Genomic DNA, 55,521 nt, shown 5'->3' on the forward strand with positions numbered 1-55,521 from the left:
CGGCGCCGGCTTCGTTGATGCCGGGGTGGATCAGCTGGCCCTGGGCGGATTCCTTGTAGGCCAGGACCAGGTCCCGGTCCACGGACAGGTAGTTCTGGCCGCCCGGGTTGTAGATCTTCGCGGTCGGGAAGAACGCGTCCATGCCAAACGTCCGCGACTCGTCAGGCACGATGGGGACAATCCGGTGCCCGAACTTCTTGTCGCGGAGCAGGTCCTTGAGCAGACGGACGAACGCCATGGTGGTGGCGGCCTGCTGCTTGCCCGATCCGCGCTTGGCCACGTCGAACGTTTTGGGGTCCGGCAGCTCAACGGCTGCATGGTTGGGACGGCGCTCTGGCGTGTAGCCGCCGAGGGCGGCGCGGCGTTCAAGGAGATAGGCAATCTCGGGAGCGTCCGGACCGGGGTGGAAGTACGGCGGACGGTACGGATCCTCTTCGAGCCGGGCGTCGGAAATAGGAATTCTCAGGTAATCCCTGAACTCCTTCAGGTCATCCAGGGTGAGTTTTTTCATCTGGTGGGTGGCGTTGCGGCCTTCGAAGTGCGGGCCCAGGCCGTAGCCCTTGACCGTTTTGGCCAGGATCACGGTGGGCTTGCCCTTGAATTCGGTCGCGGCCTTGTACGCGGCGTAGACCTTGCGGTAGTCGTGCCCGCCGCGCTTGAGGTTCCAGATCTGGTCATCGGAGAGGTCCGCGACCAGGTCCTTGGTCTGCGGGGTTTTCCCGAAGAAGTGTTCGCGGACGAACCCGCCGGATTCGGCCTTGTAGGTCTGGTAGTCCCCGTCCGGGGTTTCGTTCATGATCTGCACCAGCGACCCGTCAGCGTCGCGGGTGAGCAGGTCATCCCATTCCCGGCCCCAGACGACCTTGATCACGTTCCAGCCCGCGCCGCGGAAGAACGCCTCGAGTTCCTGCATGATCTTGCCGTTGCCGCGCACCGGCCCGTCCAGGCGCTGGAGGTTGCAGTTGATCACGAAGTTCAGGTTGTCCAGGTTCTCGTTCGCGGCGAGCTGGAGCAGGCCGCGGGACTCGGGCTCGTCCATTTCGCCGTCGCCCAGGAACGCCCAGACCTGCTGGTCGGCGGTGTCTTTCAGGCCCCGGTTGTGCAGGTACCGGTTGGACTGGGCCTGGTAGATCGCGTTCATCGGGCCGATGCCCATTGACACGGTCGGGAATTCCCAGAAGTGCGGCATCAGCCGCGGGTGCGGGTATGAGGAGAGCGCGTGGCCTTCCTTGGACTTTTCCTGCCGGAACCCGTCCAGGTCTTCCTCACTGAGGCGGCCTTCCATGAACGCGCGGGCGTACATGCCCGGGGACGCGTGGCCCTGGAAGAACACCTGGTCCCCGCCGCCGGGGTGGTCCTTGCCGCGGAAGAAGTGGTTGAACCCGACCTCGTACAGCGTCGCGGCGCCGGCGTAGGTGGAGATGTGCCCGCCCACCCCGATCTCGGGCCGCTGCGCCCGGTGCACCATCACGGCCGCGTTCCAGCGCATGTACGCCCGGTACCGGCGCTCGTACTCTTCGTTGCCCGGGAATTCCGCTTCCTGGTCCACCGGGATCGTGTTCACATAATCCGTGGTGGTCACCATCGGAACCCCGACGCTCTGCGCGCCGGCACGCTGCAGGAGACTGCGCATGATGTATTGGGCACGCTCCGTGCCCTGTTCCCTGATCAGCGCATCCAGGGACTCAACCCACTCGGCGGTCTCTTCCGGATCACGATCAGGCAGCTGGTTAGTCAACCCGCTGAGGATATGGGAGGTATCTTCTCCTGCAGCCACGTCCAACCTCTCTTTGCGCGCATTCATCGGCGCACTCAGGTCCGGCAGGGTAGCTGCCCGGCATGAACGCGTCGTGTGCGTCGTATCGGTTACAACAGCCCGGTCATGTGCGCCGGGCAGGGTTTTATCTCGTGTGTATGACTGCCTATTAGTCCGGGGCGGTTGCCCCGCTAGGCATAGTTGTCAACAGTCACTGTAGCTCCGACGGCTTGCGGATGCGTAGCCGCGCTTGAACCCTCCGCCCTATTTGACCGTCATACTTGTTGTGTGACGCACAATAAGCCGCGCCGCGGCGCACCTAGCTTGAAGCACACGCCCAAAGGGTGTTGGCTTGGAGTAATCGAAATCACCATGCACAGGAGGAACACGTGAGCGAGGCCGACGCCGCCACTTCGGTAAATGTGGCGGAAAAATTGGGTTTCAAGGACGGGGATCTGATTCAGGAGTTCGGTTACGACGACGACGTCGACCTTGACTTACGTGATGACATAGAGGATCTGACGGGGTCGGAGCTTCTTGATGAGGACGATCACGACGTCGTGGACGCCGTGATCTTCTGGTGGCGGGACGGCGACGGCGACCTCGTGGACACGCTGGTCGACTCGCTCACGACGCTCACCGAGGGCGGGGTCGTGTGGGTCCTCACGCCCAAGTCTGGCCGCTCCGGATATGTCTCGCCGTCCGACATCCAGGACGCGGCGCCCACCGCCGGGCTGCACTGCACCACGTCCGCGGGCGTCTCCAAGGACTGGAGCGCCACGCGACTGGTGACCAGGAAGAACAAGTGACAGGACAGGCCGCCGTCGCATCAGCGGACCTTGCCGGAGTGCCCGCAGTAGGGCAGCAGGCGCCGGATTTCACCCTGCTCAATCAGTTTGGCGAGCCCGTCCGGCTTGCCGACTTCCGCGGACGCCACGTGGTGGTTGTTTTCTACCCCTTCGCCTTCTCCGGCATCTGCACAGGAGAGCTGTGCGAGATCAGGGACAACCTCGGAGTCTTCGAACATGCCGACGCCGAGGTGCTGGCGGTCTCGGTGGACAGCAAGTTTGCCCTCCGGGCGTACGCCGAGCAGGAAGGCTACGGATTCAGTCTGCTGGCCGACTTCTGGCCGCACGGCGCCGTAGCGGCGAAGTACGGCGTGTTCGACGAGGAAAGCGGCATGGCACGGCGCGGAACGTTCATCATCGACGCCAGCGGAACGGTCCGCTACGTCGTTGTGAATCCGCGGGGCCAGGCGCGGGACCTGACCGAATACCGCCGCGTTCTGGCAGAACTGGCCCAGGGTTAGGCGCCAGGGCCAGCCCATGGACCAGCGGCGGACCGGCATCGGCCTGACAGGGTTCGCCAGTCTGCCTGCGGCCCCGCCGGCCGAGTCGTCGGCCGGCGACCTCGAAGTGCTGGGCGGGATCCGTGACCTGTTGGCCGGGCTGCCCCTGGCGCTTTTGACCGGGGCCGGGCTTAGTACCGACTCCGGCATACCGGACTACCGCGGACCGGATTCGCGCCCGCGCTCACCCATGACCTACCAGGAGTTTGTGGCTGAGGCGGCCAACCGGCAGCGCTATTGGGCGCGCAACCACATCGGCTGGTCCCACCTGAGGCGGGCCAGCCCCAATGCAGGCCACGCCGCCGTCGCCGTCCTGGAGCAGCGCGGACTCCTGACCGGACTGATCACACAGAACGTGGACCGCCTCCACGAGGACGCCGGCAGCGTCAACGTCGTGGACCTTCATGGACGTTTCGACCAGGTGATTTGCCTGGAGTGCCGGCGCACGTACTCGCGGCAGCTGGTCGCGAGGGCTCTCGAAGAGCTGAATCCGGACTTTCTTGACCATGCCATGAAATCCGGACTGGTCGAGATGGCTCCCGATGCCGACGCCACAGTGGAGGACCTGCGACTCATCCGGAGCTTTGTGGTTGCCCGCTGCCCCGCGTGCGGCGGCGTCCTGAAGCCCGACTTTGTCTACTTCGGCGAAAACGTCCCCAAGGAGCGCGTGGAGCGCGCCTACGCAATGGTGGATGAAGCCAAAGCCCTGATTGTTGCCGGGTCCTCACTCAGCGTCATGAGCGGGCTGCGGTTTGTCCGTCACGCCGCCAAGCAAGGCAAACCTGTTGTCATCATCAACCGCGGCCAGACGCGAGGCGACGACCTCGCCACGATCAAGCTGGAGGCCGGGGTGGGCGAGTCCCTCGCCTGGTTGGCGGATGAATTGCCCCCGCTCCCGGCCGCCTGACCCGATTGGCGCTTGCGGGCATTGTTCGGGTAGAGTCTATGTTCGTTGGTTGGAGCGCTTCGGTGCGAAAAACCTCTCTTTGGGTCTTTAGCTCAGCTGGTAGAGCGCCACGTTTACACCGTGGATGTCATCGGTTCGATCCCGGTAGGACCCACCTTGAAAACCCCGTTTGATCAAGCCTTCGAGCTTGGTCAGGCGGGGTTTTGTGTTTAATGTCTGAGCCCCGCCATAACCTGCGGGCATGGAACACGTACTTGTGAGGACCGCTGCCGACGGGCAGCCGGGCGCTGTCATCCGCGGCGGTCAGGAATGGACGGTGGGCGCGGAACCGCTGCGATGGTTTGAACGCGTCAGCTGGTGGGAGGCAGAGCGCCGGATGCCGCTGGGACGTAGCCGCGTTGACGTCGAAGTGTGGCGGCTGCAGACCCGGCTGGGGCGAAACGCGGGATCGGCGTTGACCACCATGGAGATCATCCGCGACGGGCTCGGCGGCGGGTGGAGGCTGCGGAGCGCGGTAGCGGACAACACGTTCGCGGAAAACACCGTCGCGGCTGCGGCCTGAGCAGCAGGCTGGAGGGCCGGAAACCAGAAAGGCTTCAGACCCAAAAAGGCCTGAATCTCAAGGGGCCTGGAAATTGGATAAGCCTTCCACCGCGACTATTGGGGGATGCCGCGGTGGAAGGCTTGAAATTGAATATACCGTGAACATTCGGAAACACGAAACCATTAGGAAGGTTGCTTCCAAGTGCTCCTTTCGCGGGTGGTTGACCAGGCAGCCCTTCAGTCGCCATCGCCCAGCCAGTATGATGGTATGTGTTCAGTTGACTGGACGCTTTGGCATCGTCGCCGGTGTTCGGGCGCGATGCAGTCTGCCGACCCCGCTGTCTGAGCGCGTACCGAAAAGGAGAATCATGGCCGATTCCCGTACCCCGAAAGCCAACGACGGACTGGGCAGCGCGTCCCCGGCGCCCGCTGTCACGCGAGCCGCCGCCGTCCTGGAGTCGCTTGCGGCGTCCGCCACTGGCCGGCTTACCCTCAGCGACCTCGCCCGGGACCTCGGAATCCCCAAATCTTCCACTTCCAACCTTCTGCTGGCCCTCGAAGAAGCCAGGCTCATCAGCAGGCAGGGCGCCGAGTACACGCTAGGGCGCAAGCTCGTTGAATTGGGTGCTGCCTACTTGAGCCGGCTCGATGAAGTCCAGGAGTTTTACCGTTTCTGCGAGCAGGCGCCCACGCTGTCAGGTGAAACAGTGCGCATCGCCATGCTGGACGGATCCAACGTCATCTACCTGGCGCGCTACGAGGGCCATCCGGCCGTCCGCCTGACATCCAATATCGGCGACAAGATGCCGGTGTCCCTCTGTGCCGTGGGTAAAGCCCTGATCGCCAGGCTTCATGACCACGACATCGATGCGATGTTCGCTGACGATACGGAGCTTCCCGTGCTGACGCCCAAGTCACTGCGCACGGGTGCGGAACTGAAGGCCCAGCTGGAGCAGATCCGGGAGCAGGGCTATGCGTTTGAAGATGAGGAATCCACCACGGGTGTGGTGTGCCTCGCCGTAACCGTGCCCACCCGAGGAGCGCACGGCCCCAGTCTCGGCCTGTCTGTCACCGCGCTGAAGGCAACCTACTCGCAGGAGCAGGGCGCGCAGATGGTCAAGGAGCTGAAGGAGCTGGCCAGATCCCTTGGCAACCCCATGGGCTAGACGGAAATCCCGGCGCTATTGGCGAGTTGTTCATCATGTTGTACTCTGTTCAGCATAGTGACCGACGCAATAGTGGTGTCACTACTCACCAGGCCAACGGGGGCCTCGTGTGTCTTTGAGGGAGTGCTAGTGACAACTCGTACTGATTCACCGCTGGCTGATGCGGACGGCGCCGTCGTCGAACCGGAGCAGCTGCGAAGGGCAACACTTGCCAGCTCCGTAGGCTCCGCTCTGGAGTACTACGACTTCTACATCTACGGTCTGGCTTCGGCCCTCATCTTCGGGCCGCTGTTTTTCAAGCCACTCGGCGATGAGGGTGCGCTGATCGCATCATTCGCCACGTATGGCGTGGGCTTCGCTGCCCGGCCCTTCGGCGGCATCGTCTTCGGCTACATCGGAGACCGGTTCGGCCGGAAAATGGTGCTGATCCTGACCATCGGCCTGATGGGCACCGCCAGCTTTGCGATCGGCCTGCTGCCGACGTTCGAGCAGGCAGGAATGCTGGGTGCGGTACTCCTGGTCATCCTCCGGATCGTGCAGGGCCTCGGTGCCGGTGCGGAGCAGGCCGGCGCAACGACGCTGATCTCCGAAGTGGCTCCGCGCCGCCGTCGTGGTTTCTTTGCCTCACTGCCGTTCGTGGGGATCCAGCTGGGCACCCTCCTGGGTGCCGGCACCTTCGCCCTCATCGCGACCGCTGACAAGGCAGTCCTCGAAGGATGGCTCTGGCGCGTGCCCTTCCTGGCCAGCGTGATCCTCATCGCCGTCGCGGTGTTCATCCGCCTGCGGCTCAAGGAAACTCCGGTGTTCCAGGAGCTGGAGAAGCACAAGAACGTGGTCAAGAACCCCGTGGGCCAGCTCTGGAAGCACTCCAAGAAGAACGTCCTGGTGGGCATTGGCCTGCGCATGGGTGAGAACGGCAATTCCTCCATCTACTCGGCGCTGCTGGTGGCGTTCCTGGCGGCCCCGGCGGGCGTTTTTCCGGGCGACAAGTTCATCGGCCCGGTGGGTCTTCTGATCGCCGCAGGTTTTGCCGCCGTCATGGTGGTGACGTTCGGCGCCCTGTCCGACCGCTTCGGCCGCGTCCCGGTCTACCGCTACGGCGCCCTGTTCCAGGCCGTCATCGCCTTCCCGGCGTTCTACCTCGTGACCCTTGGCAACGTGACCCTGGTGTGGGTTGTCATGGTGGTTGGCATCGCGCTCGGGGTGCAGTCCATGCTGGGACCGCAGTGCCCCCTGCTGCCAGAACTGTTTGGATCGCAGTACCGGTTCACGGGTGTCGCCATGGCCCGCGAACTCTCCGCCGTGATGGCAGGTGGCCTGGTTCCGCTGGTGGGAGCGGCGCTGCTTGCGGCCACCGGCTACTCCTGGCTGGTGCTGGCCATCTACTCGCTGGTGCTTGCCCTGATCTCCTTCGTGAGCACCTTCTTCACGCCGGAAACCAAGGGCCGTGACCTCGTGGCAATCGAGGACGCCCGCTAGAAGGACGCAGCGCTCGGACCATACAGCGCGAACGCACACTTGCGGCCCCTCCCGACTACGGGTTGGGGCCGCAAGTGTACGTTCGCACTTGGGTGTTGGGGCCGCAAGTGTACGTTCGCGCTTGGGGGAGGGTGCAACAGGAGAGCCGGGCAACCTTTGGCTGCCCGGCTCTCCGGAGTCTCTCGCTGCAGGGGCGCTTTAGTGGAACGGGTGCTTTAGTGGAACGGACGCCTTAGTAGAAATGGACCGTATCCACGAGGTGGGGGAGTTCGCCCCCGTCGAGGAATGTCCGGAGGTTCCTGCAGAAGCGCTCGGCGATCAGGCGGTTCTCGGCTGCGCTCAGGGCGGAGGTGTGCGGCGAGACCATAACGCGCGGGTGGTTCCACAGCGGGCTGTCCTGCGGCAGTGGCTCGACGGCGAACACGTCCAGGCAGGCGTAGGCCACCTGACCGTTCTCCAGCGCCTCAAGCAGCGCGTCCTCGTCCACCACTGTCCCGCGGCCAACATTCACGAACACCGTGCCGGGCTTCATGGCCGCGAAGACCTCGCGGTTGAAAAGCCTCTCCGTGTACGGCGTGCCCGGGAGGGTGTTCACCACGGCGTCAGCAGAGGTGAGCAGCCCGGCCAGACCGTCGTTGTCCGCCACTTCCTCGATGCCTTGGATCGGCTCCACGGAACGCTTGGTGCCGCTGACCTTCATGCCGAGTGCGCGGGCGATGCGGGCGGTTTCCAGCCCGATCTCCCCGAGCCCCGTGACCACGAGCGACGAGCCGTTGACCAGCTTGGTCGGTATCCGCAACTCCGGCCACACCTTGGCGGCCTGGTCCTGGGCGAGCTCCGCGGTCCGCTTGAAGCCATTGAGGATGCCCAGCGCCGCGAATTCGGCGAGGGGCAGGGCGTGCACGCCTGCGGATGTGGTCACCTTGAACTTGTTCAGGGTTTCGGCGTCGAGGCCGGAGGCTTTGACGGCTCCGCCGGCACCTGCCGCCATGGCGTGGATCCACTGCAGGCGCGGGTTTTCCCTGGCGATCCGCGCCAAACCGGCGGGGCTTTCGTTCGGGAAGCCGTACAGTATGTCGGCCTTGCCCAGCATCTCCCAGTAGCGCTCCTCCTGCTGAGGTGTTCGCTTGAAGCCGGGGTCGCCGGCGTGGTCTGCCGGGAACCGTTCGGGCGGCAGCAGGTCCGGCTCATAAAGGACGGTCACGGAGGGATCTACGGCGCGGATGCGTTCCACGAACTCGGCTTCGAGCGGGACGGCGATCGCGACGGTGGTTTCAGTCGTCATGCTGTTCATCATACTGAATGGAGGCTAGGATACTGAACAGGCTTTCAGGAATTATGAGTCATGGAATGGCCACATTGACCACAACGAAGTGAGGTTCCGCTGCAGATGAATATACCGAAAGCAGGCTTCGTGGGCCTGGGCCTGATGGGGGCGCCGATGGCGGCGAACTTGGTACGGAAGGGCTGGGCGGTTACGGCGTGGAACCGGTCGCCTGGCGCGGTGCAGGATTTCCGTCAGCTCGGCGGCTCCGCTGCAGACACCGTGGACCAGCTCAGGGACGAGCCGGTGATCGTCTTCATGCTGCCGGACCTCGCCTACATTGAGGACGCGGCCGACGGACTGCTCGCGAGCTGGCAGTCATCACCGCCGGCGGCCGGCACCGCCGTGGTGGTCATGAGCAGCGTTTCCCCCACCGCGGTCAAGGCTTTCGGGCACCGGGTCCAGGAAGCCAGTTCAGGCCATGCCGTGGTGCTGGACGCGCCGGTCAGCGGCGGGACGAAGGGTGCGATCGATGGCACGCTGGCCATTATGGCCGGCGCGGACCACGACGCTGACTTCCGGCGCCTGCTTCCGCTTTTCGAAGCCATGGGGACCACCGTCCGGCTCCTGGGGCCGCTCGGTGCCGGATCGCTGGCCAAGGCGTGCAATCAGCTGGTGGTCGGAACGACGACGGCGGCACTCGCCGAAGCGGCCGAGCTCGCCGAACGGTCGGGCGTCGATGTCACGGCCCTTTATGAGGTCCTGTCCGGCGGCCTCGCCGGCAGCCGCGTCCTGGACCAGGTGGGCCCGCGGATGGCCCGGAAGGACTACACCCCCACGGGCCCGGCAAAGTTCATGCACAAGGACCTGTCCTTCGTCGTGGAGTCGGCCGACGCCGCCGGGGCCGCGGTGCCGATGGCACGGGCCGGCGTCGAACTTTATGCCGAACTGAAACGGCAGGGCCTGGGGGACCAGGACCTGGCGGTGGTGCGGCACACCATTTCAAACCTCAGCAGGACGGGCGCCGTGAGCGCCGCAGAAGGGACTTTTTCATGACTTCGCTTTTTGATTTGACCGGGCGGGTTGCGTTGGTGACGGGTTCGAGCCGGGGGATTGGTCATGCGTTGGCTCGGGCGTTGGCCGATGCGGGTGCGACGGTGGTGTTGAACGGGGTGAATGCTGAGCGGTTGAAGGCTGCTGAGGTGGTGATGGCGGCTGAGTACGCGCCGGGCCGGGTGCACAGTGTGGCCTTTGATGTTACGGATGACGCGGCGGCCGCGGCGGGTGTGGCGTGGGTTGAGGAGCAGGTGGGGCCGTTGGAGATCCTGGTGAATAACGCCGGGATCCAGCACCGGGTGCCGATGCTGGAGCTGGACGTGGCGGACTGGGAGCGGGTGATCTCCACGGATCTGACCAGTGCGTTCCTGGTGGGCCGGGCGGCGGCCCGGCACATGATTCCGCGGGGTCGCGGGAAGATCATTAACATCTGTTCGGTGCAGACGGACCTGGCCCGGCCCACGATCGCCCCGTATGTGGCGGCGAAGGGCGGTTTGCGGAACCTGACCCGGGCGATGACCGCGGAATGGGCGGGGGCCGGGCTGCAGATCAACGGGATCGCGCCGGGGTACATCCATACCGAGATGACGCAGAACCTGGTGGATGATGAGCAGTTCAACGCCTGGATCCTGGGCCGGACCCCGGCGGCGCGGTGGGGCACGGTGCAGGATCTGGCCGGCCCGGCTGTGTGGCTGGCCTCGTCCGGGTCTGATTTTGTGAACGGGCAAACGATCTTTATCGACGGCGGAATGACGGTGGTGGTCTGATGACACAGACAGAAACTTCAACAACGACAGCAGCAGCAACGGAATTGCCGGTGTCCGGTCCGGCGGTGGTCGCGCACGGCAAGGGGGACCTGCGGGTCGATGAGGTCCCGCTGCCGGCCCCGGCCCCGGATGAGGCCGTGATCGAGGTGCTGTACGGGGGGATTTGCGGGTCGGACCTGCATTACTGGCTGCACGGCGCGGCGGGCGAGTCGATCCTGAAGGCGCCCCTGGTGCTGGGCCATGAGATTTCCGGCCGGGTGGTCAGGGCCGCGACGGACGGGACCGGCCCGGCCGCCGGGACCCCGGTGGCGGTGCACCCGGCCACCCCGGGGCCGGGCACGGGCCCGGACGCGCCGCGGTACCCGGCGGAACGGCCGAACCTGTCCCCGGGCTGCACGTACCTGGGCTCCGCGGCGAGGTATCCGCACACGGACGGGGCGTTCAGCCGGTACGTGAACCTGCCGGTCCGGATGCTCCGGCCCCTGCCGGAAAGCCTGGACCTGCGCACCGCGGCGTTGATTGAACCGGCGTCGGTGGCCTGGCATGCGGTGTCCAGGGCCGGGGACGTGGCCGGCAAAACCGTGCTCGTCATCGGGTCCGGCCCGATCGGGGCTTTGACGGTCGCGGTCCTTAAACGCGCCGGCGCGGCCCGGATCGTCGCGGTGGACATGCACGCCAAACCGTTGGAGATCGCTGCGGCGGTGGGCGCGGACGAGGTCCTGAACGCCGCCGACGGGGAGGCGATCGCCAAGGTGCAGGCCGACGTCGTGATTGAATCCTCCGGGAACCACCACGGCCTGGCCTCCGCGATCCAGGGCGCGGCCCGCGGCGGGACCGTGGTCATGGTCGGGCTGCTGCCCACCGGGCCCCAGCCGGTCCTGATCTCCCTGGCCATCACCCGGGAACTGGACCTGCGCGGCTCGTTCCGGTTCAACGACGAAATCGACGAGGTCATCACCGCCCTCGCCGACGGCACCCTGACCATCGAACCCGTCATCACCCACGACTACCCCGTCACCGACGCCCTCGCAGCCTTCGACATCGCCCGCAACTCCGCCCAATCCGGCAAAGTCCTCCTCAACTTCGCCGGCTGAACAGAGCTAGGCGGACTGCGTCCGCCGCTGCAGTGGAACGAAAACCCTCGGCTGCTCCACCCAGACGGGCTCCATTTCCGAGATGGTGCGGCGCATGATCCTGCTCGACGCCTCGCGGGCCTCCGCCGCGTGGCCCGCAAAGATGGCTTCGGCCACATCGAGGTGCCACTGCAGCGTGAGGTCCCGGGGCCGGTCGGGCATGAGGCCGTGCACGGTGCGGCCGGTCAGGGTTTCGGCCACTTGGCCCACGAGGTTGGCAAACATCTCGTTGCCGGAACCGCTGAGCAGCAGGGAGTGGAACTGGATGTCCAGTTCCAGGAAGCGCGGCACGTCGCCGGCCTGGCCGGCGTCGCGCATGGCCAGGGCCACATCGAGCAGTTCCTGCCGCAGGTCCTGCGGTGCGTTGGCCGCTGCGAGTTCGGCGGCCACGGGCTCGACGGCGGAGCGCAGCTCCGCGAGGGACCGCAGCTGGGCGCCGCGCCCTTCCCCGGCCAGGCGCCAGCGGATCACGAGCGGATCGAACGGGTTCCAGCGGTGCGCGGGCAGGACCTTGATGCCCACGCGTTTGGTGGTCTCCACCAGGCCAAGCGACTGCAGCACGCGGACAGCTTCCCGGATCACAGACCGGGACACCTGCAGTTCGTCCTCCAACTGCTCCGCCAGCATCACATGCCCTGGCGGGAGGCTGCCGTCGACGATTCTGGTACCCAGGTGCTCGACGGCACGGTGGTGGAGGCTGGTTGACATAGTGGTAAGCATAATCCGGGCCGGGGGGCTTTGTTGCCGCAGCCGGGGGACTCTGGACGCCGCCGGAGAGGCACGTCATAGACTCTTTATGGCGCGGCTGGCGTCCAAGGAGTGGTCACGCGCTTTCGTCCTCGTCCCCGAATATATATGCTTTATTCACAGCCACTTTTCTAAAACGTGTTCCGCAGCACCGCGGGACGCAATGCACACATGTTGCACACACTGAATTGGAGTTTTTGATGTCAGCACACATCGGTGTCACCGGCCTCGCGGTGATGGGCGCCAACCTCGCCCGCAACCTGGCCCGCAACGGCTTCACTGTTGCCTTGCACAACCGCTCGGTGGAAAAGACCGACGCCCTCCTCGAAAAGCACGGCACGGACGGCGACTTCGTGCGCACCGAAACGCTGCAGGAGCTGGTGGACTCCCTGGAGAAGCCGCGCCGCGTGCTCATCATGGTCAAGGCCGGCAAGCCGGTTGACGCCGTCATCGACCAGCTCGTTCCGCTGCTGGAACCGGGCGACATCGTGATCGACGCCGGCAACTCGCACTACGAAGACACCCGCCGCCGGGAATCCGCGCTGGCCGAGAAAGACCTGCACTTCGTGGGCGTAGGCGTCTCCGGCGGTGAGGAAGGCGCCCTCAACGGCCCGTCCATCATGCCCGGCGGCTCTAAGGAGTCCTACGACGCCCTCGGCCCGCTGCTGGAGAAGATCTCCGCCAAGGTTGACGGCCAGCCGTGCTGCGCCTGGATCGGCACCGACGGCGCCGGCCACTTCGTCAAGATGGTCCACAACGGCATCGAATACGCCGACATGCAGGTCATCGGCGAAGCCTTCGACCTCCTGCGCTCCGGCGCCGGCATCGAGCCCGCCGAACAGTCCAAGATCTTCGCCGACTGGAACAAGGGCGAGCTTGCCTCCTTCCTGATCGAAATCTCGGCCGAGGTCCTCGGCCACGTGGACGCCAAGACCGGCAAGCCGTTCGTTGACGTCGTCGTGGACGCCGCCGGCCAGAAGGGCACCGGCCGCTGGACGGTCATCTCCGCGCTCGAACTGGGCTCCCCGGTTTCAGGCATCGCCGAGTCTGTTTTCGCCCGCGCCCTGTCCTCCCAGGCGGAGCAGCGCAAACTCGGCCAGGAGCTGCTGGCCGGCGAGGAAATCGCCGTCGAAATCCCCGAAAACTTCGTCGAGGACGTCCGCCAGGCGCTGTACGCCTCCAAGCTGGTCTCCTACGCCCAGGGCCTGGACATGCTGACCTCCTCCGCCAAGGAATACGGCTGGGACCTCAAGCTGGACGAGATCGCCTCGCTGTGGCGCGGCGGCTGCATCATCCGTGCAGAGCTGCTCAAGGAAATCACCAAGGCCTACGCCGCGGAGCAGAAGCCGGCCAACCTGCTGTTCGCCCCGGCCTTCACCAAGGCCATCGCCGAAGCACTCCCGGCCTGGCGCCGCGTAGTTGCCACCGCCGTGCAGCTCGGCATCCCGGTTCCGGTTTTCTCCTCCTCGCTGGCCTACTACGACGGCCTGCGCCGCAAGCGCCTCGCCGCCGCGGTCATCCAGGGCCAGCGCGACCTCTTCGGTGCGCACACCTACGGCCGCGTTGACGCCGAGGGCACGTTCCACACGCTGTGGGGCGAGGACAAGTCCGAGGTCGAGGCAGTGGACACCCACTAGCCACACCCGCGGTGAAACGCAGGAACGGCCGGCCCTCCCGGATACTCTGGGAGGGCCGGCCGTTCGTGCGTCCGGCTCCAACCGTTCTTGACGACGACGCCGATCCGCCCCTAGGCGATGTACCCCGAGGAGTGCCGGGTGTCCCAGCCCGTAGCGATTGTCACCGGAGCCTCCACCGGTATCGGCTTCGAGTCGGCGAAGCTCCTCAGCGCCAGCGGATTCACCGTCTACGCCGGTGCGAGGCAAGTTCTATGAACCGCTCGGCACCTGGTACCACGCCACCAAGTTCGCCGTGGAAGGCCTCAGCGATGCGCTGCGGCTGGAGCTGAAGCCGCACGGGATCAGCGTGTCCATCATCGAGCCCGCCAGCACCGTTACCGAGTGGGGCCGTATTGCGGCCGAGGGGTTGCTGGCTAGCTCAGCCGGCGGGCCGTACCCGGCCCAGGCCAGGGAGATGGCCGCCGTGCTCGCGTCCACGGGGAGGCCGACGACGTCCACTCAGCCCGACGTCGTCGCCGGAGCCGTGCTGCAGGCAGCCACCGCCGCCCGTCCCCGGACCCGCTACCCGGTGGGCAGGGGTGCCGCGGCCATCACGGCACTGCGGCGGCTGCTGCCAGACCGGGCGTACGACCTTGCGGTGACAGCGGTGCTGAAACGCATCGCCCGCTGAGGTGGCCGGCCGCTAAGCTCCATGGCACAGCCGCCCCAACGCACGGGTCAGATCCGGTATTCGATGTAATACTCGGCGGGGTCCACGGCGGGCTTGGTTTCCCGCAGGGCGTCGCGGTGCCGCCAGCTCGCGGGGATGCCGGTGACTATGGACTCGGGCGGGGCGTCCTTGACCACGACGGCGTTCGCCCCCACGGCGCTGTCGTTGCCGATGGTGATCGGCCCCAGGACTTTGGCCCCGGCGCCGATGGTCACTCGATCCCCGATGGTGGGGTGCCGCTTGACTTTGGCGAGGGAACGGCCGCCGAGAGTGACGCCATGGTAGATCATGACGTCCTCTCCGATCTCGGCCGTTTCGCCAATGACCACGCCCATGCCGTGGTCAATGAAAAAGCGGCGTCCGATCGTGGCACCCGGATGGATCTCGATGCCCGTCAGGAAGCGTGTCAGCTGCGAAATGAGCCGGGCGGGGAACCGCGTAGACGGGTCCTGCCACAGCTTGTGCGTCAGCCGGTGCGCCCAGATGGCATGAAGCCCGGAGTACGCGAAAAAGTTCTCGAAAGAACCTCGAGCCGCCGGGTCGTGTGACCGGGCGGCGTCGAGGTCTTCCTTAAGTCTTGCGAAGAAACCCACAAAGATCTTTCTACAGGAAACGGAAAGCAGCTGGCTAAGGCCTAGCCGCGGATGTCGTCATAGAGCACGGTAGAGATGTAACGCTCACCAAAGTCACAGACGACCGCCACGATCAGCTTGCCGGCGTTTTCCGGGCGCTTGGCCAGTTCGAGGGCGCCCCACACGATGGCGCCGGAGGAGATGCCGCCCAGGATGCCTTCCTTGATGCCGAGCTCGCGGGCTACGGCCACGGAGTCCTCCAGGGTGGCGTCGAGGACCTCGTCGTAGACGCTGGTGTCCAGGAGTTCCGGGATGAAGTTGGCGCCAAGGCCCTGGATTTTGTGCGGGCCGGGGGCGCCGCCGTTCAAAATGGCGGAGTCCTTGGGTTCAACGGCCACGATCTGCACGCCCGGCTTGCGCTCCTTCAGGACCTGCCCGACGCCGGTGATGGTCCCGCCGGTGCCGATGCCGGAGACAAAGATGTCCACCTTGCCGTCCGTGTCAGCCCAGATTTCCTCGGCCGTGGTTTCACGATGGATCTGCGGGTTGGCCTCATTGGCGAACTGCTGGGCCCAGATGGAATTCTCCGTGTTGGCAACGATCTCCTGGGCCTTCTCCACGGCGCCGCGCATGCCTTCGGAACCCGGGGTCAGCACGATCTCGGCGCCGAAGGCACGGAGCATCACACGGCGCTCGGTGGACATGGTCTCCGGCATGGTCAGGATGACCTTGTAGCCGCGGGCTGCACCCACCATGGCCAGGGCGATTCCGGTGTTGCCGGAGGTGCCTTCGACGATGGTTCCGCCGGGCTTCAGCGCGCCGGACTTCTCAGCGGCGTCGATGATGGCGACGCCGATACGGTCCTTGACGCTGTTGGCCGGGTTGTAGAACTCAAGCTTGACCGCAACGGTGGCGTCCAGGCCTTCCGTCAGGCGGTTGAGCCTGACCAGCGGGGTGCCGCCCACCAGCTGTGTTACATCGTCGTAGATCCGTGCCATGTGTACTTGCGCCTATCTCTCAGGAGGGAATACTTTGGTCAGCCTAACGAGGGGGTCAGCGCCACTGCTACGCATTAAGCCATGCAGAGTAATATTTCCGGGCCTTGGCCAGCTTCGGGTTAATAATGACCTGGCAATACCCCTGCTCAGGGAACTTGGCGTAGTAGTCCTGGTGAATGTTCTCCGCCGGATAGAACTCAGGGAGCCGGCTGACCTCGGTCACAATCGGCCGGGACCATAGCGCCTGGTTCCGTTCGATCGCCTCCTCGAAGAGGATCTTCTCTTCGGTGGTCTCGTAGAACATCGACGAGCGGTACTGCGTGCCGACGTCGTACCCCTGCCGGTTGAGGGTGGTGGGGTCGTGCAGGGCGAAGAACATGTCCAGGATGACCCCGGCCGGGATGACGTCCTCATCGAATGTCACGGCAACCACCTCCGCGTGCCCCGTGGTGCCGGAGCAGACGGAGTAGTAATCCGGATGGCGTTCATGGCCGCCGGTGTACCCCGAAACCACCGACGTGACGCCCTTCGTTTTCTGGTAGACGGCGTCCAGGCACCAGAAGCAGCCCCCGCCAAGCACAAAAGTTTTCATGTCCTCTTTAATGGTTCGCGGGCGCCAATGATTCCCCAGCCAACCCTAGGGTCATATACCGGGCAGAGGCCAGAGCCGACTGTAGGGTAAAAATATGAGTATGGAACCTGTGAACAGTGACGTTGCAGCGGAACCGGAAGACGCTCCCGACGCCGCGGAATCACCCGCCGCTGCCACCCTGGGGCAGCTCATGCTGGCCGTGGAGGAACTCTGGCCGGAGTCGCTGGCAGAGTCATGGGACGAGGTGGGCCTCGTGGCCGGCCATCCGTCCGCTGAAGTCACGCGCGTCATGTTCGCCGTGGATCCCACCATCGAGGTCATCGACGAGGCCATCGAATGGGGCGCGGAGTTGCTCATCACCCATCACCCGCTGCTCCTCAGGGGCGTCACCTCGGTTGCTGCCAACACCCCCAAAGGCCGGGCCGTCCACCGCCTGATCGAATCCGGAACGGCACTGCTGACGGTCCACACCAACGGGGACTCAGCAGTGGGCGGCGTTTCCGACGTCCTGGCCGACGCCCTGGGCCTTGAAAACGTGTCGCCGCTGACCCCCGCAGCGGACGGCCTTCCGGAGGAAGGCATAGGGCGGGTCGGGGACTTGAGCGAGTCCATGACCCTGGGCGATTTCGCCGCGCGGGTTTTCGGCATCCTCCCGGCGGTGGCCGGCGGGGTGCGCGTGTCCGGGGACAAGGACGGGCTGGTGCAGCGGGTCGCGGTGTGCGGCGGGGCCGGGGATTCCCTCTTTGCCGAGGTCCGGGCCAGCAATGCAGACCTGTACGTCACCGCCGACCTGCGCCATCACCCGGCCTCGGAAGCCAGGGAGGCTGCTGTCAATGACCGCCCGTACCTCATCGACGTCTCGCACTTCGCCAGCGAATGGCTGTGGCTCCCCGCCGCGGCCGAAGCGCTGGGCAACGTCCTCGCGGACCAGGGCCTCGACGTCGAAATCAAGGTCAGCACCACCAACAGCGATCCCTGGGACTTCATACTGACTCCCGGCTAAGCCTGGCGCGCGAAGTCCATCGCAGGGCCCACGCCGGCGAGGGGCCCGCACCGAGCGCAGCGAGGTTTGGGAGCCGGTGGGGATGCGCAGCGAGGCTGGGGAGCGCGTTAGGCGCTAGAGTCTAGAAAACCCCAACGGGGTGCCGGCCAGGAGCCGGATGGGATCAAGCGGAGGTAAAACGTGGCCAAGGCAGCACCGGCGGAACAATTGAAGTTGCTCGAGCTCCAGGGCCTGGATGCCAGGCTGAAGTCACTGTCCAACCGCCGCCGTGCCCTTGAATCCGATCCGCGGATCACCGATCTTGAAGCCGCCCTCAGCGTTGCCAACGGTGAGCTGGGCGCCGCGAAACTCGCCGTCCACGACGCCGAAGCGGAACTGAAGCGGGCCGAGGCCGACGTGGAGCAAGTGGCTACCCGGATCGAACGGGACGAGGCAAAGCTCAACAGCGGAACCGGCCTCTCCAAGGACCTCGTCGCGCTGCAGAAGGACATTGCTTCGCTCAACAAGCGCCGTTCAGACCTGGAGGACGTAGAACTCGAGGTCCTCGAGCGGCTGGATGTCCTGCGCGAACGCCAGGCGGCCCAGCAGAGCATCGTGGACGACATCCAGGGTTCATTCGCGGGGATCCGTGCAGAGCTCGACGCGGCGCTGGCCGAGGTCGCCGCCGAGGAGAACGAGGTGGCAGGCAAGCGGACGGACTTCGCGGGAGGGCTGGACACCGGAATGCTGGCTGTTTATGAGAAGACGCTGGCCCGGCGCGGAGTGGGCGCGGCGCGGCTCTTCCACGGCACGTCGGAAGGGTCGGGCATGCAGCTGAGCCCCGGCGACCTGGCCGAGATCAAGGCCGCCGCCGAGGACGACATCGTGTTCTGCCCGGACTCCGGCTGCATTTTGGTGCGCTCCGCCGAGTGGGTCTGACCGCCCAAAACGATACCAATTGTCAGCTAGTTGGGCAGGATGATGTTCAGGGCGTGGGCCTTGCGCGCCGTGCCCGGAATAAGTTCGGCTTGCCACTTTTCGGCCGCGGCCTTCCGCAGCTGCTCCGGGGTTGCCGGGGCCTTGCCCCGCCGCGTCAGGAGGTGCCGGGCCAGTTCGCCCCGGGTGTGCTTGGCGAAGTGGCTGACCACCTTGCGCGCGCCGTTCACTTCAGTGAACACGTTGACCGCCACAGTGTCTGCCGGCGGGGGAGTCCACGCGGCGGCGTAAGTGCTGGACCGGCAATCGACCAGGAGCTGGCCGCCGGCAATTTCGCCCAGGGCGTCGGTTAGCTGCGGTTTCCAGAATGAGGCGAGGCGTCCGACGTCGGGCAGTGCCGTTGACATGGACAGCCGGTAGGCGGGCACGGAGTCGGCGAACCGGATGGCGCCCCACAACGCAGAGATGACCAGCACCGACTCATCCGCCCGGCGCCGCTGCGCCGGCGTCATCGACCTGTAGCCCAGGGCGTCGTACAGCACGCCCGAATACACTTGGTGCGCCGGCGCCGCCGGTTCGGCGTGGAGCCGGGTGTTGCGTTCGACGTCGTCCCTAAGGGAGGCGCCGACGCCCAGCAAGGCGAGGGCGTCCTCGTGCGAACTGACTGTCCCCAGTGCGTCGAGCACCTTGGCGCGGTAGGTGTTCAGCACGGGAAAACTCAACGAAGCCCAGTCCATGGCGTCACCGTGGACGGCCGGAGTCTTGCCTTCGGATGGGGGGAGCAGAATCAGCACCGTACGATCTTACCGGCCGGCCGCGCTCGGGATTAGTTGAGGTGGCGGCCCAGGAAGTCCAGCACGTCCGGGAGGATCGACCGCCAGTACAGGCCGTCGTGGCCGCCGGGCTGAAAGCCTCCCTCCACCCGGCCGGGAAGTCCCGAACGGTACTGGCGCACCGTCGGCGCCAGTTCATCCTCACTGCCGCAGTCGATCCGCTTGGAGATCGCTGCAAGCCGCGGACGGAGCGCGAAAACGTCGTTGGCTGCGAAATCAGCCGGGCCGTCGAAGGCGCCCTGCATCCCGGCTTCGTAGCTGGACCAGACGGCCGGGCTCATGGCCGCCACGGCGCGAAGTCCGGACACCCTGCCACGCGACGCCAGGAGGAGGGCGCCGAACCCTCCCATCGACGTGCCGAAGAGGCCGACTCTTCCGAGGTCGAACCCCTGCTCGGCCAGGAACGGCAGAAACTCCAGCACCAGCATTGACTGCGTATCGCTACCGTCGGCGCGGGCATGCCACCAAGAGTCGCCGCCGTCGACGGCAGCAATCCCGTAGGGCTGGCCGCCGTCGTCCAGATGGCGCTGGAGGGCCTGGTCCGCAACGAGGTCGCGCAGTAATACCTCGCTGCTGCCGCCCAGCCCATGCAGGAAGACCGCCACCGGCAGCACCTGGTTGGCCTGCTCCGGAAGCGGTACGGCCAGCGACCAGCGCGTGGTGACCGCCGGACGGAAGCGGGAGACAAATTCGCCAGCCCGGGTCAACACTGTGGAAGGGGGCAATCTGGAAGGGGGCAATGCCGAAGGCGACCCTCCGGACGGGGGACTCGGCGGGATGGTCGCCGTCGTTGTGGGGCCGGGAACCGGTGGAGGCGGGGCCATGCAGGCTGACGAGCCGGCCGCAGTCAGGCCGGCGGCGATTCCTGCGAGCTGCAGCATGCGTCACCGTGGGAAGGACGGCTGGTCCATGTCCCGATCTTAGACCCCGGAACCGGCGCGTGTCCGGCACCGCAGGAAAGCCCGTAAACTGGACTCCGGATGGGTTGACCAGGCGGCCGCGCGTCACGCAAGTGGCTCGAGGAACGTCCGGGCTCCACAGGGCAGGGTGGTGGGTAACGCCCACTCGGGGTAACCCGCAGGCCAGTGCCACAGAAAACAGACCGCCTGCGTCGCGCCGATTTGAAAGCGGCACGAAGCAGGTAAGGGTGAAACGGCGGTGTAAGAGACCACCAGCTTCCCGGGTGACCGGGAAGGCTAGGTAAACCCCACCCGGAGCAAGGCCAGACAGGACACGTTTGAGGGCTGCCCGCCTGAGTGTCCGGGTAGGCCGCTGGAGGGCGCCGGCAACGGCGTTCGTAGATGGATGGCCGCTACTCCCGTGCTGGCAACGGCACGGGAGCACAGAACCCGGCGTATCGGTCAACCCATCCATTTTTCCCCGCGTCTGGAAGGTAGATGCCCGTGCAGTCCTCCTATGACATCGACCCAAGACTGAACGCCGTGCTCGCGCCCATCGTTGGCCCCGGCCGTCAGGATCCGGATGGAACGATCGAGCTCACCGTCATTGTCGGCGGGACGATAATCTCCGGCTCGGTGGTGAGTGAGGAAGCGTGGTCCAGGCGCCAGAAATCGCAGGTCACCGCATCTGGCGAGTATGGGGCAGACGTTCCCGAAGACACGCGGGAAGCGAGGACCAACCCGCTCCTGACGGAACAAGTCCAATTCATCCATTTCCTTGGACCCGTAGTGGTCTCCGGCGGCAACCCCATCCGCCTGAACGCGACGAGGGTGGACCTCCGCAACGTAGCAGCCTGGAGCATTGGCCGCCTCCAGTACGGAGAGTTGTAATGCTGCCCGTCCGGTGGTGTGAGTGATTTCACGGGCTCCGGGGCAAAAGAAGCCCTCCGCCCGCCCTAGAATGGATGGTGAACGTAGAAGTTCTTCCGCCGGATCTGCGTTCGCAGCCGGCGGTATTTCTTTGCACGTCCAACGGCATCCGGGGCGGACCGAAACCCTGCCGGTGCCAGCATGCCCTGGATAACTTCCAGTGGCCGCCATCCGGTTTACGAGGACGTAGCCGGTTGAACCAAGGAAGGTAGTTCTGTGAGCCAGACGTCAGATTCTTGTCTTGATACGTGGATGAGCCGTGAGGCGCTCGCCGAGGCCATGATCCCGGTTATCGGCCGGCTGTACCGTGAAAACAACGTGGTTACCTCCATCCACGGCCGCAGCCTGATCAACAAGTCCACCATGAACATCCTGAAGGCGCACCGTTTTGCGCGCCGGATGAGCAAGGATGAGCTGCTCCTCGAGGAGACGGCCCCGCTGCTGAACACGCTGGCACAGCTGGACCTGGGTGCCGCTGCCATCGACATTGCCCGCCTGAACCAGAAGTTCAAGTCCGACGGCGGGGACCTGACTTTGGAGGAATTCCTCCGCGCCGAACTTGCTGAGATCGTGGGTAAGCGGGGCGGCGACGACCGCACCAGCACCGACGTCGTGCTTTACGGCTTCGGCCGCATCGGCCGCCTGCTGGCGCGCCTCCTGATCGAAAAGGCGGGCGGCGGCCACGGCCTGCGCCTGCGCGCCATCGTGGTCCGGCGCGGGTCCGACAACGACCTGACCAAGCGGGCCAGCCTGCTGCGACGCGACTCCGTGCACGGCTCCTTCGAAGGAACCATCCGGGTGGACACCGACGCCAACACCATCACGGCAAACGGCGTCCAGATCCAGGTTATCTACTCGGACAACCCGGCCACCATCGACTACACGGCCTACGGCATCAACAACGCCCTGGTGGTGGACAACACCGGCCGCTGGCGCGATGCCGAAGGCCTCGGCCAGCACCTGCTGAGCAAGGGCGTTGCCCGTGTCCTGCTTACCGCACCGGGCAAGGGCGAGCTGAAGAACATCGTGCACGGCATCAACCACCGCGACATCAGCGCTTCCGACCCGATCGTGTCGGCAGCCTCCTGCACCACCAACGCCATCACCCCGGTGCTGAAGGCCCTCAACGACAAGTACGGCGTGGTCCACGGCCACGTGGAAACCGTCCACTCGTTCACGAACGACCAGAACCTGATCGACAACTTCCACAAGGGTGACCGCCGCGGACGTTCCGCCGCGCTGAACATGGTGATCACCGAGACGGGCGCCGCCAAGGCCGTGGCCAAGGCGCTCCCCGAACTGCTCGGCAAACTCACCGGCAGCTCCATCCGGGTCCCCACCCCGGATGTTTCCCTGGCCATCCTGAACCTCAGCCTGTCAAACGGCACCACCAAGGACGAGGTCAACGACTACCTGCGCGAGATGTCGCTGCACTCGGACCTGCGCAAGCAGATCGACTACATCGACTCGCCCGAGGTTGTCTCCACCGACTTCGTCGGCTCCCGCCGTGCCGGCATCGTCGATGGCCTCGCCACCATCGCCAACGACAAGAATCTGGTTGTCTACGTCTGGTACGACAACGAGTTCGGCTACAGCTGCCAGGTGGTCCGCGTCATGGAGGAAATGGCCGGGGTCAACCCGCCGACCTTCCCGGCCAAGGACTCTGAAAAGGACGCCGCCCCGGTCCTGGCCGTGGCCGCCTCGGTCTAACCGAAGCGTTCCGTCAGCCCCGCCGTGCAGCACTTGCCGGCGGGGCTGACCCATTCCCGGGAACTTCCCGGGTAATTCTCTGGAATCGGGCGGAAATCGGGCACAAACTTGTGTCATGGAACAGAACCCGACACTCCAGCATGAGACAACCCTGGAACACGCCCTCGATGTTGCCAAGGCCAACCAGAAAGAGGCCCAAAGGCTTCTGGACGAGGCACGCACATCACATGCGGCAGGGGAAATAGGCGACGACAGGGTGGCTCAGCTGCAGCGGCTCCTCGATCTAGCCAACACCGATCTTCATCGGGTCATGCGCGAGCAGTAGGCGACCCGCCCTCCACAGGGCACCTGTCCTCCACACTGTGGATACCCTCACAGCGGCGGGTGGTTTCGCCTAGGCTCCTGGATGTGTACCCATATCCTGCCCGAGATGCCCGGCACCCCGGGGCGCCACTGTGAGCGTCAGCTGGGCCAGCTATCGGCGTGCCCGCCGCCGCTCCCGGCAAGCCTGGGCGGTGCTCGGTGCCGCAGCGGTATCGGCGGTCGCCGTCACCGTGTGGTTTTTTGCGGCGGGCCAGTTCATTGCCGCGGAGCCTGCCGTGTCCGGACCCAGCGAGGCGCCGGTGTTCGATGCCGCCTGGATGAAGCCCGTGACGCCCCCGTACCCGGTGCCGCCGGGCAACGCCGCCGCTGCACTGGAAACCCTGGCCGTGAAGGGCCGGGCATCCGGGAGCGACTATGACCGGGCCGCCTTCGGCCAGGCCTGGCAGGATGCCGACCACAACGGCTGCGACACGCGCAACGACATCCTGCGCCGGGACCTTCACGACGTTGAGTTCACCAAGGGGTCAAAGTGCAAGGTTGCCGCCGGCGCGATGCAGGAGCCGTACGTGGGGCTGGTAATCAGGTTCGTCCGTGGCGCGGACTCCAGCAAGGACGTGCAGATCGACCACGTCGTCGCGCTGGGCGACGCCTGGCAAAAGGGGGCCCAGCAACTGACGACGCAACAGCGCCAGAACCTTGCCAACGACCCGGTCAACCTCATTGCCGCGGACGGTGACGCCAACCAGGAGAAAAGTGCGTCGGACGCCGCAACCTGGCTGCCGGAGAACAAGGCCCTTCGGTGCCACTACGTGGCGCGGCAGATCTCGGTGAAGGCAGCGTACGGCCTCTGGGTGACTCAGCCGGAAAAGGACGCCATGGCCCGCGTGCTGGATTCATGCCCGCAGCAGCAGACGGTGGTGCCCCGGTAGGGCCGCAGCGGCAGAAAACAGGGGTGGTGTCAGTGGCCGAACGGGTCAGGGTCCACGCCCGGCATCCAGGTCAGGCCCGGGACGCCCCAGCCGCTCTTCTTGGCCTGCTTCATAGCCTTGCGGGCATACCTGTCGAGGAGGCGGTTGACGTACAGCTTGCCGTCCAGGTGGTCGTATTCGTGCTGGATGATGCGGGCGAACCAGCCGGTGGCTTCGAAGTCCACCGGATTTCCGAGCCCGTCAAAGCCCTGGACGCGCACCCACTCGGCGCGCTTGAGCGGATACTGCTCGCCTGGGAAGGAAAGGCAGCCCTCCACTTCCTCGTCCGGATCCGGCAGCGCCCCGGACACCTTGGAGAGGGTCAGTACAGGATTGACCACGACGCCGGCCGGGGGAGCGCCGTCCTCGTTCTCGTACTTGTACACGAAGATGCGCTTGCCCACGCCGATCTGCGGCGCGGCCAGGCCGACGCCGTTCGCCTTGTCGTTGGTTTCGAACATGTCGGCAATCAGCTGGCGAAGCCCGTCGTCGAACTCCTCCACTTCAGCAGCCCGGCGGTGCAGCACCGGCTCGCCCCAGATGGTGATGGGCAGAACGGTCATGTGAGGGAATCCTTCGACGCTTTGCCGGAGTGGAACCGGCAGTGGTGAAAACAAGCAAAGGCCGCACCGGTAAACCGGTACGGCCTTTGCTGCTGGCCGGCAAGAAACTGCCGTCCTCGGTGAGGGTGAGCGACGGGGGTTGAACCCGCGACCTCCTGGACCACAACCAGGCGCTCTGCCAACTGAGCTACGCCCACCATGTGCCCTGCGGACTGTCCGGTTTCCCGGCCGTCCGAACTGGCAACGACAAATAGCTTACCTGCTGTTTGGGGATGCTTTTGCCACTTTTGGCTGTTTCGGCAAAATTTCCCCCCAAACGTGGCGCAGATTACTTTCCGGACTGCTGTGCTGCGGGCGGCAGGACGCTTTCCGGGGCCTGCTGGTCGACGGCGGAGGGCGACGCCGAGATGCGCTTGGAGATCTTCTGGGCGGTGGCACTGTCCGGTCCCGGGGCGGGCACGAAGACGGCTTCCCGGTAGTACCGGAGTTCGTCAATGGAATCCTTGATGTCCCCGAGGGCGCGGTGGCCACCGAGCTTCGCCGGCGCCTGGAAGTAGGCGCGCGCATACCAGCGCCGGGCCAGTTCCTTGATGGTGCTGACGTCGATGATCCGGTAGTGCAGGTGCTCCACCACGGAGGGCATGTCCCTGGCCAGGAAGACCCGGTCCGTTCCCACCGAGTTGCCCGCGAGGGGCGCCTTGCGGGGGTCCGGCACCCACTTGCGGATGTAGTCCAGCACCAGGGCTTCGGCCTCGGCCATGGTTTTGCCGGCCGGAAGCTCGTTCAGCAGGCCTGACCGGGTGTGCATGTCCCGGACGAAGTCGTTCATCTGGGCGAGGGCGGCGTCGTCCGGTTTGATCACCACGTCCACCCCGTCGCCGAGGATGTTGAGCTTGGAATCGGTCACCAGGGCCGCGACCTCGATCAGGGCGTCGTTGACGCTGTCGAGGCCGGTCATTTCGCAGTCGATCCAGACGATGCGTTCGTTAGTAATAGGCACCCGTTCAGCCTACCGTTTAGCCGCGTGCCAGCCTTGGAGAGGCGCTCCGATGCTAATATTTCGGGTACGTGGCAACGCCTCATTGCGGCGGCCGCGTCCCCGGCGTCGCCCGTTTTGGTTGGCCGCCCAATTTGGCTGGCCGCTCCGCTTGGCTGCAGATGGGGCAGCACGCCCAACGAGATATGCCCCAAAGAGATACGCGCAGAAGAGTTAGGCGCAGAAGAGATTGGACGATCCTGAGATGACGGCGCCTGTGCCTGCGATAGGGGAAACGGCCACCGGCACTTCCACGGACCTGGCCCGGCCGGAAGTGGACAACCCACGTTCGCCGATCCTCTCCGGTTTCATCGGGTCCATGTTCCTGCTCATCGGCTCGCTCGGCGTCGGCTGGCTGGCGCCGGTCTCGGAGCTGCGGCGGATGCCCCTGTTCATCTGGATGCGCACCGAGGCGTTCGGCGTCGGGCTGTCCATCGTGCTGCTTGCGGTGGGCGGCATGCTGCTGGTCCGGGCCTGGCTCAGGCTTGGCCAGCACATCCACGTGTGGGGCCGGGAGGCCCGGAAGGCCACCCTGCAGGCCGTCGTCGCGTGGGGCCTTCCCATGATGTTCACGGTCCCGCTGTTCAGCCGTGATGTTTACGCCTACATCGGCCAGGGCCGGCTGATGGTCGAGGGCTTCAACCCGTACGAGAACGGAATCTCGGCGCTGTCCAACTACTTCCAGCTGGGCGCGGACAAGATGTGGACCGAGGCCCCGGTTCCCTACGGCCAGGTGTTTTTGTGGATCGAGCAGTTCGTGGTCTGGTCCACCAACGTTCACCCTGAAGCCAGCATCATGCTGTTCCGCCTCGCCGCGCTGGCGGGTGTGGTGCTTTGCATCGTCTACGTGCCCAAGCTTGCCGACCTGCACGGCGTCAACCCGCACCGTGCCCTCTGGCTGACGGTGGCGAACCCGCTCTTCCTGACCAACTTCATCGCCAGCGTCCACAATGATGCGCTGATGATCGGGCTGGCCCTCGCAGGACTCTATTACTGCGCCACCCGGCGGGTCATCCTCGGCATCGTTCTTGTCACGGCCTCCATCGCGGTGAAGCCGATCACCGTGGTGTTCCTTCCGTTTATCGGGCTGCTCTGGGCGGGCAAGGGGGCCAGCTGGCCCAGGAAGTTTGTGTTCTGGGGCCTGACGGCCGGAATCAGCCTTGCCCTGCTCTACGCCATGAGCCTGGTCAACGGCTTCGGGTTCGGCTGGATCAACGGACTCTCGGCGCCCGGCAGTGTCTGGATCTGGTACGCCCCGGTGGGACTGCTTGGCCTGGTGGTCGCCTCCATTTTCAACGCGTTCAGCCTGGATGGCTGGGGGCTGGCCAAATGGGTTTACGACGCCGGCAAGCTCCTTGCCGTGGGCATCGTCGCCTGGCAGATTTTCCGGGGCGGACACGACCGCCTCATGCGCCGCCTGACCCTTGCCTTCGCGGCCGTCGTGGTGCTCGCGCCGATGATCCAGTCCTGGTACGTGGTGTGGCTGATCCCGCTGTTCGCCGTTACGGGCATCCGCGACGACTGGCAGGTCAAGGCCCTGTACTTCATCGTGTCCTTCTTCATGGTCTATGCCATCTCCGACCAGCTGGAAGTCTTCCCCTACCTGCAGACCGGCGACCTGGGCCTTGCCCTGGCGCTGGCCCGCAACGCAGCCGCCATCATTGCCCTGCTGTTTGCCCTGTACCTGATCTTCCTGGACCGCAGCACCAAGCTGCTTTTCAGCAAGGCGGACCAGCCCGTCACGACGCGCCCCGTTATCTGACCTCAAGGTTTTTCAGGGCTTCCCTGCGCGAGAGCGGACTGAGTGACGTGCCGTTCCGCGTCACGAAATCCAGGACCCATTCCGGATCGGTTTTGGCGTACTCACGCAATGCCCACCCGATGGCCTTGCGGATGAAGAACTCCCTGTCAGCCATGTTCGCCTCGATGACCGCCGAGAGCAGCGCGGTGTCCGTCTGGAATTTTGCCCCCAGCTGTGCCGTGATGGACGCCCGCCGAATCCAGAAGTCCCGGTCGGCGCTCCACTGGAGCAGTACCTGGGTGAGTTCGTCCCGGTGGGCCCGGAGCAGTGTGCCGATCCGGTGGGCCACCCCGTCCACATAGTCCCAGGACGAGCCGGTCCGGATGATCTCCTCATACACCGGAAGCATCCGCGGGTCCGCGGCTACGCTCCGCAGTCCGGTCAGGTCAATCGCCGCGTAGCGCTCCTCGCGGTAGCTGGCTTCACGCCACAGGACAAGCACCGTTGACCGCAGATCCTCGGCCGTTTCAAACGGATGGGCAGCGGCTGCAGCCTTGGTTGCCTTGCGCACCTCCGGCACACGGACGCCGAGGGACGGCGTTGGGGACTTCATGTAGGCCTGCGCTGCGGCGCCGCGGAGGGGGTCTGCCGCCGCCCGCAGTTCGGCGCGAATCAGCGCCAGCACCGCTTCATTTGCCATGCTGCCAAAGATAGCCGGTCCGAGGAGCCCGAGGCAGCGGTTGCCGCTGTCGCTGCTGTCCGGGCGGTCCTATCATCCGACCCGCAGCCGCACCACTGCACGCCCGGGAACTGCGTCACTGACCACCACAAATCCGGCGGCCAGGAACAGCCCCAGCGTGCCCTGGTAGAGATCGGGGGGACCGGCCTTTGGCCGTTCCCGTGGATCCACCGGATACCCTTCGACGACGGCGGCCCCGTGGGCGGCTGCGTGGCCGACGGCCGCAGCCAGCAGGGCCGCTGCCACGCCGCTGCGGCGGTGTCCGGGAGCGACGACGAAACAGCTCACCGACCACACGCTTCCGTCGTCGTCTTCGTCGGCGGCCGGGGGACCGGCCGCCTTGAACACCTGGGAACGGAGAATCCGCGGGTAGCACCCCCGCGGCTCCACGGCGCACCAGCCGACTGCGGAGCCGCCGCGGTAGGCCAGGACCCCCGGCGCCGGCCCGCCGCCGTCGAACTTGTCTTTCAGCTGTGCCTTCCGGTCAGCAGGCGGCGTGGCAGCATAGCTGGCTCCCGGCAGGGCAAAGAACCGGCACCAGCAGCGTGACGGTTCGCCGCGGATGCCGAAAAGTTCCTCGACGGCGGGCCACTCGGCGGCCGCGGTGGTGATGCCGCCTGCTGTCTCCCGTGAGTGGTCTGTCATGGCCGCCTTCCGTTGCCGCCGGCACTGTCCTGCTGCAGGACTGTGGCTGTTGCCGAACCTGACTTGCTGCCGGGACTAGGAAGCGGCTTCGCCGCCCGGTTCGGTGCTCCGGCGCAACGTCACCTCGCCCGTAACCCCCACGGCGCCGGCCGCCGCGTGGCCGGAACCGGCGGGAACTGCCAGCCTCCCGATCTCCTCCAGGGGCAGGTGGACGGTGGAGAGGGCCGGCCGGAAGTCGCGCAGGGTTTCGATATCGTCAAAGCCGGCGATGGCGGCGTCACGGGGGACGCGCAGCCCCTTGGAGCGCAGCGCGGCGGTGGCCCCGATCGCCATGACGTCGTTGACGGCGAAGATACAGAGCCGTGGCGGTGCGGCGGCTTCAGTACCGGCCCCGCCGCTTCCGTTGGGCGTCCCGATGCGTGCGGCGAGCTCCACGCCCGCCTCGTAACCGCCGGTGCGGTCGAATCCGGTGTGCAGGACGTCTGCCGGCGAAAGCCCGGCATCCGCCAGGCCGCGCTGGAAGCCGCGCACCCGGTCGTCGGAGGTCAGGAGGCCCTCCGGGCCGGCGATGATCACGAACTGCCCGGCATGTGAGGCGGCCAGTTCCCGGGCGAGTTCGGCGGCGAGCTCCTCGTTGGGAACCTCGACCACGTGATAGCCCTCGTCGGCTTCGGCGCCCACTACGGCGTGTCCCACGACGCCCACTTGGCCACCGTTGCGGCAGTAGCGGTCAAGCTCGGCGGCCAGTTCGGCGTTGCCCTGCTGGTCGGTGGTCCGAGCAGACCGCGATCCGGCGATCACTATCGAGTCCGCCCGGCGCGCCGCAAAGGCAGCCACGGCCGCGCGCTCGTCGGCGGGGCTGCCCGCGGTGGTGGCCAGCAGCACCATCTTGTTCTGGTGCCGGGCCGCGGTTTGGACACCGCGGGCGATGGCTGAGAAGTAGGGGTCCGCGATGTCGTGCACGATGAGTCCGATGAGGCCGGAACTCGACTTGGCGAGGCCCTGTGCCTGGGCGTTGGGGATGTAGCCGAGGGAGTCCGCAGCTTTCCGGACGCGCTCAGCAATATCTGGTCCGGGGGTCCTGGCGGAACCATTCAGGACACGGCTGGCGGTGGCAGGGGAGACCCCGGCCAGGCGGGCTACTTCGGTCAGCGTACTTGCTGCCACAGGCGAAACTCCTCTTCGACGGGGCCCAGCATCGGGACACTCGGCTGATGCCACATTATCGCAGTTACAGGAAAGTTCGGAAAGCGCTTGCCAGATGCCCGCCAGTTGTGCACTATGGAAGCAGCGGGAATGCGCTTTCCCGTTCTGCAAACCATCACGATTGAATGAGGACTCATGGGCTTCGAAACAAAGACGATCCGTATCGCCATGAACGGCATCACCGGCCGGATGGGCTACCGCCAGCACCTGCTGCGCTCCATCCTCCCGATCCGTGACGCCGGCGGCTTCACCCTGGAGGACGGCACCAAGGTCCAGGTCGAGCCGATCCTCGTTGGCCGCAACGAAGCGAAAATCCGCGAACTGGCCGAGCTGCATAAAATTTCGGAGTGGACCACCGACCTTGACGGCGTGATCAACGACCCCACTGTCGACGTCGTCTTCGACGCCTCCATGACCAGCCTGCGGGCCGCAACCCTGAAGAAGGCCATGCAGGCCGGCAAACACATCTTCACTGAGAAGCCGACGGCGGAAACCCTTCAGGAGGCCATCGAGCTGGCCCGCATCGGCAAGGAAGCCGGGGTCACCGCCGGCGTCGTGCACGACAAGCTCTACCTGCCCGGCCTGGTCAAGCTCCGCCGCCTCGTGGACGAAGGGTTCTTCGGCAGGATCCTGTCCATCCGCGGCGAATTCGGCTACTGGGTCTTCGAAGGCGACGTCCAGGCCGCCCAGCGCCCGTCCTGGAACTACCGCAAGGAAGACGGCGGCGGAATGACCACCGACATGTTCTGCCACTGGAACTACGTCCTGGAAGGCATCATCGGCAAAGTCAGGAGCGTCAACGCCAAGACCGCCACCCACATCCCCACCCGCTGGGACGAGGCAGGCAACGAATACAAGGCGACGGCTGACGACGCCTCCTACGGCATCTTCGAGCTGCAAACCCCGGGCGGGGACAATGTCATCGGCCAGATCAACTCCTCGTGGGCCGTCCGGGTCTACCGTGACGAGCTGGTCGAGTTCCAGGTGGACGGCACGCACGGTTCCGCCGTCGCCGGCCTGAACAAGTGCGTCGCGCAGCAGCGCGCCCACACCCCCAAGCCCGTCTGGAACCCCGACCTCCCGGTTACAGAATCCTTCCGCAGCCAGTGGCAGGACGTCCCCGCCAACGCCGAACTGGACAACGGCTTCAAGCTCCAGTGGGAGGAGTTCCTGCGGGACGCCGTCGCCGGCCGCGAGCACCGCTTCGGGCTGCTCTCGGCCGCACGCGGCGTGCAGCTCGCCGAACTCGGCCTGCAGTCCAGCGATGAACGCCGCACCATCGACATCCCGGAGATCACGCTCTGATGACTTCACTGATCCTTCCCACATCCGACGGCGGGACCCGGGAGTACCGCCTCCGCTCCGCCACCACCTGGGCCAGACCGATGGCGCCGCTGACATCCCGCCGTGCCTACGCCGCGGCCCACGTCATCCCCGAGGTCACCGCCGACAACACTCCAGGCGCCCCGGCCCGTCTCGACTGGGACGCCACGCTCGCCTACCGGCATGAGCTGTGGTCTTACGGGCTCGGGGTTGCCGACGCGATGGACACCGCCCAGCGCGGCATGGGCCTGGACTGGCCTGCCACGCAGCAGCTGATCAAGCGAACCGGCGCCGAGGCGGCGTCCGTAGTCACCGCCGGAAGCACGGCCACGGCGGGCATGACGGTCCGCGACCTCGTGTCCTGCGGCGCCGGCACCGACCAGCTGGACCTTGCCACGCTGCCGTCCGGTGCGGCCGGGCTGCAGGCTGTCCTGGGCGCCTACCGCGGGCAGGTCGCCGTCGTCAGCGAGGCCGGGCCCAAGGTGATCCTCATGGCCTCCCGGGCCCTGGCCCAGGTGGCGTCCGGTCCCGAGGACTACCTGAAGATCTACTCCACGCTGCTCCAGGAAGCCGACCAGCCCGTCATTCTGCACTGGCTCGGCACCATGTTCGATCCCGCGCTGGCCGGCTACTGGGGCTCAGACAGCGTTGACCAGGCCACCGAGACGTTCCTTTCCCTCATCCGCGAGAATGCGGGCAAGGTGGACGGCGTCAAGGTCTCACTCCTGGACGCCTCACATGAAGTCGCGCTGCGCGCGGCGCTTCCCGAGGGCGTCCGCCTCTACACCGGTGACGACTTCAACTACCCGGAGCTGATCGACGGCGACGGAACCCTGCACTCGGATGCCCTGCTGGGGATCTTTGCGGCAATCTATCCCGCTGCGTCCGCGGCGCTGCAAAGCTACGACGCCGGAGATGCCGCCAAAGCGCGTACCATCCTGGACTCCACCCGCGAACTGGGCAAGCACATCTTCAGTGCCCCCACGTTCTACTACAAGACCGGAATCGCCTTCCTGTCCTGGCTCAACGGCAAGCAGCCCGGATTCCAGATGGTCGGCGGCCTGCACTCGGGCCGTTCCGTGGTGCACCTCGCGAGGACCTTCGAACTGGCCGACGAAGCCGGGCTGCTCAAGGACCCCGCCCTCGCAGCGTTCCGGATGTCCGATTTCCTTCGCATCAACGGAGTGGGAGTATGACCTTCAATTCAGCACCGTCCCCCTTTTCACGGCTTTCCCTCAACAGCGCCACCACCAAAAAGTGGACGCTCGCCGAGGCTGTTGACGGCTGTGCCCGCGCAGGCATCCCTGCCATCGGGCCCTGGCGGGACATTGTCGCCGAGGCCGGGCTGGACAAGGCCGCCAAACTGATCAAGGATGCCGGGCTCCGGGTTTCCTCGCTGTGCCGCGGCGGGTTCCTAACCGCTCCGGACGCCGACGGGCAGGCGGCTGCGCTGGCAGACAACAGGGCAGCTGTTCTGGAAGCCGTTGCTCTCGATACGCAGGAACTGTTCCTCGTGGTCGGTGGCCTGGCGCCTGGGGAGAAGGACGTCGTGGCTGCACGCGGGCGCGTGGCTGACCGGCTCGAGGACCTCGTCCCGTTCGCCGTCGAACACGGCGTCCGGCTGGTGCTGGAACCCCTGCACCCGATGTACGCCGCCGACCGCGCGCTCATCTCCACACTCGGGCAGGCGTTGGACCTTGCGGCGCCGTACGACGCCCGGTCGGTGGGGGTCGCCGTCGACACCTTCCATGTCTGGTGGGACCCGGAGCTGAAAGCCCAAATCGAGCGTGCCGGCCGGGAGAACCGGATCGCCTCATACCAGGTGTGTGACTTCAACCTGCCGATCGCAGCGGACGCGCTGCTCTCCCGCGGCATGATGGGCGACGGCGTGATTGACTTCGCCACGATCGGCACCTGGGTCCGGGACGCCGGGTACACAGGCGACATCGAAGTGGAAATATTCAACCAGGAGATCTGGGACGCCGACGGCGACGACGTCCTGGCGAGGATGAAGGACCGCTACGCGGAACTGGTGCAACCCTTTGCCTGAACCTGCCCTTACTTCGGTGGCTGTCCGCGGGTAGGGTGGCGCCAGGAGGGGTAGCAGTGGACAAGCAAATCAGGGTTGCCGAGGCGAGCGTTGTTGTCGCAGCGCTGCCGGAGCGGGTGTGGAAGGCGCTGACGGATCCGGCCGACGTCAAGGAATACTTTCTCGGCACGAACGTCACATCGACCTGGCGGGAAGGTGCGCCTGTGACGTTCGAGGGGGAGTGGCAGGGCAAGTCCTACCAGGACAAGGGGACCGTGCTGGAAGCCCGCCTCAACGAACTCCTGCGCATCACCCACTACAGCCCCTTGTCGGGCTTGCCCGATGAGCCGGACAGCTACCACACCGTGGAATACGGCCTGGAGCCCGTGGCGGAGGGCACCCGGGTCAGCATCACCCAGGGCAACAACAAGAGTGATGACGAAGCCGCGGAGTCGGAGAAACTTTGGGGCATGGTGCTGGGCAACCTCAAGGAGTACCTGGAGGACTGACCGCGCCGGTCGCGGCTTGCGGCTTACCGGCCCCGGCCGGCCTGCACCCTGCGGCGGTGGGCAGCAGCGCGCAGCTGGATGATCCGGGCTGCGCCCGCCATGGCCACGAGGACACCTCCGCCTACTGCCGCGATGAAGAGGGACATCCCGAGGGACACCGCGCCTTCAAGGCCGAAGAACTTCACCTGGACGAGTTCCTGGTTCTGCAGGATGAAGATGATCAGCAGCACCAGTACCACCAGCGCCGAGGCCACCGCCGCCCAGATCATACCGGCGCGCGTCACCTGCCGTTCCGGCTCCGCCAGGCCGGGCCGTGGTGACGCGGCTCCGTCGTAGCCCGGGATCGCGGCCGTGCCAGGGTGGCGGGCCGCGGCGCCGGTACCCGCCGCCGCTGCGGTCGGTGCCGGGTCAAGGGGCTCGGCGGCGCCTGGCTGGCCTGCCGCCGGGCTCGCTGGCCGGGGCGTTTCCGGATCGGCCGGGTTTCCGCCCGGCTGGCTTTGCTGCATGCGGATGTTCCTTCCTTGACGGTTGGTCCAGGTGACCGGCCTGTGCACATCGCCGGCGCCCAGTCCGATCATAGGCACAATGGTCCCGCATTAGTAAGCATGCTTGCAATCTGCGGCCCCAGGCGATGGAACCACGCAGTTCAATGAACTGCCGACGAGTGTCCCGGGGTGTTCTACACTCGGAAGTAGACATACGGGGCGTACTTGTCCGAAGTAGTACACGGCCGCCCCGAAGGGAGGAATACCCCCGATGCGCCGCAATCGTGTTATCGCTGGAACGACCGCTTTCCTCTTGGCCGTCACTGGGCTTTGGGCTGCGTCCCTCGCCATCGGCGGTGGGAACACCCCTGGGGAGGTGCCGCAACCAACGACGACTCTTAGTCCGGGTTCAATACCGTCCCCTAACAAGCCCAGGACCCCTGCCCCCGATGTTCGGATCGCTGCTGTCGGTGACATGAACGGCGTCAGAAACGTTGAGCCTAATAGCCCGTCCGGCCGGAACGGTGCGGCGGTCACCCGGCTCGTGCAGAAGAACCAGATTGACGCGTTCCTGGGGCTCGGGGACTTCCAGTACGACACCCCGGACTGCGCTGACTACGTGAAGTACTGGACGCCGCTGTGGGGTGGCACGAAGCCCAAGTTGTATTGGGTATCCGCCCCCAACCACGACTGGCAACCGGGCCGTAACGAGGACCTCGACAACTTCATGAATGGCCAGTGCCAAGGTGCCCCGGCGAAGGCTGCGATCAACCGGCAGCGCGGGTTCATCGGGAACGGGGACCCGTACTCGAAGGACTTCGGGAACTGGCACTTCGCGTTCCTGTCGTCCGCGCACTGGCGGTACGACCCCGCGAAGGCTGCGGCGTCGACGACATGGCTGGACGGCGACCTGGCTGCTGCCAAGGCGGCGGGCAAATACCTGGCAGTTGTCTACCACGAACCGTACTTCACGTCGAACACCGGCGAACATAAGCGGGCCGCCGACCACAAGCCGTGGATCGACGTGATGTATAAGCACCGGGTCCGTCTGACCCTGTCGGGGTCACAACACAACTACGAACGCTCATGTCCAGTGAACAACAAGGACGAGTGCGTCAGTGACGGGATGACAGCGTTCCAGGTATCCACGGGAGGCATCGGCCTCCGCTCCTTCACTAACAGTCCGTCGTACATCGTGAAGAGGTTCAGCAACACCCACGGGTTCCTTCGAATGACACTCCGGGACAACGGGTCCTTCAGTTGGAACTTCGTTCCCACGTCGGGCCCGGGCAAGGACGCGGGAACGCGTTCCGGACCGTAAGAAGCCGCCGCCAAAACCAGAAGCGGTCCTGACTGGCGTTTGCGCAAGTCAGGACCGCTTTTAGCCGTGCCCCAGGAGGGAATCGAACCCCCGACCGGCGGATTAGAAGGCCGCTGCTCTATCCCCTGAGCTACTGGGGCAACTGGTTTCCCGGCTTCCCGGGTGCCTGAAAAAGTCTACATTGCCTGCGGGCCCGTCGGCGGCACCGGGCAGAACGTTTCGGTTATCCACATACAGCATTGCGTACCTCCCGGCGGTCGCGTCGGCAGTTGATGCTGGAAGTGCCTGCTAGGGCAAGACACTTCGAGACAGGACACCAAGATGAGTGACAACATTACGGTCCGGGGCTTCGTCGCCACGGAGATCCGCAGTTCCACAACTCCCGGGGGCGTGCCCACCGCCTCATTCCGCCTCGGTTCCGCTGAACGGCGGTACGACCGCACGGCCAACGCCTGGGTGGACGGCAACATCAACTGGTTCACCGTCCAGGGATACCGGCAGCTGGCCGGGAACATGGGGTGCAGCATCAAGAAGGGCCAGCGAGTCGTCGTCGTGGGCAAGCTGAAGATGCGCAGCTGGGAGAAAGACGGCCGCACCTACCACGACGCCGAGATCGACGCGGACGCGGTGGGCCACGATCTCAAATGGGGCACCGCCAACTTCATCCGCAATTCGGGAAACCCGCAGGCCGCTGACGGATTCGGCCCCGCGAACGGCGACCGCAGCGCCTCCGGATCCTCAGGCGTGGCCGGGGACGGCTCCGACGAGGACCGGGAGGAAGATGACGAAGCCGAAGAAGACCCGGCTGCGGCGGGCATCTTCCTCGACGACGCCGGCGACGAGTTGCAGCTCGACCCCGAAACGGGCGAACTGACGGGAGCCGCTGCCTGAACGCAGGTGGCCTGCGGCACTGCACCCCCTGGCGGTGCCGCATGGCAGAATGGCAGCGTGATACGAGCGACTACGTTCCAGCGGAACAAAGCACTCCGCGGCAATGCCACTGGTGCCCGGGGAAATGCCAAGAAGGTTACCGGCCGGCTCGCATGGGCGGTTGTTGTCGTGTCGCTAGCCGCCTGCACGGCACCGGGAGATCAGGCGACTGTGAACCAGACGGCGGAAGCACAGGCCGCCGGGGAACAGGCAGCCACTCAAGCGGCAGCGGCAGCAACAGCCTCGGCGAAACCGTCGGCGCCTGCGGCAGCCACCAAGGCCGCTGCCGGGGCCACGGCCACGCTGCAGCGGACCGTGGCTGACGTCCTGGGGAGCGTAGTCGCAGCCAACTCCAAGCCGGCTACGGCGGACATCACCTCAGCCCTCACGGCGGCAGGCGTTCCGGCGCGGAGCCTCGAGGTCTCGGCAGGGCGCACGCCCACCGGACTTGAGGTGGATTCCATGGAAGCGGCGGTTGTCCAGGCCAAGGAATGCGTGATCGGCCAGATCCGCGACCGGAAGGTGACGGTGACAGTGCTGCCGGCACTGTCGAACGGCAAGTGTTTCGTAGGAGCCGCCGGCTGAGCACGGAATGTGAGATATCACCGCCAACCCACTAGATTTGGAACCATGGCGGAATTTATCTACACAATGACCAAGGCCCGAAAGGCTGTTGGCGAAAAACTTATTCTCGACGACGTCAGCATGTCGTTCTTCCCGGGCGCCAAGATCGGCGTCGTTGGCCCCAACGGTGCCGGTAAGTCCACCATCCTGAAAATCATGGCCGGCCTGGACACCCCGTCAAACGGTGAAGCCCGGCTGAGCCCCGGCTACACCGTGGGCATCCTGCTGCAGGAACCGCCGCTGAACGAGGAGAAGACCGTCCTGGGCAACGTCCAGGAAGGCGTTGGCGAGATCTACGGCAAGATCCAGCGCTTCAACGAGATCTCCGAGGAAATGGCCAGTCCGGACGCTGACTACGACAAGCTCCTTGAGGAGATGGGCCACCTGCAGGAGGCCATCGACTCCGCGGACGCCTGGGACCTGGACTCCCAGCTCGAGCAGGCCATGGACGCCCTCCGCTGCCCGCCGGCCGACGCGGATGTCACCCTGCTCTCCGGCGGTGAGCGCCGCCGCGTGGCGCTCTGCAAGCTGCTCCTGCAGAAGCCGGACCTCCTGCTGCTTGACGAGCCCACCAACCACCTGGACGCCGAGAGCGTGCTGTGGCTGGAACAGCACCTCTCCTCCTACGAGGGCGCCGTTCTCGCCGTCACCCACGACCGGTACTTCCTGGACCACGTCGCGGAATGGATTGCCGAGGTGGACCGCGGCCACCTGTACCCGTATGAGGGCAACTACTCCACCTACCTGGAGAAGAAGCGCGCCCGCCTGGAAGTCCAGGGCAAAAAGGACGCCAAGCAGGCCAAGCGGCTCTCCGAGGAACTCGAATGGGTCCGCTCCAACGCCAAGGGCCGGCAGACCAAGTCCAAGGCACGTCTGGCACGCTATGAGGAAATGGCGGCCGAGGCGGACCGCACCCGGAAGCTGGACTTCGAAGAGATCCAGATCCCGCCGGGGCCGCGCCTCGGCGGAGTGGTGCTGGAAGCCAAGAACCTGCAGAAGGGGTTCGATGACCGCACCCTGATCGACGGCCTGTCCTTCTCCCTGCCCCGCAACGGCATCGTCGGTGTCATCGGCCCGAACGGTGTGGGCAAGTCCACGCTGTTCAAGACCATCGTGGGCCTTGAACCCCTCGACGGCGGGGAGCTGAAGATCGGCGACTCGGTCAAGATCTCCTACGCCGACCAGAGCCGCGGCGGCATCGACCCCAACAAGACCCTGTGGGAAGTTGTTTCCGACGGCCTGGACTTCATCCAGGTGGGCAACGTCGAAATGCCGTCCCGCGCGTACGTTGCGGCGTTCGGGTTCAAGGGACCGGACCAGCAGAAGAAGGCAGGCGTGCTCTCCGGCGGTGAGCGTAACCGCCTGAACCTGGCGCTGACCCTCAAGCAGGGCGGAAACCTGCTCCTGCTCGACGAACCGACCAACGACCTCGACGTCGAAACCCTCAGCAGCCTGGAAAACGCGCTGCTGGAGTTCCCGGGCTGCGCCGTCGTGGTCTCCCACGACCGCTGGTTCCTGGACCGGGTGGCCACCCACATCCTCGCCTATGAAGGTGACGAGGAGAACCCGTCGAAGTGGTACTGGTTTGAGGGCAACTTCGAATCCTACGAGGAAAACAAGGTACAGCGACTTGGTCCCGACGCCGCCAAGCCGCACCGCGTCACGCACCGCCGCCTGACCCGCGACTAACCAAGCCGCGGCTCATCAAGCACTGAAATTAGGCGCTGGGCACGAAAAAGGCCGGCCCCGGGTTGACGAGATCAACCCGGGGCCGGCCTTTTCGTGTTGCCGCGAGTCCGTCAGGCCTTGCGCATCTGGTGCTGCAGGATCTTGGTCTGCACGGCGCCGGCCACCTTGCTCTTGATGTCCGTCGGCACCCGGACCATGCCCTCCTGCGCCACGGATGCCACGTGTAGGCCCTCCCGGTTGAAGATCTTGCCGGTTGCCAGGCCCCGCGCTCCCTGGGCGCTGGGCGATTCCTGCACGTACAGGAGCCACTCGTCAACGCGCACGGGACGGTGCCACCACATGGCATGGTCGAGGCTCGCCACGCTCATGCCCGGCGTGATCCAGCTCAGCCCGTGCTTGCGAAGAATCGACTCCAGCAGCGTGTAGTCGCTGGCGTAGGCCAGCGCGGCGCGGTGTGTGTTGGCGTTGTCCGGCATGGGGCTGAAGGTCTTCATCCACACGGCGTTGCGCGCTTCCTTCTTCCCCGTGGCCGCCACATACAGTGCGGGATCCACATGGCGGATGTCGAAGGGCCGTTCGTACGCCCAGTGCCGGGCGACGGGGTGGTCAAACTTGCCCAGCAGGTCAGCCGTGCTGGGCAGCGTCTCCGGATCCGGAATACCGGCAGGCATCTCGGACTGGTGCTCAATACCCTCATCGCCGGCCTGGAACGAAGCAATCATCGACAGAATCGGCGTGCCGTCCTGGTAGGCATGCACGCGCCGGGCCGAGAACGAGCGGCCGTCCCGCAGGCGCTGGACCCCGAAGGTGATGGGCTTGTTCGCGTCGCCAGGCCGGAGGAAGTAGCCGTGCATGGAATGGACGGTGCGGTCCTCGTCCACAGTGCGCATCCCCGCGACCAGGGACTGGGCCAGGACCTGGCCGCCGAAGACGCGCTGGTGCGGCTGGCGCTGCGACGGACCCATGAAAATATCCTCGTCGGTGCGGGCGCCTTCCAGCTCGCCGAGGTCAAGCAGTTCGAGGAGGGAGTTCGTGGGGTCGTTCGTGGGCAAGGCCTGCAATCCGGCGTCCGCTTCAGTCATGGTTTGACTCTAGACGGCACCCCGGCACCGCTCAACCGAGCCCAAGCCGGTAGTGTTCTTAACGTGTCTGATCTCCTTACCCAGTCTTTCCGCTTCGCCGACCCCCGCGACCTCGCCGACCTGAAGACCTTCGTCACCCGCGCGAAGGCCATCGACGACGGCGCCATCCGCCTGCAGGCGGCCGGCACGGTCCTGGCCGCCTACGTGTGCGTGCTCCGGCCCCGGATCCTGGGGGAGTCCACGCCCACGATCCTCGGCCTGCGTACCATGGGCCTCGCTGAGCCGTCCGCCGTTGACGTCACGGTTCCGCTGGCTGCCGTCCTGGACCGGCTGGCCCGGGCGGGGGAGAACGACACCGATCTTCCGGTCCCGCCGTCGACCGTCACCGAATCATGGGCGGGCGTGGGTGCGCCGCGCGGCGGCTGGGAACTCGTGGACTCCGTGCCCGACACCGAACTGCGGCAGGCCGCCGAAGCCGGCATCGCCGAGGTGGCCGGGATCGTTCCGGACAAACCCGGAGCCATGATCGTGAACAACGCCCGGGCCGCCGTCTGGGGACGCGGGCTCGAGGGCCGGCACGGGGTGCCGGCCGGAGCGGCGTTTGCCGCCCTTGCCCTGGGATTCCTGGGCGAGGACGAACAGAAGCTCTACCGTTCCGGGCGCTGGTTCCGGCTCAGCGGCAGCCGCGGGCACGTGCTGGCACGCACCGGCGCCGGACTGCTTTAGGCGGCCGCTACCTGGCGGCGCGAAGCAGCCGCCGGTATCAGCCCTGCGCCTCGGACGGGCTGTTCACCATCGAGAGCGCGGCGCGCTCCATGTAATCCCACAGCGTTCCCTCATGCAGTGGCGGCAGGCCCAGGGAATCGACGGCCGTCCGCATGTGGTGCAGCCAGCGGTCCTTCGCCTCGGGCGTCACCCGGAACGGCATGTGGCGCATCCGCAGCCGGGGATGGCCGCGCTCCTCGCCGTAGGTGGTGGGGCCGCCCCAATACTGCTCTAAAAACATCAGGAACCGCCGCTTGGCCGGACCCAGATCCTCCTCCGGATACATGGGCCGCAGCAGCGGATCGGTGGCCACGCCGTCGTAAAAGACGTCAATGAGCTTCACGAAGGTCTCATGGCCGCCGACGGCGTCGTAGAAGTTGTCCGTGTAGCCCGGCTGGCTGAAGGGGTCGTTGCGCATCAGCGGCTTCCGGACCCCCGGCTCGGGCGGGGTGGGAAGGGATGGAATGGTCATGGCTATTCTCCGGCCTTCTGCTGGGGTGCGTGCTCGGCTTCAGCAGCCGTCTCTTCAGGCTCCGCAGGCGGGACGTAGTTGCCCTGCGAGCGGTTGCCCACGCGGAGGATCTCACCGTTGCGGAGGTACCAGATGGCGCCGTTCTCGTCGCGGACGCGCGTGATCCGCAGCCCGATCGACTCGACGACGCCCACCACTTCGCTGGTTTCAATGATGTCGCCGATGCCGTACTGGTCCTCGATGGTGATGAAGATGCCGGCGAGGAAGTCCCTGATCAGCTGCTGGGCGCCAAAGCCGATGGCGATACCGAGGATTCCCACGCTGGTCAGGAGCGGCGCCACGTCGACGTCGAGGTTCTTCAGCATGTAAATGGTGGTGATGACGGCGATCATTACGCCGATGCCGCTCTTCAGCAGCGAGCCGATCGTGTTGGCCCGCTGCACGCGCCGCTCATGGTCCAGGGCGCGCAGCGCCGGCGCCACCCAGCGGAAATGCGGCTTCTTGAACAGTGACGTGCCGCTAGCCACACGCTTGGTGATCCTGGCGATGAGGAAACTCGCGATCAGCCACAGGAGTATGCCTGCGCCGAGGCTGATGGCCACGCCGGCCAGGTCGAGTCCGGTGGGCTCCAGTGAGGCCGAGGGCGCTGTGAACATGCTGTGCATCTGCTGGAAGGCTCCTTGCTGCTGTCCGGCGGCGGCCGGTCTCCGCGCTGTCCGGGGAGGCCGACCGCTCTTTGGTCGCTTTTAAGCCTAGCGGGGTCTGCCGCTGGCTAAGGACTTCCGGCTGTGGTAATGGGAGCGTGGAGGACGGGGAAATTTACGCTACGGGCAATGAAGCACACCTCGTTGGCCTCATGGTGCATCCGGCCCGCCAACGCGATGTGCCCGGGATCCGCAACCGTCACCTGCGGGCGCAGCGTTACGGTTTCGAACTGGCCGCTGCCGTCCCGGTTGAGCCGCATCATTCCGGTGGCATTGTCCTCATAGGACAGGACCACCACGCCATGCTTCACCGCAACGTGCAGGAAAGACAGCATGTGGCACTGTGCCAGCGCTGTCAGCAGCAGCTGCTCGGGGTTGTACCGGGAGCGGTCGCCGTGGAAGGTGGGATCGGCCGAGCCCTGCAGGACCGGCAGCCCGGGAATTTCGATGTCGTGGTCCCTGGAGTAGTCCCGGTAGGACGACGTGCCGCTTCCAAGGTTGCCGGTCCAGCGGACTGTCAGCGCATAGCGGTGTTCGTTGAGTGCCATTGCCTAGACATCCGCCGCGCGGGCCCGCAGAGCCCGGGCCACGCCGTCGCGGTTTTCCAGCATCATCCGGCGCAGCGCAGCGCTCTCCTCCGGCAGCGACGCAAGGAACGCGTCTGTCCGGTCCACGGTGGCCTGGCTGGTCAGCTGCGCCGGGTACAGCCCGACGACGATCTGCTGGGCCAGGGCATTGGTACGCTCGGCAACGATTCCCGGGACTGCCTCGAAGTATTTCTCCGCGAACGGCTCCAGCAGCCCGGTGTCCAGCACCCGCGTGAAGCCGGCGACGGCCGAGGCCTGGATGGCGTTGGAGAGCTCGCCCTTGACCACGATCGACTCCCAGGCTGCCAACTTGGCCTCCGGGGTGGGGATGGCAGCCTTGGCCAGGGCGGCCGCGTTCTGGCCGCTGGAGGTGTTGTCCCGCTGCAGTTCCGCGTCGATGTCCGCCTGTCCCAGCCTGCCGCCTGCCACGAGGGAGGCCACGAGCTCCCAGCGGAGGTCCTGGTCCACGGTCAGCCCGGCCAGGGTGGCCGAGCCGTCCAGCAGCCCGGCGATCCGGTCCAGCTGCTGCCCGCTGCGCGCCAGGAGCGCGAACGACTTGATGAACTGCAGCTGGGCGTCGGACCCGCCCGGCACGTCCGTGGCCAGTTCCCAGAGCCGGTCGACGGCGGCAACGGTGGTGGCTTCGCGGTGCTCCTCGGCCACATAGAACGTGAGCGTGGTGGCAAGCTGCCGCAGCTGCACCAGGATTACCGATGAATCAGACTCGGAGGCGATGTTGGCCAGGATCAGGTCGACGTATCCGCGGGCGGGGCTTTCCCCGTCCCTTGCAGCGTCCCAGGCCGAGCCCCACACCAGCGTCCGCGGCAGGCTCTCCCTGAAGTCCTTCAGGTGCGCCTTGGCGGTGGCCAGCGACTGCTCATCAAGCCGCACCTTGGCATAGGCGAGGTCATCGTCGTTGAGCAGGATGAGGTCCGGCCGCTTGAGTCCGGCCAGTTCGGGGACCTCGGTGCGTTCGCCGTCGACGTCCAGTTCCTCACGGTGCACGCGCTCGAGCGTGCCCTCGCCGGTAAGGTCATAGAACCCCACCGCCAGGCGGTGTGGGCGGATGGTGGGCTGCTCGGCAACCGCCGACTGCAGGATGGCGAATGAGCTGATGGTGCCGTCGGCGTCCACCGCCAGTTCCGGCTTGAGCGAGTTCACGCCGGCCGTTTCCAGCCACAGGCGGCCCCACTGGTCCAGGTCGCGTCCGCTGGCCTTCTCCAGCTCGACCATCAGGTCGCCGAGCTCGGTGTTGCGCCAGGAATGCTTGGCAAAGTATTCACGCACGCCGGCCATGAACTGGTCCGGCCCCACCCAGGCCACCAGCTGCCGCAGCACGGAGGCGCCCTTGGCATAGGTGATTCCGTCGAAGTTCACCTCGACGTCCTGCAGGTCGTTGATCTCGGCGAAGATCGGGTGGGTGGTGGGAAGCTGGTCCTGGCGGTAGGCCCACGACTTCTCCACCGAAGCGAACGTGGTCCACGCGCTCTGGAACTTGGTGTTCTCCACCGCGGCCAGGTGCGACATGTATTCGGCGAAGGATTCGTTGAGCCAGAGGTCGTTCCACCAGCGCATGGTCACGAGGTCGCCGAACCACATGTGGGCCAGTTCGTGCAGCACGGTGATGGCCCGGCGTTCCACCTGCGCCTCCGGGACCTTGCCGCGAAAGACATAGCCTTCGAGGATGGTGACCGCGCCGGCGTTTTCCATGGCGCCGGCGTTGAACTCGGGCACAAACAGCTGGTCGTACTTCTCAAAGGGGTAGGGGCAGCCGAACTGAGCCTCGAAGAACTCGAAGCCCTGGCGCGTGAGCTCGAAGATGTTGTCCGCGTCCAGGTACTGCATGAGGGACTTGCGGGCGAAGACGCCCAGCGGCACGACGCGGCCGTCCGAACTGGTGACATCGCTGCGCGCCGACTGGTACGGCCCGGCGATCAGCGCGGTCACGTACGAGGACAGGCGGGGCGTCGGCGTGAAGTCCCAGACCGAGCGGGCGCCGCCGTCGGCACCCGGTGAAGTCTCCGCCGGCTCCGGGGTGGGGGAGTTGGAGACGACATCCCAGTGCGACGGTGCCGTGACCCGGAACCTGAAAGTGGCCTTGAGGTCGGGCTGTTCAAATACGGCGAACATCCGGCGGGAATCGGGCACCTCGAACTGCGTGTACAGGTATACCTCGCCGTCCACCGGGTCCACGAAGCGGTGCAGGCCTTCGCCGGTGTTCATGTAGGGGGCGTCCGCCACCACAGTGAGCTCGTTGTCCGCGGCCAGCTCCGGCAACTGGATCCTGATGCCGTCGGACACCCGGGCCGGATCCAGTTCGCGCCCGTTCAGGGTCACGCTGTGGACTTCGGCCGTCACGGCGTCGATGAACGTTGAGGAGCCGGGCTCCGCGGTGAACCTGACCGTGGTGGTGGAACCGAAGACAGTCCCGCCCCTGGTCAGGTCCAGGCTGACATCGTAGGAGTCGACGGCGATAAGCTCGGCGCGCTCGCGTGCTTCGGCGCGCGTCAGGTTCATACCTGGCAAGGTGGTGCCTCCAGAGGTAAGTGGCGGACAGGCCCGGCCCGCCGGCAGGTGCGCATGATAGTCACGCGCACGGTTTGCATCACTGTGAAGCCATTGTTTCATTTCGGGGCCGCTTGGCAAGTTGCGTAGCTCACTTCCGTGGCTCAAGTCCGGGGCTCCTTCCCCCGGGGTCCTCTCCGGCCGGCGCAGGGGTAGCGTTAAGGCATGGGAAAGATCCTCGATGCTGTGGACACCAAGGCGCTGCGGTTCGCGATCGGCTTCCCAGTGTTGCTCGCCGCCGGGTTCGCGGTCTGTGCCGTGCTGTTGCGGCCGGATCTGCCGGAACCGCTGGCGGTCATGTGGAATAACGACGGCGGCACCGCCTTCGCCCCGTTCCCCGCCTTCGTGGGCGGCGGGGCCGCCCTGATCGTCATCACCGGCTGGCTGGTGCTGCTGCAGGCCGTGCCGGTGTCGCGGCCCACAGTGATGCGCCGGATCATGATGGGCGCGGGGCTGGCGGTGAGCCTTTTCGTCACCACCGTGCTGGCGGCCGCGCTCGTAGGCCAGACCGGCGTGGCTGACGCGCGCGAGTCAAGCGTGGACATGATTGTCCTTGCCTCGGGCAGCGGCGCCGCACTTGCCCTGGGTGTCATCATCGGGTTCGTGTTCAAGGCGGACCAGCAGTGGACACCGGAGGACGACCGCGCACTGCAGCAGGCCCTGGAACTTGAGCTCGACCCTGAGCTTGTCCGGGATTCCGTGCGGTTCTGGGTGCATGCGCGCAGCTCCGTCTTTGTCATGATCGCCATAGCCAGCCTGTTTCCCGCTTCGCTGATCGCGATAGTCGTGCCGTGGCTCGGAGCGCTGCTCGTGGCGGCCGCCCTGGTGGGCGCCGCGTTCCTGTTCGCCCGGGTCACCGCGGACCGCAGTGGTCTGCGCGTCTTCCTTGCAGGCATCCTGCGTGTGGTCGACGTCCCCGCCGCCGCCATCTCTGCCGCCCAACCGGCGGACGTCCGCGCCGCCGACTACGGCGGGTGGGGCTACCGCAACCACGACGGAACCGCAGCGGTGCTGGTCAGCAGCGGCCCCGCCGTCGTCGTCCGCAAGACCGACGGCCACAAGCTGGCCGTTAGCGGCGGCAACCCCGACTCCGCCGCCCTTCTCGCCGAGGTCCTGACCCGCGTGGCGGCAAGGGCCCGCCGCGACGCCCGGCCGCCGGCCCAGGGCGACACGGAGCCGTAACTGCCGCGTCACTGCCGGGCGGCTCCCCGCTGGGGCGAAGCGCACCGAGTACTCTTGGATCTGTTGATTTGACCTGTACCAGCCCGGCCGCGCCCCGGTGCTCATGACTGAACGGAAGCTACCGTGACAACAAACCCTGCATTTCCGCGGGTCCACATCGCCACCGACCACGCCGGCATGGAGCTGAGTGCCCACCTGGTCAAGCACCTGACGGCGAACGGCTATGACGTGGTGGATCACGGACCCAAGGAATACGACGCCCTGGACGACTACCCCTCGTTCTGCATCAACGCGGCGCTCGCAGTGGTGGCGGACCAGGAAGCAGGGGTCCACGCGCTGGGCATCGTGCTGGGCGGATCCGGAAACGGCGAGCAGATCGCGGCCAACAAGGTCAAGGGAGTCCGCGCCGCCCTGGCCTGGAACCAGTCCACGGCCACACTGGCCCGCGAGCACAACGATGCCAACGTCGTGGCCGTCGGCGGGCGCCAGCACAGCGTCGAGGAGGCAACGTCCCTGATCGAGGCCTTCCTGCAGGAGCCCTTCAGCAACGACGAGCGGCACGTCCGCCGCATCGGCAAGATCGCCACCTACGAAACCACCGGCGAGATCGTCGAGTAGTGCCGGAAGGCCACTCCATACACCGGCTGGCCCGCCAGTTCGGTGACGTGTTCGCCGGTGAGCGGCTGGCTGTCAGCAGCCCCCAGGGCCGCTTTGCCGCAGGCGCCGCGCTGCTGGACGGGCATACCATGGTGCACGCGTCCGCCCACGGAAAGCACCTGTTCCTGCACTTCGATCACGCACTGGTGCTGCACGTCCATCTCGGCCTCTACGGGGCCTGGGATTTCGGCGGGGACAGCCAGTTCCGCGGAGCCTCCAGCATCGGCGCGCCCCGAAGGGTGGGCGAGCGGGAAGTGGCCGGCACTTGCGATACAGCTCCCGCCGAGTACACCGGGCCGCCGGCGCCGGTGGGGGCGGTGCGGGTCCGACTGGTGGGTGACCATGGCTGGGCCGACCTGCGCGGTGCCACCACGTGCGCGGCCATTACCGATGCCGAGGCGGCGGCCGTGCTGGACAGGCTGGGCCCCGATCCGCTCCACAACACCGGCGGCAGCAGGGACGACTTCATCCGGCGCGTCCTGGCAAAGCGGACGCCGCTCGCCACGCTGCTGATGGACCAGAAGGTGATTGCCGGCGTTGGGAATGTCTACCGGGCCGAAGTGCTGTTCCGCGGCAGGATCGACCCCCTGCTCCCCGGCCGCGCGCTCACCGCGGACGCCGCCGGTCTCCTCTGGGATGACACCACCGCGGTGATGGCCGACGGCGTCCGCGACGGGCGGATCATCACCACCACCGCCGGCTTCTGGACCCGGAGCGGCCAGCTTCCGCCGGGGGAGGAGGCGCACTTTGTCTACCGCCGCCACGGCCAGCCGTGCAGGGTCTGCGGCGCTCCGGTTGCCCTGGCTGAACACGCCGCCCGCAAACTGTACTGGTGTCCGTCCTGCCAGCAGCCCGCCTGAGCTGACCGGCTGCGGGCGAGAGGCGGCAGGCGATGACTGACAGGCCGGTACGAGAGTATTCGTGGGCGCAGGTCTGTGCCAGGCGCCTGGAGCGCCAGTGGCTTGCGGCGCCTTCGCAAACCGGTACCCCGGCCGACATCGTGCGTGCCATGTGCGGCGCGCACGCCCAGGTGATGCAGGCCGCGGAACTGTCAGTGGGGATGCGCGGCACCGGAATTTCCCGGGCCGACCTCCGCAAGACGCTCTGGGAGGACGGAACCCTGGTCAGGACCTTCGGGCCCCGGGGCACCGTGCACCTGCTGACCGCCGCCGACCTGTCCCAGTGGACCGGCGCCCTGGGTACCCTTCCGCCCAACCCGGCGCTGGGGCAATTCCTGACGCCCGGCCAGACGGATGAGATCGTGGCCGCAATTGCAGACGCGCTGCGGGACGGCGAGCTGACCGTCGACGAACTCACGGACGCCATAGTCGCCAGAACCGGTACCTGGGCGGCTGAGCCGGTGATGCCCGCATTCCAGACCATGTGGCCGCGCTGGCGCGCGGCGATGGGGACCGCGGGCTTCAGCGGGGCGCTGTGCTTTGGCGCCGGCAGGGGCCGGGCATCGACATACCGCAGCCCTGGGCAGCTGCTTCCCGGGTTCCGGCCCGCTGATGCTGCGCCGGCGCTTGGCTGGCTCGTCCGGGCCTACCTGCGGGCATACGGACCCGCTACGCCAGCCCATTTCGCCCGGTGGCTGGCGGTTCCGCACGAGTGGGCGTCCGGCCTCTTTGATGACCACCGCGAAGGGCTGGCCCAGGTCACCGTGGCAGGGACGCCGGCCTGGGTGCTGCAGAGCGACACCGGGGCCATCACCACGGAACCTGCGGGCGTCAGGCTGCTCCCCTACTTCGATTCCTATGTGGTGGCCGGCCAGCCCCGGAATCTGCTGTTCCCGGGCGTGGCAAGTACCCGTGCCCTGGCCAGGGGGCAGGCAGGTAACTATCCCGTCATACTTATCGACGGCGTCGTCAGCGGACTCTGGCACCACCGCCGTTCCGGAAAGATACTGGAGATCACGGCCGAACTGTTCCGTCCGGCGGGGGCAGCGCAGCTGCAGGAGCTGGCCCAGCAGGCGGAGCGGGTCGGGAACTTCCTCCAGTCTGAAGCCCGTCTCACCGTCGGCCCGGTGGATGTCGGGGGCCACGCCTAAGCCCCGGGCCCCGTCGGGGCTTAACGCAAAAGAGGCCCCTCATAGGGGGCCTCTTTGGTGTGGAGGGGACGACGGGAATCGAACCCGCGTAATCAGTTTGGAAGACTGAGGCTTTACCATTAAGCTACGTCCCCGAGGAAAGCGCTCCGGCGTATTGGCCTTGGGCTTTTCTTCGGCGGCTGTTCAAGCCGGATATAACTAAACCTAATTCATGTCCCAACTGTCAAATGTGCAAACGCGGCGGGGATGAACGTAGACTGTCCTGTGCATTACGGGGTGTAGCTCAGCTTGGCTAGAGCGCCTGCTTTGGGAGCAGGAAGTCGCAGGTTCAAATCCTGTCACCCCGACTCTGCGGCCCGGGCCCCAGGCCTGGTCACAACAACGCGTTTGCAGAACCCATCCAACAAAACCAGGAGTACTTAGACCGTGAAGAGCGCTGTCGAGAACCTCACCCCCACGCGGGTCAAGCTCAATGTTGAGGTCCCCTTTGAGGAATTGAAGCCCAGCATCGACGAGGCATACAAGACTGTTGCTTCGCAGATCCAGGTCCCTGGCTTCCGTAAGGGCAAGGTTCCCGCCAAGCTGATCGACCAGCGCGTCGGCCGCGGATACGTCCTGGAGACCGCCATCAACGAGGGCCTTAACGGCTGGTACCAGGCTGCAGTCCAGGAGTCCGGCATCCACCCCCTGAGCCGTCCCGAGGTTGAGATCACCGAGGTTCCGGATCCTTCCGCCACCGATGGTGAGCTGAAGTTCCAGGCCGAGGTTGACGTCCGCCCCGAGATTGAACTGCCCGACTACGCCGGGATCAAGGTTGAGGTTGCCGCGGCAGAGTCCTCTGACGCCGACGTCGACAAGGCCCTGGACGAACTGCGCGGCCGCTTCGGCACGCTCAAGTCCGTGGAGCGCCCGGCAGCTGACGGCGACTTCCTGAGCATCGACATCACGGCGAGCATCGACGGCGCCGAGGTTGACTCCGCAACCGGGCTGTCCTACCAGGTTGGCGCCGGCACCATGCTTGAGGGTATGGACGAGGCCGTCACCGGCCTGAGCGCCGACGAGGACGCCATCTTCGACACCACCCTCGTGGGCGGCGACCACGCCGGCGAAGCCGCGCAGGTCAAGGTTGTCGTCAAGTCCGTCAAGGAGCGCGAGCTGCCCGAGGCGAACGACGACTTCGCCCAGCTGGCCTCCGAGTTCGACACGCTGGCCGAACTGCGCGAAGACCTCGCCAAGCAGGCCGCGGACTCCAAGGTCGTGGAGCAGGGGGTCGAGGCACGCGACAAGGTCCTGGACAAGCTCGTTGAGCTGGTTGAGGTTCCCGTTCCGGAGTCCGTCGTCGAAGAGCAGCTCGAGCAGCACTTCAAGGCCGAGAACTCCCACGGTGAAGGCGAGCACGACACCGAAGAGCACCGCGCCGAGGTCAAGGCCAACACCGAGCGTGCCTTCCAGAACGAGATCATCCTCGACGCCATCGCCGAGAAGGAAGAAGTAGGCGTCAGCCAGAACGAGCTGATCGACTACATCGTCACCACCGCCAGCCAGTACGGCATGGACCCGAACCAGTTCGCCCAGATCATCGACCAGAGCGGCCAGGTTCCCATGATGGTCTCCGAGGTCCGACGCCGCAAGGCACTGGCCGTCGTCCTGGGCCAGGCCGAGGTTACCGACTCCGAGGGCAACAAGGTTGACCTGAGCGACTTCGTCCGCCCCGGCGGCGAAGAGGCTCCCGCCGTCGAAGCCGAAGCAGAAACCGAAGCTGAAGAGGCAGCCGGCGAGACCGTCGCGAACGACGATCCCGCGGCCGTGAAGTTCTAGCAGCAGCACGCATCAGCGACGCCAGCCCCCGGGTCCTCGGATCCGGGGGCTGGCGCGTTAACGGCCGGTGTACAGCTCCTGCGGGCAATCGTGCGCCGTCAGCGAACAGCGCGATTCCGACGAACAAATCCGCTCCGAAAGCGGTTAGTGTCCAAGTAGTGAAGTTCAGTGATGTCGTTCAGTGATGTCACCGTCACCAGCGAGAGGTAAGTACATATGTCACAGCAAGCAGCGGCCCCCCGCATGGCAACCGTCGATCCTGCAGCCCAGGATAACTACATCTACAACCGCCTGCTGAAAGAGCGCATCATCTGGCTTGGTTCCGAGGTCCGCGACGAGAACGCGAACGCCATCTGCTCACAGCTGCTGCTGCTTTCCGCCGAGGATCCCAACAAGGACATCTACCTCTACATCAACTCTCCCGGCGGCTCGGTGACGGCCGGCATGGCCATCTACGACACCATGCAGTTCATCCCCAACGACGTCGTCACCGTCGCCACCGGCCTCGCGGCCTCCATGGGACAGTTCCTGCTGTCCTCCGGCACCAAGGGCAAGCGCTACGCCACTCCGAACGCCCGTATCCTGATGCACCAGCCCTCAGGCGGAATCGGCGGAACGGCTTCGGACATCAAGATCCAGGCCGAGCTGATCCTCCACATGAAGAAGGTCATGGCTGAGCTCACGGCGGACCAGACCGGCCAGAGCGTGGAAACCATCCTCAAGGACAACGACCGCGACAAGTGGTTCACGGCCCCCGAAGCGCTGGAATACGGCTTCTTCGACAAGATCTCGGCGCACGCAGGTTCTGTCGCCGGCGGCGGCGGAACCCAGAACGCTTCATCTAACGGCCAGAGCTAACCGGCATCAAGACAGAACTGAATCCAGGAGCAAAGAACATGAACTACAATTTCGGGTCGTCTGCCGGTAACCTGCCGACAAGCCGCTACGTGCTGCCGCAGTTCGAGGAGCGCACGCCGTATGGCTTCAAGCGCCAGGACCCCTACACCAAGCTCTTTGAAGACCGCATTATCTTCCTCGGTGTCCAGGTGGACGACGCCTCTGCTGACGACGTCATGGCGCAGCTGCTGGTGCTGGAGTCCACGGACCCGGACCGCGACATCACCATTTACATCAACTCGCCAGGCGGCTCCTTCACCGCCATGACGGCGATTTACGACACCATGCAGTACATCCGTCCGGAAATCCAGACCGTGTGCCTGGGCCAGGCCGCAAGTGCTGCGGCCGTCCTGCTGGCCGCGGGAACGCCGGGCAAGCGCCTCGCGCTGCCCAACGCCCGCGTCCTGATCCACCAGCCGGCACTGTCCGGCGGCCAGGGCGGACAGGCATCCGACCTGGAGATCCAGGCGGCCGAAGTCATGCGCATGCGGACCTGGCTGGAGGATACCCTGGCCAAGCACTCCGGCCGGACGCCAGAACAGGTCAACAACGACATCGAGCGCGACAAGATCCTCACCGCCGCTGAGGCGCAGAACTACGGCCTGATTGACCAGGTCCTCGATTCCCGCAAGATCAAGCCGCAGGCACTTGCCCGCTAAATGCCGGCACATGCCGGGTAAACAGCAGTAACGGGCGCTGGCGCGGTTTAGATTTTTGAACCGCACCGGCGTCCGGTTTCCACACCTCGGGACGAATGTGACCTAGAGTGGATGTAATCATTGCCGGCTCCGCCAGGTAGGGCCGTGATTCCAGCAACCGGTGCAAAGCTGCCCTTGCGGCAAGATACTAAGGGGTTCACATATGGCTCGGATTGGCGAGAGCGCGGATCTGCTCAAGTGCTCTTTCTGCGGCAAGAGCCAGAAGCAGGTGCGCAAGCTCATTGCCGGGCCCGGCGTCTACATCTGCGACGAGTGCATCGAGCTCTGCAACGAGATCATCGAGGAAGAACTCGCAGAGGTCGCCGACCTGGGCAGTTTCGAACTGCCCAAGCCCCGCGAAATCTTCGACTTCCTGCAGGAATACGTGATCGGCCAGGAACCGGCCAAACGTTCCCTCGCCGTCGCGGTGTACAACCACTACAAGCGGATCCAGGCCGGCCATGCTCCCAAGAGCGGCAGCCTTGCGGAGGGTGTCCACCACGACGACGTCGAAATTTCGAAGTCCAACATTCTCCTGATTGGCCCCACCGGCTGCGGCAAGACCTACCTTGCGCAGACCCTGGCGCGCCGGCTGAACGTCCCCTTCGCCGTTGCCGACGCCACCGCCCTGACCGAAGCCGGTTATGTGGGCGAAGACGTGGAGAACATCCTCCTCAAGCTCATCCAGGCCGCCGACTATGACGTCAAGAAGGCCGAACAGGGCATCATCTACATCGACGAGATCGACAAGATCTCGCGCAAGAGCGAGAACCCCTCGATCACCCGCGATGTCTCGGGCGAGGGCGTGCAGCAGGCCCTGCTGAAGATCCTCGAAGGAACGGTTGCCTCGGTTCCGCCGCAGGGCGGCCGCAAGCACCCGCACCAGGAATTCATCCAGATCGACACCACGAATGTCCTCTTCATCGTGGCCGGCGCCTTCGCCGGCCTGGAGGACATTATCGGTTCCCGTTCCGGCCGCAAGGGCATCGGCTTCGGCGCGCCGCTGAACGAGGTCAAGAACACCGACTCCTATGGCGAAGTAATGCCGGAAGACCTGCTGAAGTTCGGGCTGATTCCGGAGTTCATCGGCCGCCTGCCGGTAATCACCACCGTGTCCAGCCTTGACCGTCCGGCCCTGATCCAGATCCTGTCCACGCCCAAGAACGCCCTGGTCAAGCAGTACCAGAAGATGTTCCAGCTGGACGGCGTGGAGCTGGTGTTCGACGACGCCGCCCTGGACCTGATTGCCGACCAGGCCCTGGAACGGGGAACCGGAGCCCGCGGACTGCGCGCCATTATGGAGGAAGTCCTCCTGCCGGTCATGTTCGACCTGCCCAGCAGGGACGACATCGCAAGCGTGGTCATCACGGCGGATGTCGTGGGCAAGAAGGCCCAGCCCACCATGATCACGCACGACGTCGTGGCCAAGCGGCGGAACAAGTCCGCTTAGCCGATTGAATCCGCCGGCTCGGAATAAATCCAGGCAGTCCGTCGCTGTCGCTTTAGCGTGCCCTGCGAGTAAGTGCTCTGCGGCGCGCCACACCCCGAAGACTTCCCTGAGGAGATTTGCTGTGTCTGAGACCGCCGCCAACAAGGCCGACTTCTGGTTCGACCCCCTCTGCCCGTTCGCCTGGATCACCTCCCGCTGGATCGGCGAGGTGGAAGGCGTCCGTAACATCAAGACGGAGTGGCACGTCATGAGCCTGTCCGTGCTGAACGAGGGCCGCGACCTCGACCCGAAGTACCGTGAAGCCATGGACAAGGCGTGGGGCCCGGTCAGGGTCATCATCGCCGCGCAGGAGCAGCATGGCGACCACGTGGTCAAGCCGCTGTATGACGCCATGGGATCGCAGATCCACGACGGCGGCCAGAAGGACTTCTCGATCGTCATCAGCAAGGCCCTGGCAGAGTGCGGCCTTCCCGCCGAACTGGCAGCCGTGGCTGACTCCGACGAGTACGATGCCCAGCTGCGTGCCAGCCATGAAAAGGGCATCTCCCTGGTGGGCCAGGACGTCGGGACCCCGGTGGTCGCCTTTAACGGCGTCGCGTTCTTCGGGCCGGTCCTCACCCGCATTCCGCGCGGGGAGGAAGCCGGGAAGATCTGGGACGCGTCGGTCACCCTCGCGGCTTACCCGCACTTCTTTGAGATCAAGCGCAGCCGGACCGAAAGCCCCGCCTTCGACTGATCTGCCGGGCCGCCGTCGGGCGTTTCCAAGCCCCGTCTCAGAGCCCCGGCAGAACTACATGAGAGTAGTTCTGCCGGTGCTCTTGCGCATCCGCAACAGGAGGACAAAGATAGTTCTTACCCACTTCGAAAGAAGTGAGACGCAAGAGCCAAAGATTCAGTGACAGGCTTCTAACGCAGCCTTCGGCAAAGTTAGAAGCAGACTACCGGTGACAAGGTAGGAAGACCTGAAATTCCAAGGATCTTGCCAGACTGTCAAAGATGTCACCAGACAGCCGAAAAGTCGAAGCCCCACCAACGGCAAAACGCTGATGGGGCTTCCCCTTTGCCCAAAATAGGCCGGTCGGCCCGGAATGCTCCGGGCCCGCTTCGTATTAGGCCGGAGGTGCTTCCTCCGGCTGGGCCAGGACCACATCGCTGACAGTCAGTTCACCTTCGCCTGCCACGAGGGTCAACTCGCGGGCGTTGGATGCTGACTTCAGGTCCGCCAGGCCAGCCTTCAGCTGCGTGGTGAGGGACTCTGTCGCAGTAATCGTCGCCGACAGGACCTCGGTGCGCTGCTTGACCTTGGCCTCGGACTTGGCCTTCCGGATGCCGCTGAGCGCGATGCCCACGGTGCCCAGCATGCCGGTGTCGCCGTCGGTGATCTCCAGCGGCGAGGGCCAGGCGGCCCGGTGCACGGAGCCGGTCCGCCACCAGCTCCAGACCTCTTCGGTGGCGAAGGGCAGGAACGGCGCGAAGAGGCGCAGCAGCGAATCCAGTG

At 65.8% G+C, this 55,521-nt stretch carries 57 protein-coding genes, 5 tRNA genes and 1 other RNA gene (1 of these 63 only partly in view); 40 read left to right on the plus strand and 23 right to left on the minus strand.

All coding sequences use genetic code 11. The features are described 5' to 3' along the window. A partial coding sequence (gene aceE / locus CXZ05_RS08690; RefSeq protein WP_180987330.1) for a pyruvate dehydrogenase (acetyl-transferring), homodimeric type occupies positions 1-1,804 on the minus strand: 1,804 nt, incomplete at its 3' end. Between the two features lie 341 nt (positions 1,805-2,145). Here aceE and CXZ05_RS08695 point away from each other — a divergent pair. The 7 genes from CXZ05_RS08695 (at position 2,146) to CXZ05_RS08725 (ending at position 7,199) form a co-directional block, all read left to right on the plus strand. Then, positions 2,146-2,565 carry a DUF3052 domain-containing protein gene (locus CXZ05_RS08695; RefSeq protein ID WP_102972221.1) on the plus strand — a complete coding sequence of 140 codons (420 nt, stop codon included), beginning with the start codon at positions 2,146-2,148 and terminating at the stop codon, positions 2,563-2,565. Continuing rightward, positions 2,562-3,065, plus strand: coding sequence for a peroxiredoxin (locus tag CXZ05_RS08700; protein ID WP_102972222.1), 504 nt, complete (start codon positions 2,562-2,564; stop codon positions 3,063-3,065). Before CXZ05_RS08695 ends, CXZ05_RS08700 begins: the two co-directional genes overlap by 4 nt. 16 nt (positions 3,066-3,081) lie before the next feature. After that, positions 3,082-4,011 carry an NAD-dependent protein deacetylase gene (locus tag CXZ05_RS08705; protein ID WP_102972223.1) on the plus strand — a complete coding sequence of 310 codons (930 nt, stop codon included), beginning with the start codon at positions 3,082-3,084 and terminating at the stop codon, positions 4,009-4,011. An 81-nt stretch (positions 4,012-4,092) separates the two neighbouring features. Then, positions 4,093-4,165, plus strand: a tRNA-Val gene (locus tag CXZ05_RS08710). A gap of 87 nt (positions 4,166-4,252) precedes the next feature. Then, positions 4,253-4,573, plus strand: coding sequence for a hypothetical protein (locus tag CXZ05_RS08715; RefSeq protein WP_102972224.1), 321 nt, complete (start codon positions 4,253-4,255; stop codon positions 4,571-4,573). A 349-nt stretch (positions 4,574-4,922) separates the two neighbouring features. Next, positions 4,923-5,720 carry an IclR family transcriptional regulator gene (locus CXZ05_RS08720; protein ID WP_102972225.1) on the plus strand — a complete coding sequence of 266 codons (798 nt, stop codon included), beginning with the start codon at positions 4,923-4,925 and terminating at the stop codon, positions 5,718-5,720. Between the two features lie 129 nt (positions 5,721-5,849). After that, positions 5,850-7,199: an MFS transporter gene (locus tag CXZ05_RS08725; protein ID WP_102972226.1), complete on the plus strand. Its 1,350-nt coding sequence runs from the start codon at positions 5,850-5,852 to the stop codon at positions 7,197-7,199. Between the two features lie 232 nt (positions 7,200-7,431). On the opposite strand, the gene CXZ05_RS08730 is transcribed toward CXZ05_RS08725, so the two are convergent. Continuing rightward, positions 7,432-8,496, minus strand: coding sequence for a D-2-hydroxyacid dehydrogenase (locus CXZ05_RS08730; protein WP_102972227.1), 1,065 nt, complete (start codon positions 8,494-8,496; stop codon positions 7,432-7,434). Positions 8,497-8,589: 93 nt separating this feature from the next. On the opposite strand from CXZ05_RS08730, the gene CXZ05_RS08735 reads away from it, so the two are divergent. From CXZ05_RS08735 to CXZ05_RS08745, 3 genes are read left to right on the plus strand one after another with little or no spacing between them, the layout of a single operon-like run. Then, complete coding sequence (locus CXZ05_RS08735) at positions 8,590-9,519, plus strand: NAD(P)-dependent oxidoreductase (protein ID WP_102972228.1); 930 nt, start codon at positions 8,590-8,592, stop codon at positions 9,517-9,519. Next, positions 9,516-10,286 (plus strand): SDR family oxidoreductase, encoded by a 771-nt coding sequence (locus CXZ05_RS08740; RefSeq protein ID WP_102972229.1) that lies wholly within the window; start codon positions 9,516-9,518, stop codon positions 10,284-10,286. Before CXZ05_RS08735 ends, CXZ05_RS08740 begins: the two co-directional genes overlap by 4 nt. Then, positions 10,286-11,380 (plus strand): L-idonate 5-dehydrogenase, encoded by a 1,095-nt coding sequence (locus CXZ05_RS08745; protein WP_102972230.1) that lies wholly within the window; start codon positions 10,286-10,288, stop codon positions 11,378-11,380. The genes CXZ05_RS08740 and CXZ05_RS08745 overlap by 1 nt, the downstream gene beginning before the upstream one ends. Before the next feature lie 6 nt (positions 11,381-11,386). On the opposite strand, the gene CXZ05_RS08750 is transcribed toward CXZ05_RS08745, so the two are convergent. Continuing rightward, positions 11,387-12,127: a FadR/GntR family transcriptional regulator gene (locus CXZ05_RS08750; protein WP_102972231.1), complete on the minus strand. Its 741-nt coding sequence runs from the start codon at positions 12,125-12,127 to the stop codon at positions 11,387-11,389. A 239-nt stretch (positions 12,128-12,366) separates the two neighbouring features. On the opposite strand from CXZ05_RS08750, the gene gndA reads away from it, so the two are divergent. From gndA to CXZ05_RS08760, 3 genes are all read left to right on the plus strand, one after another. Further along, complete coding sequence (gndA, locus tag CXZ05_RS08755; RefSeq protein WP_102972232.1) at positions 12,367-13,803, plus strand: NADP-dependent phosphogluconate dehydrogenase; 1,437 nt, start codon at positions 12,367-12,369, stop codon at positions 13,801-13,803. A 138-nt stretch (positions 13,804-13,941) separates the two neighbouring features. Then, positions 13,942-14,058 (plus strand): SDR family NAD(P)-dependent oxidoreductase, encoded by a 117-nt coding sequence (locus CXZ05_RS23380; protein WP_258006507.1) that lies wholly within the window; start codon positions 13,942-13,944, stop codon positions 14,056-14,058. Beyond that, positions 14,039-14,473: an SDR family NAD(P)-dependent oxidoreductase gene (locus CXZ05_RS08760; protein ID WP_258006508.1), complete on the plus strand. Its 435-nt coding sequence runs from the start codon at positions 14,039-14,041 to the stop codon at positions 14,471-14,473. The genes CXZ05_RS23380 and CXZ05_RS08760 overlap by 20 nt, the downstream gene beginning before the upstream one ends. A 47-nt stretch (positions 14,474-14,520) precedes the next feature. Here the strand turns inward: CXZ05_RS08760 and epsC are convergent, their stop codons facing one another. The 3 genes from epsC to msrA form a co-directional block, all read right to left on the minus strand. Then, positions 14,521-15,105 carry a serine O-acetyltransferase EpsC gene (epsC, locus tag CXZ05_RS08765; protein WP_102972233.1) on the minus strand — a complete coding sequence of 195 codons (585 nt, stop codon included), beginning with the start codon at positions 15,103-15,105 and terminating at the stop codon, positions 14,521-14,523. 41 nt (positions 15,106-15,146) lie between these two features. After that, positions 15,147-16,082, minus strand: a complete 936-nt coding sequence (cysK, locus tag CXZ05_RS08770; protein ID WP_102972234.1) for a cysteine synthase A — start codon at positions 16,080-16,082, stop codon at positions 15,147-15,149. Between the two features lie 67 nt (positions 16,083-16,149). Further along, on the minus strand, positions 16,150-16,674 hold the full coding sequence (gene msrA, locus CXZ05_RS08775) for a peptide-methionine (S)-S-oxide reductase MsrA (protein ID WP_102972235.1): 525 nt from the start codon (positions 16,672-16,674) through the stop codon (positions 16,150-16,152). A 100-nt stretch (positions 16,675-16,774) separates the two neighbouring features. On the opposite strand from msrA, the gene CXZ05_RS08780 reads away from it, so the two are divergent. Further along, complete coding sequence (locus CXZ05_RS08780; protein WP_102972236.1) at positions 16,775-17,677, plus strand: Nif3-like dinuclear metal center hexameric protein; 903 nt, start codon at positions 16,775-16,777, stop codon at positions 17,675-17,677. A gap of 180 nt (positions 17,678-17,857) precedes the next feature. Next, a complete protein-coding gene (locus tag CXZ05_RS08785) occupies positions 17,858-18,595 on the plus strand; it encodes a zinc ribbon domain-containing protein (RefSeq protein WP_102972237.1) in 738 nt (245 codons plus the stop codon). Between the two features lie 26 nt (positions 18,596-18,621). On the opposite strand, the gene CXZ05_RS08790 is transcribed toward CXZ05_RS08785, so the two are convergent. Both CXZ05_RS08790 and CXZ05_RS08795 read right to left on the minus strand, forming a co-directional pair. Further along, entirely contained in the window at positions 18,622-19,386 is a 765-nt protein-coding gene (locus CXZ05_RS08790) for a YaaA family protein (protein ID WP_102972238.1), read from the minus strand. A gap of 32 nt (positions 19,387-19,418) precedes the next feature. Further along, a complete protein-coding gene (locus tag CXZ05_RS08795) occupies positions 19,419-20,135 on the minus strand; it encodes an alpha/beta hydrolase family protein (protein ID WP_258006509.1) in 717 nt (238 codons plus the stop codon). Between the two features lie 271 nt (positions 20,136-20,406). Here CXZ05_RS08795 and rnpB point away from each other — a divergent pair. The 5 genes from rnpB to CXZ05_RS08820 all read left to right on the plus strand — a co-directional run bounded on the left by rnpB (position 20,407) and on the right by CXZ05_RS08820 (position 24,217). After that, positions 20,407-20,798, plus strand: an RNA gene (gene rnpB, locus CXZ05_RS08800) — RNase P RNA component class A. 30 nt (positions 20,799-20,828) lie between these two features. Further along, complete coding sequence (locus CXZ05_RS08805) at positions 20,829-21,215, plus strand: hypothetical protein (RefSeq protein WP_146033077.1); 387 nt, start codon at positions 20,829-20,831, stop codon at positions 21,213-21,215. Between the two features lie 255 nt (positions 21,216-21,470). After that, on the plus strand, positions 21,471-22,964 hold the full coding sequence (locus CXZ05_RS08810) for a glyceraldehyde-3-phosphate dehydrogenase (RefSeq protein WP_102972240.1): 1,494 nt from the start codon (positions 21,471-21,473) through the stop codon (positions 22,962-22,964). Between the two features lie 115 nt (positions 22,965-23,079). Further along, positions 23,080-23,289 (plus strand): hypothetical protein, encoded by a 210-nt coding sequence (locus CXZ05_RS08815; RefSeq protein WP_102972241.1) that lies wholly within the window; start codon positions 23,080-23,082, stop codon positions 23,287-23,289. Positions 23,290-23,419: 130 nt separating this feature from the next. Next, entirely contained in the window at positions 23,420-24,217 is a 798-nt protein-coding gene (locus CXZ05_RS08820) for an HNH endonuclease family protein (RefSeq protein WP_102972242.1), read from the plus strand. Between the two features lie 29 nt (positions 24,218-24,246). Here CXZ05_RS08820 and def read toward each other — a convergent pair whose 3' ends face one another. The 3 genes from def to orn all read right to left on the minus strand — a co-directional run bounded on the left by def (position 24,247) and on the right by orn (position 25,819). After that, a complete protein-coding gene (def, locus tag CXZ05_RS08825) occupies positions 24,247-24,819 on the minus strand; it encodes a peptide deformylase (RefSeq protein WP_102972243.1) in 573 nt (190 codons plus the stop codon). A gap of 124 nt (positions 24,820-24,943) precedes the next feature. Continuing rightward, a tRNA-His gene (locus CXZ05_RS08830) sits at positions 24,944-25,016 on the minus strand. 131 nt (positions 25,017-25,147) lie between these two features. After that, complete coding sequence (gene orn, locus CXZ05_RS08835) at positions 25,148-25,819, minus strand: oligoribonuclease (RefSeq protein WP_102972244.1); 672 nt, start codon at positions 25,817-25,819, stop codon at positions 25,148-25,150. A gap of 241 nt (positions 25,820-26,060) precedes the next feature. On the opposite strand from orn, the gene mptB reads away from it, so the two are divergent. Further along, the gene (gene mptB / locus CXZ05_RS08840; RefSeq protein ID WP_180987331.1) at positions 26,061-27,617 is read left to right on the plus strand and encodes a polyprenol phosphomannose-dependent alpha 1,6 mannosyltransferase MptB; all 1,557 of its coding nucleotides are present in this window, start codon (positions 26,061-26,063) and stop codon (positions 27,615-27,617) included. Here the strand turns inward: mptB and CXZ05_RS08845 are convergent. The 3 genes from CXZ05_RS08845 to CXZ05_RS08855 all read right to left on the minus strand — a co-directional run bounded on the left by CXZ05_RS08845 (position 27,610) and on the right by CXZ05_RS08855 (position 30,147). Then, positions 27,610-28,296: a DNA alkylation repair protein gene (locus tag CXZ05_RS08845; protein WP_102972245.1), complete on the minus strand. Its 687-nt coding sequence runs from the start codon at positions 28,294-28,296 to the stop codon at positions 27,610-27,612. The two genes, mptB and CXZ05_RS08845, sit on opposite strands and share 8 nt — an antisense overlap. Before the next feature lie 72 nt (positions 28,297-28,368). After that, positions 28,369-28,980 carry a GNAT family N-acetyltransferase gene (locus CXZ05_RS08850; protein ID WP_102972246.1) on the minus strand — a complete coding sequence of 204 codons (612 nt, stop codon included), beginning with the start codon at positions 28,978-28,980 and terminating at the stop codon, positions 28,369-28,371. Between the two features lie 75 nt (positions 28,981-29,055). Further along, positions 29,056-30,147 carry a LacI family DNA-binding transcriptional regulator gene (locus CXZ05_RS08855; protein WP_102972247.1) on the minus strand — a complete coding sequence of 364 codons (1,092 nt, stop codon included), beginning with the start codon at positions 30,145-30,147 and terminating at the stop codon, positions 29,056-29,058. A gap of 174 nt (positions 30,148-30,321) precedes the next feature. Here CXZ05_RS08855 and CXZ05_RS08860 point away from each other — a divergent pair, with 174 nt between their 5' ends. Genes CXZ05_RS08860 through CXZ05_RS08875 form a run of 4 tightly spaced genes read left to right on the plus strand, consistent with a single transcriptional unit; the run spans position 30,322 to position 34,047 of the window. Further along, positions 30,322-31,491 carry a Gfo/Idh/MocA family protein gene (locus tag CXZ05_RS08860; RefSeq protein ID WP_102972248.1) on the plus strand — a complete coding sequence of 390 codons (1,170 nt, stop codon included), beginning with the start codon at positions 30,322-30,324 and terminating at the stop codon, positions 31,489-31,491. Beyond that, positions 31,491-32,705, plus strand: a complete 1,215-nt coding sequence (locus CXZ05_RS08865) for a dihydrodipicolinate synthase family protein (protein ID WP_102972249.1) — start codon at positions 31,491-31,493, stop codon at positions 32,703-32,705. Before CXZ05_RS08860 ends, CXZ05_RS08865 begins: the two co-directional genes overlap by 1 nt. Next, on the plus strand, positions 32,702-33,559 hold the full coding sequence (locus CXZ05_RS08870; RefSeq protein ID WP_102972250.1) for a sugar phosphate isomerase/epimerase: 858 nt from the start codon (positions 32,702-32,704) through the stop codon (positions 33,557-33,559). Before CXZ05_RS08865 ends, CXZ05_RS08870 begins: the two co-directional genes overlap by 4 nt. Positions 33,560-33,615: 56 nt before the next feature. Beyond that, on the plus strand, positions 33,616-34,047 hold the full coding sequence (locus CXZ05_RS08875; protein ID WP_102972251.1) for an SRPBCC domain-containing protein: 432 nt from the start codon (positions 33,616-33,618) through the stop codon (positions 34,045-34,047). A gap of 23 nt (positions 34,048-34,070) precedes the next feature. On the opposite strand, the gene CXZ05_RS08880 is transcribed toward CXZ05_RS08875, so the two are convergent. After that, positions 34,071-34,553, minus strand: coding sequence for a lipopolysaccharide assembly LapA domain-containing protein (locus CXZ05_RS08880; RefSeq protein WP_102972409.1), 483 nt, complete (start codon positions 34,551-34,553; stop codon positions 34,071-34,073). A gap of 454 nt (positions 34,554-35,007) precedes the next feature. Between CXZ05_RS08880 and CXZ05_RS08885 the strand changes: the two genes are divergently transcribed. Next, positions 35,008-35,853 carry a hypothetical protein gene (locus tag CXZ05_RS08885; protein WP_258006510.1) on the plus strand — a complete coding sequence of 282 codons (846 nt, stop codon included), beginning with the start codon at positions 35,008-35,010 and terminating at the stop codon, positions 35,851-35,853. Between the two features lie 67 nt (positions 35,854-35,920). Here CXZ05_RS08885 and CXZ05_RS08890 read toward each other — a convergent pair. Continuing rightward, positions 35,921-35,993: transfer RNA gene (locus CXZ05_RS08890), tRNA-Arg, on the minus strand. Positions 35,994-36,174: 181 nt separating this feature from the next. On the opposite strand from CXZ05_RS08890, the gene CXZ05_RS08895 reads away from it, so the two are divergent. The 3 genes from CXZ05_RS08895 to ettA are packed head-to-tail and all read left to right on the plus strand — an operon-like array spanning position 36,175 to position 39,096. Next, complete coding sequence (locus tag CXZ05_RS08895) at positions 36,175-36,744, plus strand: single-stranded DNA-binding protein (protein ID WP_102972253.1); 570 nt, start codon at positions 36,175-36,177, stop codon at positions 36,742-36,744. Between the two features lie 57 nt (positions 36,745-36,801). After that, a complete protein-coding gene (locus tag CXZ05_RS23385) occupies positions 36,802-37,368 on the plus strand; it encodes a hypothetical protein (RefSeq protein WP_258006511.1) in 567 nt (188 codons plus the stop codon). Between the two features lie 45 nt (positions 37,369-37,413). Next, positions 37,414-39,096, plus strand: coding sequence for an energy-dependent translational throttle protein EttA (gene ettA / locus CXZ05_RS08905; RefSeq protein WP_102972254.1), 1,683 nt, complete (start codon positions 37,414-37,416; stop codon positions 39,094-39,096). A gap of 110 nt (positions 39,097-39,206) precedes the next feature. Here ettA and CXZ05_RS08910 read toward each other — a convergent pair whose 3' ends face one another. Then, positions 39,207-40,178, minus strand: a complete 972-nt coding sequence (locus CXZ05_RS08910; protein ID WP_102972255.1) for an acyl-CoA thioesterase II — start codon at positions 40,176-40,178, stop codon at positions 39,207-39,209. Positions 40,179-40,241: 63 nt separating this feature from the next. On the opposite strand from CXZ05_RS08910, the gene CXZ05_RS08915 reads away from it, so the two are divergent. Beyond that, a complete protein-coding gene (locus CXZ05_RS08915) occupies positions 40,242-40,904 on the plus strand; it encodes a hypothetical protein (protein ID WP_102972256.1) in 663 nt (220 codons plus the stop codon). A gap of 37 nt (positions 40,905-40,941) precedes the next feature. On the opposite strand, the gene CXZ05_RS08920 is transcribed toward CXZ05_RS08915, so the two are convergent. The 4 genes from CXZ05_RS08920 to pepN all read right to left on the minus strand — a co-directional run bounded on the left by CXZ05_RS08920 (position 40,942) and on the right by pepN (position 45,223). Beyond that, positions 40,942-41,415 carry a globin gene (locus CXZ05_RS08920; RefSeq protein ID WP_102972257.1) on the minus strand — a complete coding sequence of 158 codons (474 nt, stop codon included), beginning with the start codon at positions 41,413-41,415 and terminating at the stop codon, positions 40,942-40,944. Positions 41,416-41,417: 2 nt separating this feature from the next. Next, positions 41,418-42,080, minus strand: a complete 663-nt coding sequence (locus CXZ05_RS08925; RefSeq protein ID WP_102972258.1) for a mechanosensitive ion channel family protein — start codon at positions 42,078-42,080, stop codon at positions 41,418-41,420. 107 nt (positions 42,081-42,187) lie between these two features. Next, on the minus strand, positions 42,188-42,667 hold the full coding sequence (locus CXZ05_RS08930) for an OsmC family protein (RefSeq protein ID WP_102972259.1): 480 nt from the start codon (positions 42,665-42,667) through the stop codon (positions 42,188-42,190). A gap of 3 nt (positions 42,668-42,670) precedes the next feature. Then, positions 42,671-45,223: an aminopeptidase N gene (pepN, locus tag CXZ05_RS08935; protein WP_102972260.1), complete on the minus strand. Its 2,553-nt coding sequence runs from the start codon at positions 45,221-45,223 to the stop codon at positions 42,671-42,673. Between the two features lie 213 nt (positions 45,224-45,436). On the opposite strand from pepN, the gene CXZ05_RS08940 reads away from it, so the two are divergent. From CXZ05_RS08940 to CXZ05_RS08955, 4 genes are all read left to right on the plus strand, one after another. Beyond that, a complete protein-coding gene (locus CXZ05_RS08940; RefSeq protein ID WP_102972261.1) occupies positions 45,437-46,453 on the plus strand; it encodes a hypothetical protein in 1,017 nt (338 codons plus the stop codon). A 123-nt stretch (positions 46,454-46,576) separates the two neighbouring features. Then, positions 46,577-47,071, plus strand: coding sequence for a ribose-5-phosphate isomerase (locus CXZ05_RS08945; protein WP_102972262.1), 495 nt, complete (start codon positions 46,577-46,579; stop codon positions 47,069-47,071). After that, on the plus strand, positions 47,071-47,970 hold the full coding sequence (locus CXZ05_RS08950) for an Fpg/Nei family DNA glycosylase (RefSeq protein WP_102972263.1): 900 nt from the start codon (positions 47,071-47,073) through the stop codon (positions 47,968-47,970). Before CXZ05_RS08945 ends, CXZ05_RS08950 begins: the two co-directional genes overlap by 1 nt. 32 nt (positions 47,971-48,002) lie before the next feature. Continuing rightward, the gene (locus tag CXZ05_RS08955) at positions 48,003-49,160 is read left to right on the plus strand and encodes a winged helix DNA-binding domain-containing protein (protein WP_102972264.1); all 1,158 of its coding nucleotides are present in this window, start codon (positions 48,003-48,005) and stop codon (positions 49,158-49,160) included. A 60-nt stretch (positions 49,161-49,220) separates the two neighbouring features. Here the strand turns inward: CXZ05_RS08955 and CXZ05_RS08960 are convergent. Continuing rightward, positions 49,221-49,294, minus strand: a tRNA-Gly gene (locus CXZ05_RS08960). 138 nt (positions 49,295-49,432) lie between these two features. Here CXZ05_RS08960 and CXZ05_RS08965 point away from each other — a divergent pair. From CXZ05_RS08965 to CXZ05_RS08990, 6 genes are all read left to right on the plus strand, one after another. Next, positions 49,433-49,507 (plus strand) — tRNA-Pro (locus tag CXZ05_RS08965). A 79-nt stretch (positions 49,508-49,586) separates the two neighbouring features. Continuing rightward, positions 49,587-50,978, plus strand: coding sequence for a trigger factor (gene tig, locus CXZ05_RS08970; protein WP_102972265.1), 1,392 nt, complete (start codon positions 49,587-49,589; stop codon positions 50,976-50,978). Positions 50,979-51,221: 243 nt separating this feature from the next. Next, positions 51,222-51,836, plus strand: a complete 615-nt coding sequence (locus CXZ05_RS08975) for an ATP-dependent Clp protease proteolytic subunit (RefSeq protein WP_102972266.1) — start codon at positions 51,222-51,224, stop codon at positions 51,834-51,836. A 38-nt stretch (positions 51,837-51,874) separates the two neighbouring features. After that, a complete protein-coding gene (locus CXZ05_RS08980; RefSeq protein WP_102972267.1) occupies positions 51,875-52,534 on the plus strand; it encodes an ATP-dependent Clp protease proteolytic subunit in 660 nt (219 codons plus the stop codon). Positions 52,535-52,736: 202 nt separating this feature from the next. Beyond that, complete coding sequence (gene clpX / locus CXZ05_RS08985) at positions 52,737-54,023, plus strand: ATP-dependent Clp protease ATP-binding subunit ClpX (RefSeq protein ID WP_102972268.1); 1,287 nt, start codon at positions 52,737-52,739, stop codon at positions 54,021-54,023. A 121-nt stretch (positions 54,024-54,144) separates the two neighbouring features. Further along, positions 54,145-54,759 carry a DsbA family protein gene (locus CXZ05_RS08990; RefSeq protein WP_102972269.1) on the plus strand — a complete coding sequence of 205 codons (615 nt, stop codon included), beginning with the start codon at positions 54,145-54,147 and terminating at the stop codon, positions 54,757-54,759. Positions 54,760-55,132: 373 nt separating this feature from the next. Here the strand turns inward: CXZ05_RS08990 and valS are convergent, their stop codons facing one another. Beyond that, a protein-coding gene (gene valS, locus CXZ05_RS08995) for a valine--tRNA ligase (RefSeq protein WP_102972270.1) crosses the window boundary here: on the minus strand, positions 55,133-55,521 show its end. 2,233 nt of this gene lie beyond the right edge of the window; 389 of the gene's 2,622 nt are visible here — the last part of the coding sequence; the start codon falls outside the window, past its right edge; its stop codon occupies positions 55,133-55,135.

Origin of the sequence: Arthrobacter sp. AFG20, assembly GCF_002892795.1 — a bacterium.
In the GTDB taxonomy this organism is placed as follows: Bacteria; Actinomycetota; Actinomycetes; order Actinomycetales; family Micrococcaceae; genus Arthrobacter.

What these genes read in the sequence shown, in the direction of transcription:
- CXZ05_RS08845 (WP_102972245.1), bottom strand. Translation starts at nt 28,296, where the DNA reads ATGGCAAATGAAGCGGTGCTGGCGCTGATTCGCGCCGAACTGCGGGCG.
- CXZ05_RS08740 (WP_102972229.1), top strand. Translation starts at nt 9,516, where the DNA reads ATGACTTCGCTTTTTGATTTGACCGGGCGGGTTGCGTTGGTGACGGGT.
- CXZ05_RS08880 (WP_102972409.1), bottom strand. Translation starts at nt 34,553, where the DNA reads ATGCAGCAAAGCCAGCCGGGCGGAAACCCGGCCGATCCGGAAACGCCC.
- CXZ05_RS08750 (WP_102972231.1), bottom strand. Translation starts at nt 12,127, where the DNA reads ATGTCAACCAGCCTCCACCACCGTGCCGTCGAGCACCTGGGTACCAGA.
- pepN (WP_102972260.1), bottom strand. Translation starts at nt 45,223, where the DNA reads ATGAACCTGACGCGCGCCGAAGCACGCGAGCGCGCCGAGCTTATCGCC.
- CXZ05_RS08910 (WP_102972255.1), bottom strand. Translation starts at nt 40,178, where the DNA reads ATGACTGAAGCGGACGCCGGATTGCAGGCCTTGCCCACGAACGACCCC.
- CXZ05_RS08925 (WP_102972258.1), bottom strand. Translation starts at nt 42,080, where the DNA reads ATGCACAGCATGTTCACAGCGCCCTCGGCCTCACTGGAGCCCACCGGA.
- def (WP_102972243.1), bottom strand. Translation starts at nt 24,819, where the DNA reads ATGACCGTTCTGCCCATCACCATCTGGGGCGAGCCGGTGCTGCACCGC.
- CXZ05_RS08870 (WP_102972250.1), top strand. Translation starts at nt 32,702, where the DNA reads ATGACCTTCAATTCAGCACCGTCCCCCTTTTCACGGCTTTCCCTCAAC.
- CXZ05_RS08745 (WP_102972230.1), top strand. Translation starts at nt 10,286, where the DNA reads ATGACACAGACAGAAACTTCAACAACGACAGCAGCAGCAACGGAATTG.
- msrA (WP_102972235.1), bottom strand. Translation starts at nt 16,674, where the DNA reads ATGAAAACTTTTGTGCTTGGCGGGGGCTGCTTCTGGTGCCTGGACGCC.
- gndA (WP_102972232.1), top strand. Translation starts at nt 12,367, where the DNA reads ATGTCAGCACACATCGGTGTCACCGGCCTCGCGGTGATGGGCGCCAAC.
- CXZ05_RS08885 (WP_258006510.1), top strand. Translation starts at nt 35,008, where the DNA reads ATGAACGGCGTCAGAAACGTTGAGCCTAATAGCCCGTCCGGCCGGAAC.
- CXZ05_RS08975 (WP_102972266.1), top strand. Translation starts at nt 51,222, where the DNA reads ATGGCAACCGTCGATCCTGCAGCCCAGGATAACTACATCTACAACCGC.
- CXZ05_RS08980 (WP_102972267.1), top strand. Translation starts at nt 51,875, where the DNA reads ATGAACTACAATTTCGGGTCGTCTGCCGGTAACCTGCCGACAAGCCGC.
- CXZ05_RS08850 (WP_102972246.1), bottom strand. Translation starts at nt 28,980, where the DNA reads ATGACAGACCACTCACGGGAGACAGCAGGCGGCATCACCACCGCGGCC.
- CXZ05_RS08715 (WP_102972224.1), top strand. Translation starts at nt 4,253, where the DNA reads ATGGAACACGTACTTGTGAGGACCGCTGCCGACGGGCAGCCGGGCGCT.
- ettA (WP_102972254.1), top strand. Translation starts at nt 37,414, where the DNA reads ATGGCGGAATTTATCTACACAATGACCAAGGCCCGAAAGGCTGTTGGC.
- CXZ05_RS08955 (WP_102972264.1), top strand. Translation starts at nt 48,003, where the DNA reads ATGACTGACAGGCCGGTACGAGAGTATTCGTGGGCGCAGGTCTGTGCC.
- CXZ05_RS08920 (WP_102972257.1), bottom strand. Translation starts at nt 41,415, where the DNA reads ATGACCATTCCATCCCTTCCCACCCCGCCCGAGCCGGGGGTCCGGAAG.
- mptB (WP_180987331.1), top strand. Translation starts at nt 26,061, where the DNA reads ATGACGGCGCCTGTGCCTGCGATAGGGGAAACGGCCACCGGCACTTCC.
- CXZ05_RS08860 (WP_102972248.1), top strand. Translation starts at nt 30,322, where the DNA reads ATGGGCTTCGAAACAAAGACGATCCGTATCGCCATGAACGGCATCACC.
- CXZ05_RS08780 (WP_102972236.1), top strand. Translation starts at nt 16,775, where the DNA reads ATGGAACCTGTGAACAGTGACGTTGCAGCGGAACCGGAAGACGCTCCC.
- CXZ05_RS08815 (WP_102972241.1), top strand. Translation starts at nt 23,080, where the DNA reads ATGGAACAGAACCCGACACTCCAGCATGAGACAACCCTGGAACACGCC.
- CXZ05_RS08730 (WP_102972227.1), bottom strand. Translation starts at nt 8,496, where the DNA reads ATGATGAACAGCATGACGACTGAAACCACCGTCGCGATCGCCGTCCCG.
- cysK (WP_102972234.1), bottom strand. Translation starts at nt 16,082, where the DNA reads ATGGCACGGATCTACGACGATGTAACACAGCTGGTGGGCGGCACCCCG.
- CXZ05_RS08720 (WP_102972225.1), top strand. Translation starts at nt 4,923, where the DNA reads ATGGCCGATTCCCGTACCCCGAAAGCCAACGACGGACTGGGCAGCGCG.
- CXZ05_RS08705 (WP_102972223.1), top strand. Translation starts at nt 3,082, where the DNA reads ATGGACCAGCGGCGGACCGGCATCGGCCTGACAGGGTTCGCCAGTCTG.
- CXZ05_RS08735 (WP_102972228.1), top strand. Translation starts at nt 8,590, where the DNA reads ATGAATATACCGAAAGCAGGCTTCGTGGGCCTGGGCCTGATGGGGGCG.
- CXZ05_RS08895 (WP_102972253.1), top strand. Translation starts at nt 36,175, where the DNA reads ATGAGTGACAACATTACGGTCCGGGGCTTCGTCGCCACGGAGATCCGC.
- CXZ05_RS08865 (WP_102972249.1), top strand. Translation starts at nt 31,491, where the DNA reads ATGACTTCACTGATCCTTCCCACATCCGACGGCGGGACCCGGGAGTAC.
- CXZ05_RS08930 (WP_102972259.1), bottom strand. Translation starts at nt 42,667, where the DNA reads ATGGCACTCAACGAACACCGCTATGCGCTGACAGTCCGCTGGACCGGC.
- clpX (WP_102972268.1), top strand. Translation starts at nt 52,737, where the DNA reads ATGGCTCGGATTGGCGAGAGCGCGGATCTGCTCAAGTGCTCTTTCTGC.
- CXZ05_RS08940 (WP_102972261.1), top strand. Translation starts at nt 45,437, where the DNA reads ATGGGAAAGATCCTCGATGCTGTGGACACCAAGGCGCTGCGGTTCGCG.